The sequence below is a fragment of the Exiguobacterium artemiae genome (assembly GCF_033342815.1).
GTDB lineage: Bacteria > Bacillota > Bacilli > Exiguobacteriales > Exiguobacteriaceae > Exiguobacterium_A > Exiguobacterium_A artemiae_A.
In genome coordinates this window covers 1-41,857 of the sequence record NZ_JAWPEN010000022.1, presented here as the reverse complement: position 1 = coordinate 41,857, position 41,857 = coordinate 1, and the positions used below count along the sequence as shown (strand labels likewise).

Sequence of the window (41,857 nt, the reverse complement as noted above, 5' to 3'; positions counted from 1 at the left end):
TGCCGAACACGGAAGTTAAGCACTTGAACGCCGAAAGTAGTTGGGGGCTTCCCCCTGTGAGGATAGGACGTTGCCAGGCAAGTAAGAGACCGATCTGCATTTTGCAGGTCGGTCTTTTTGTAGTTTAGATTGGAAAGGACTGTAGGAGATGAAAGGTCGTATGCCGATTATTGAAGCACTTTGTGCTCATGTAGAAAGAAAAGCTACTTCCTGGCATGTTCCAGGACATAAAAATGGAACATTGTTCGAAGGATTACCGTCTTTTTTCGAATGGGATAAAACAGAATTGCGGGGGTTGGATGATTTTCATCATCCGGAAGAGGCCATTTATGAAGCAAAACTTTTATTACGTCAAGTCTATGAAGCACGTGACAGTCATTTTTTGATTAATGGATCGACAGTTGGTAATTGGGCAATGTTAGCTGCTGTCTCACAGCGGGGAGACCGGATATACGTTCAGCGTAATTCCCATAAATCAGTTTTTAATGCGTTGGAATGGCTTGGGTTATCCCCGATTTTATTGGAACCGGAAATAGATCCCTCCACAGGTATCAGCGGGAATGTTTCACGTGAAACATTGGAGGAAGCGTTAACGACTTTTCCGGGAGGCGTTGCGGTCTTTTTAACTTCGCCGACCTATTACGGTGAAACGGCTCGAATCGAGGAGTTGCTTCCATTCACAACAGCATCGGGTATACCATTGTTGATTGACGAAGCCCATGGTGCTCATTTCGGGGAAGCGTTTGGCGTTCGTTCAGCGTTTGAACTGGGAGCCACTGCTGTTGTTCAATCAGCGCACAAGACGTTACCTGCCCTGACAATGGGAGCCTGGATCCATGAACGCTTTACGGATGACGAACGGAGAAGGTTAACAAGGGCTCTTCAGGCCTTTCAAACGTCCAGCCCGTCGTATCTGTTGATGGCTTCACTCGATTTTGCCCGTGAGTACCGTGAAAAATGGACGGTTTCCAATATGAAGTCTGTCCGGATCAGTCACGAACGCCTTCATCAGCAAATCAATCAATTGACAGATATAACGGCGTTTACGTTCGATGATTGGTCACGAATGATTTTGTCCTGTGAAGAATATTCCGGAAGTCAGTTAATCGAGGCGTTGGCGGATCAAGGACTGGATGCTGAGTTTGCTCTCGGACCACATGTGGTTTGTATATTACCGCTACGAAGCATCGAGCCATTTGAACAGGATACCTGGATTAATCAGATCCAATTAGCGATCGAAACCCTAAAAGCGGAAGGAATTCCGGATAAAAGGTATATGGAACAACCGTTTATGGGTAAAATAAAGGTATCGTCCCTGGCTCGTCCACTCGATCAATTGGAAGACGCTGAGGCGGTCGAACAAACTTTTGAACAGTCAGTCGGATTGGTTTCACTTGAAACAATCATTCCCTATCCGCCCGGGATACCATTAATCCTACGGGGAGAACGGATAACAGCAGAACACATTACAATGATTGAACATTATATAAACACATCAATCCATCTGCAGGGCGGTGAGTTTCTCCACCAGGGGAAATTACGTGTGATACAGGAAGGAATTAGAGAATGACAGGAACATTTATTACAGTCGAAGGACCGGATGGTGCCGGAAAAACGACCCAGCTGCAATTACTTGCAGATCGATTGACGGCTGAAGGGTATGAGATCGTGATGACACGCGAGCCGGGTGGAACCCGAATCGGAAATGAAATTCGGTCATTGATTTTAAATCCTGATTTTCAAGAGATGGATGAGATGACTGAAATCCTCTTGTATGCAGCTTCACGGGCACAACATGTCAATGAATTGATTCGTCCGGCTCTTGCTGCTGGAAAAATTGTTTTATGCGATCGGTTCATCGATGCATCGATTGCCTATCAAGGGTATGGACTGGGTTATGCAATTGAACAGGTCCGTTCCATTAATCAGCAGGCAACAAACCATTTAACACCGGATCGAACGTATCTGTTTGATTTGACGGTGTCGGAATCGAAGCAACGAATGATGGACCGAGGGGCACTGGACCGAATCGAGCAACGTGATGATGCGTTCCGTCAACGGGTATACGATGGTTTTATGACGTTAGCGGTACAAGAACCGGAGCGTATTCAGTTGGTCGATGCCAATCAATCGATTGAAAGCTTACAAACGGAATTATGTCAGGATGTTTTGACGTATTTAAAAAAAAGGGAGAGATTATCATGAAAATGGTCATTACGATTGTTCAAGATAAAGATAGCCTACGTTTAGCAGAAGCATTGGTCGAACACGATTTTCGGGCAACAAAACTCGCGACGACAGGCGGTTTTCTCAAAGAAGGAAATACCACGTTCATGATTGGTGTCCAAAGTGAACGCTTGGATGATTTGATGCGTTTGATCAAAAAGAACTGTTCAAGTCGGGAACAAATGGTTTCACCGATTTCACCAATGGGCGGTCATGCCGATTCATATATTCCGTATCCGGTTGAAGTGCAGGTTGGCGGAGCAACGGTGTTCGTCTTGCCAATCGAAGGGTTTCATCAATTCTAATGCAGACATTTCATGAACTAGAACAAACTCAATCGGTCATTGCGACGATTTTGCGCAACTCGTTACAGACGAATCGTATCAACCACGCTTATATCTTTACGGGAGACTATGAGCCGCTTCTTTTAGAGGCGGCTCAATTGTTCGCCAAAAGCCTGTTTTGTGAACGTCGTGATCAAATCGAACCATGTCAAACGTGCCGGAGCTGCCGTCGGATGGACAGCGGAAACTTGGTCGACTATTATCAAATCGAACCGGACGGTGCGACGATAAAAAAAGAACAGATTCAGGAATTGATGCATGATTTATCCTTACGGGGTCTTGAAGGTGACCGCCAAATCTATGTGGTGACGCAGTCGCATAAAATGACACCCCAGGCAGCAAACAGCCTGCTGAAGTTCTTTGAAGAACCGGGAGCGGGAAAAGTAGCCATTCTGATTACGAATCAGCCGCAATTGCTGTTGCCGACGATTCGTTCGCGGGGTCAATTATTAAGTTTTCGTCCGGCGGATCGCCTGTTGATCGGACAAGTCCTGTCCGAAAAAACGGGACGGGATAACGAATTGACTCAGCTGGCGGCCCGAGTCTATCCTAAAATAGAAGATGCAGAACAGGCATTAGTCGAAGACTGGTTTGTAAATGCGCGAGTGTCAGTGTTACAATTGATGGAGGAATTAGCGAATCGTCCGGCGGATTTACCATTGTTTGTCCAGGAGAAATGGATGAGTCAATTTAAAAATCGGCAAGATGCACGAATTGGTCTGGAACTGGTGACATGTTTCTTTGAAGATGTACTGCATCTTAAATTGAATCCGTCCTGGGAAACGATCACATATGCAAACAGCCGGCCATTACTGGAACAGATGGGTGGGAAAAGTCAGACGACGATCACACGGTGGCTGCAGGCAGTTCTCGCAGCCGTTAAGCGGATCGAAGCAAATGTTAATCCTCAATTAACAGTTGAGCGTCTCATGTTTGACTTACAGAAAGGGTAGAGCGATATGCTAGAAGTAGTAGGCGTTCGCTTTAAAGAAGCGGGCAAAATTTATTATTTTGCACCTGGACAAGAGTCATTATCACGAGGACAATCCGTCATCGTTGAGACAGTACGGGGCATTGAATACGGCGAAGTGGTGATTGCCGATAAACAAATGGACGAAGAAGATGTGGTCTTGCCATTGAAATCCATCCTTCGGGTCGCAGATGATAAAGATGCGATGATCGTTCGTGAAAATAAAATGGCAGCGTTTGATGCGCATGCTGTTTGTGTGGAAAAAATTCGTGAGCACAAACTCGATATGAAATTAGTCGATGTCGAATATACATTTGATCGCAATAAAGTCATTTTTTACTTCACGGCAGAAGGTCGTGTCGATTTCCGGGAACTCGTCAAAGATTTGGCGGCTGTTTTCCGGACACGCATTGAATTACGACAAATCGGTGTCCGTGATGAAGCGAAGTTACTGGGAGGAATCGGTCCATGTGGTCGTGTTCTCTGCTGCTCTTCGTTTTTAGGTGAATTTGAACCGGTCTCGATCAAGATGGCGAAAGATCAAAACCTATCCTTGAACCCGACGAAGATTTCTGGTGTCTGCGGTCGTTTGATGTGTTGCTTAAAATATGAAAATGACACGTATGAAGAAATGCGACGGGATTTGCCGGATTACGGAAAACGTTTGACTGTTCCGGAAGGCGAAGGACGGGTAGTCGGTCTGAATATTCTTGACCAAATCGTTCAAATTGAATTAAAAGACCGTTCGCGGGTCCTGACTTACTCGATGGAGGAACTACTTTCTGTCGGTGCCGTAAAACAAAAACGACCAAAAGAATGACGGGGTGCATGCGCGTGGAGAGAGTCGATAAAAAAGAAATCATTACGCGTGTTGATGCGATCGAGCAACAGATTCACTTGCTGACTGAGCATCTGAGCGTATTGAAAGATCAGCTTGCTTACATGATGGAGGAGAACCAACATCTGTATCTTGAGAATCATCACCTCCGTGAGAAGGTAGAGCGCGATGAACAACAACCGATTACAGAAGAAGCACAGGCGGAAGCCGGTACAGGTGCTGGCTATGATAATCTGGGACGGTTGTATCAAGAAGGATTCCATATTTGTAACCTGCATTATGGTCAAGTCCGTAAAGACGGAGATTGTCTGTTCTGCTTGTCCATGTTAACGAAACATTGAGAGGCTGACTTCCTAGGAGTCAGTCTTTTTTTCAGAAAGGAAGAACGTTATGCCTGAACTATTATCAGATGAGCGACTGGATCATCTGCTTGGAAAAGAAGGACAAATCATTCAAAGTCCAACCGTGTTTTCATACTCTCTGGATGCTGCCTTGCTGGCACAGTTCGCCTGGGTGCCGATCCAACAGGGGAAGTTGGTGGATTTATGCGCCGGTAATGGAGCGATTCCCCTGTTTTTGTCTTACCGGACGAAAGGGACGATCACAGGACTTGAAATTCAGCCCCGTCTTGTTGATATGGCCGAGCGCAGTATCCAGATGAATGAAAAACAAGACCAATTGCAGATGGTCGAAGGTGACGTCAAGGAAGCCGGGAAACAATTGGGATACGGTCTTTATGACGCTGTCACATGTAATCCACCGTATTTCCTGGCAAACGAATCGTCGAACCGAAATGCAAGTGAACATTATACGATTGCCCGGCATGAAGTATTATGTACACTCGAGGATTGTATCCGGTCGGCTGCAGATCTGCTGAAGCAAGGCGGAAAAACGGCATTCGTCCATCGTCCGGAGCGCCTGCTCGACATCGTGACATTGATGCGGCAGTACCGGCTTGAACCGAAGCGGATGCAACTCGTCTACCCGAAAGAAGGCAAAGAGGCCAACATGTTGTTGATTGAAGGGATTAAAGATGCCAAGCCGGGTCTTAAGGTATTAGCGCCCTTCATCGTCTACGAACAAGACGACACATACACGTTACAGATGCGGAATCAGTTTAATGTCTGAGCATGCCGTCTACATCGTCCGTTGCCGGGACGGCAGTCTCTATACGGGATATGCGATTGACGTCGAAAAACGGTTGGCGACACACAATGCCGGTCAAGGTGCCAAGTATACCCGGGCCAGACTGCCGGTCGCGCTTGAGTATACTGAAACATTTGCGACGAAGTCGGAAGCCTTAAAGCGTGAGTATGCCATCAAACAATTGACACGTCTTAAAAAAGAACGACTTATTCAAGGAGGGAGGTCATCTCATGAAAGCAACAAGCAGTTTTAAAGGACAAACGAACGGATTATATATCGTTCCGACACCGATCGGAAATCTTGAAGACATGACGTACCGGGCTGTTCGTATCTTACAGGAGTCCGATCTCGTCGCGGCGGAAGATACGCGACAAACAATGAAGTTATTTAATCATTTTAAAATCGAGACGAAACTTGTCAGCTATCACGAACATAATAAGCAGGTCAGCGGAGCACGTCTGCTAGCTGATCTGCATGCGGGAAAACAGATTGCCTTGGTCTCGGACGCCGGTATGCCGGGAATCTCTGATCCAGGCAGTGATTTAATTCGGGAAGCGATTGCCGAAGATATTCCGGTCATCGTCTTACCGGGGGCAAATGCCGCGCTGACAGCGCTCGTCGCTTCGGGTCTTGCGACAGAACGCTTTTTGTACTACGGTTTTTTGCCGCGTAAGAAAAAAGAACGTCGTGAGGCGCTTGAAACCGTCCGGTACGAAAAAGGCAGCCTGATCTTCTATGAGGCACCGCATCGTCTAAAAGAGATGTTAGGTGCGTTACGGGATGTGCTCGGTGACCGTCAATTGACGTTAGCCCGTGAACTGACCAAACGGTACGAAGAGTATATCCGGGGGTCTGTGACAGAAGCGCTCGAGTGGGCGGGTGAAGAAGTCCGGGGCGAGTTTGTCGTCATCGTCGAAGGATCGACCGAAGAACGGCCGGCGGAAGAAGAACAGGAAGCGGATCCGTTGCAACAAATTGAACGGTATATCGAACAAGGCGAAAAACCGAATGCTGCCTTAAAACGGGTGGCGAAGGAACGGGGACTCGATCGTCAAGAATTGTATTTGCGTTATCACGAATCCTAAAAAAAGAAGCGACTCCGTTTGGAATCGCTTCTTTTGCTTATTCGTTTCCTGCGTAATGACGATCGAGGAAATCTTTTAACTCAACGAGGACGCGTTGTGCGCCGTCTGGAGAGAGAATCAATTTACCATCAGCTAGTTTGAAGTTATCTTCTGATACTTCACCTGTTACTTGGCAAGTCATGTTTGGTTTGTATTTTTTAAGGATGATTTGCTCGTTGTCGACATAAATCTCAAGAGCATCCTTCTCTGCGATTTGAAGCGTACGACGAAGTTCGATTGGAATAACGACCCGGCCGAGCTCATCTACTTTACGTACAATACCTGTTGATTTCATTTTGTTGTTCCTCCTCTGATGTCTAGGTTCTCTTTATTTTTGGAAAATCGTCAAAATTCGACATCACTTCTATAGAATGTAGAATACTAAACTTTCCAAAAGTAGTCAACCAATCTGAATAGCTTGAAATCAAAATGTCATTTATTTCTCAAAAAAGCCACATCTGAAACGATTTACTAATAGATTTTCCCTTTTTAAAGGAAATCAAACTATTTAGTGTGTTTTTTTGGTATTCGATGTCTGATGTCAAAAAATGTTTGCATTCGACAAAAAACGAGTTTCGACACAGACGACAGAACAGCGTATAATAATGAAATGAAATACAGAACGGAGGAATATCATGGCAAAAACATTTTATATCACTACACCGATTTATTATCCTAGCGCCAAGCTACATATCGGTCACGCGTATACGACGGTCGCAGGGGACGCGATGGCGCGTTACAAACGACTTCAGGGATTTGATGTCCGTTACTTAACAGGAACAGATGAGCACGGACAAAAAATTCAGGAAAAAGCGAAGGAAGCCGGAGTTTCCGAGCAGGAATTCGTCGATGGTGTCGTCGAACAAATCAAAGTATTGTGGGACCGTCTTGATATTTCCTACGATGATTATATCCGGACGACAGAACCGCGTCATAAAGAAGTCGTCGAACATGTATTTGAGACGTTGCTTGAAAAAGGCGACATCTACCTCGGAGAGTACGAAGGTTGGTATTCCGTTCCGGATGAAACGTATTATACCGAATCACAGCTGGTTGACGGCAAGAGTCCGGACAGCGGTCATCCGGTCGAACTCGTTCGGGAAGAGTGTTATTTCTTCCGGATCAGTCAATACGCAGATCGCTTAGTCGAATATTATGAAGCGAATCCATCGTTCATCTTACCGGAGTCACGCAAACACGAGATGATCAACAACTTCATCAAACCGGGTTTACAGGACCTTGCTGTTTCACGGACGACATTCGATTGGGGTGTTAAAGTTCCGTCGAATCCGAAACACGTCGTTTATGTCTGGGTCGATGCGTTAACGAACTACATCTCGTCACTTGGATACGGAACGGATGACCAAGGAAACTTTGATAAGTACTGGCCGGCTGATGTTCATCTCGTCGGAAAAGAAATCGTTCGTTTCCATACCATCGTCTGGCCGGCTCTTTTGATGGCGCTTGACTTACCGCTTCCGAAACAAGTCTTTGCACACGGCTGGTTGTTGATGAAAGACGGTAAAATGTCGAAATCCAAAGGAAACGTCGTCGATCCGGTTCCGATGATTGACCGGTACGGACTCGATGCATTACGTTATTACCTCCTTCGGGAAGTCCCGTTTGGATCAGATGGCATGTTCACACCGGAAGCGTTCGTGGAACGGATGAACTTTGATCTCGCGAACGACCTTGGAAACTTACTCAACCGGACGATTGCGATGATCACGAAGTATTTCGACGGCGTCATTCCGACATATGCCGGAAATGTGACACCGTTTGACGAGACATTGTCGACACTGGCAAAAGAAACAGTCGAGAAGGTCGAAGCTGCGATGGAACACATGGAGTTTTCGGTTGCCTTGTCACACATCTGGCAACTGATCAGCCGTGCCAATAAATATATCGATGAAACACAACCGTGGGTGCTCGCAAAAGACGAGTCGAAAACGGATGAACTGGCATCATCGATGGTTCACCTGGTCGGTGCGTTACGTCACGTCGCCATCATGCTGCAACCATTCATGACACGTTCGCCAAAAGAGATGTTCCGTCAACTCGGACTGGAAGGACAACCGATGGACTGGACGGCTCTTGAACAGTTCGCTGCCGTTGAAGAAGGAACAAAGGTCGGCGCTGCCGAACCGATTTTCCCGCGTCGTGACATGAAAGAAGAAGTCGAAGCGATCGTTGAGATGATGAAACAAGCCTCTGCCGCCCGTGTCGAAGAAGAGACAGAAGTCGAAGAAGAAGATACCGATGCTCGTCCGGAAACGACGATTGATGTCTTTGACCAAATCGAGTTACGTGTCGGAGAAGTCGTCACAGCTGAGAAAATCAAAAAAGCAAAAAAACTGCTGAAGCTGACCGTCGACATGGGGAAAGAGACACGACAAATCGTTTCGGGAATCGCGGAATGGTATGAGCCGGAAGATTTAATCGGCCGTAAAGTCATCGTCGTCGCCAATTTAAAACCGGTCACATTACGGGGAGAATTGTCGCAAGGAATGGTGCTCGCTGCCGAGAAATCAGGTAAACTTGAATTAGCTACCGTACCATCAACGATGGCGAACGGGGCAAGCGTAAAATAATCCGGATGCCTGTGGACTTGATGTCACAGGCATTTTTTTGAAAGAAGGAGTCGAATAGTATGTTGATTGATACACACACACATTTAAACTCGGATCAGTTTGACGGAGATGTCGAGGAGACGATTGAGCGGGCGCGGGCAAACGGGGTTTCTCCGATGATCGTCGTTGGTTTTGATCACAAGACGATTGACCGGGCAATGGAACTCGTCGAACAGTATGACGACCTGTATGCCGTCATCGGATGGCATCCGGTCGATTCAATCGATTTCGACGATGCCGCCTATGAAAAAGTGGAGCGCTTAATGGATCATCCGAAAGTCGTTGCCCTCGGAGAAATCGGACTGGATTACCACTGGGATACGTCGCCGAAAGACGTTCAGGACGCAGCGTTTCGAAAACAGATTCGCTTGGCGAAGCAAAAAAATAAACCGATCGTCATTCATAATCGGGAAGCGACGGAAGATACGCTTCGGATCTTGGAAGAAGAAGATGCAAAAGAAGTCGGTGGGATTTTGCACAGCTACAGCATGAGTGCAGAACTGCTGCCGCGTTGCTTAGCCATGAACTTCTACATTTCCCTCGGAGGACCGGTGACATTCAAAAATGCGAAGATGCCTAAACGCGTCGCACAGGAAGTACCGCTTGACCGTTTATTGGTCGAGACGGACTGTCCGTACCTGACACCGACTCCTTATCGCGGAAAACGGAATGAGCCGGCATATGTCCGGTTCGTTGCGGAAGAAATCGCCCAATTGCGGGGAATGATGTACGCGGATATCGAACAAGCGACGACTGAGAACGCCAAACGCGTCTTCCGCCTTCCATGATTCGATCGATCACGTATATGACCATCGGCTGTACCTTATTGTTGGTTGCCAGTCTGCTGTATGTGATGATGGACCACCCGCGTGACGTTACGATTCTCGTGGATGGCCGGCAAACGAAAATCGAGACGGTGGAGACATCCGTTTTCGGTGTCTTGAAAGAAGCCGGTATCTCGGTACGCTCACAAGATGTCATCGAGCCGGCTTTAAGTGCCGATCTTTCGAAAAATGATTTAATCGTCATTCAACCGGCTAAAGAAATTACATTAATCATGGGGTACGGTGAAGCACGGACAATCCGGACGCAAGCACGTCGTGTCGAGGATCTGTTAAAAGAACAGGGAATCAGCCAGATGCTTGAGACGGATGATGTGTATCCTTCAAAAGAAGCTATTTTGACGAGCGGTATGACGGTCCGGTACCGGGAGGCGTTTCCGGTCGAGCTGATTGTCGAAGGAAAAGCGCGCGAAGTCTATACGTATCAAACGACGGTGCGGGAACTGTTGTCGATGCAGGGCGTTAAGCTCCAGACAGAAGACAAGGTCATGCCCGGTCTGGATACGGTCGTCGCAAAGGACATGCTCGTTACGGTCAATACGACACGGCGTGCCGTGCTGACGGAACAACAGCTGTTACCGTTTGAAGTCAAGACTGTCGAAGACGACACCTTGCCGGCGGGCGAACAATTGGTGACGAAATCCGGTCGCCCGGGCATCCGGACCCAAAAATATCAATTGACCCTTGCGGACGGATTGAGTAAAGAAAAGAAACTGATTGCTAATGAAGTGACGAGTGAACCGGTTAAACAAGTCGTCAAGATCGGAACGAAACCCGTTGAATCGGTTGAGGCCGCGACGACACCGGCACCGACGTTTGATCAGGAAAAAGCGACGGTACCGTTAGCAGAAGAACCTAAGGCGGCAACTGATTTAGATTTTAGCAAAGCAAAAACCCTGATGGTTGAAGCAACGGCTTATACAAATGATCCGGCTTCCAATGGAAGTCAATTGTATGATGGACGGGCACTGACGGCGACCGGTTATGACGTGACGGATACGATCACGTATCAAGGACTGCCGATCATCGCTGTTGATCCGAAAGTCATTCCCCTCGGAACAAAGGTATATGTCGAAGGGGTCGGACTGGCGATTGCCCTTGATACCGGCGGTGCGATTAAAGGAAATAAAATCGATGTGCTCGTTGAAGGGGAGTCGACTGCCAAAACATTTGGCCGGAAGACGATCCAGATCTGGGTCATCCCGAACGAGACGATGGAAGCGGGCACTTGACGCTTCCTTGTTTTTTTTGTGGAAACAGGTACAATTACGGAAGTGTTTGAAAAAGGTGGAGAAGATATGATGCGGAAACGCTTAAAAGAAGTCATCGTCGTCGAAGGACGCGATGATACGACACGCTTACAGGAAGTATTTGATGTCGATACAATTGAAACAAACGGTTCTGCCGTCAACGAGCAAACCCTGCAACGTATTGCCAAAGCGCTTGAACGGCGCGGTGTCATCGTGTTTACCGATCCCGACTTCCCGGGCGACCGGATTCGGGCCCGGATTAACGAGCGGGTACCGGGATGTAAACAGGCTTACCTGCCACGGGCAGACGCAAAGGATAAACGCGGAAAAATCGGTGTCGAACATGCATCACCGGAAGCGATCGAACGGGCGCTTGGTGCGGTATATGAGACAGAAGAGCAACATGATGCGGAAGTGACGCGGGAGATGATTCTCGCAGCGGACTTGATCGGGGGACCAGCGGCCTCCAAACGCCGGAAACGGCTCGGACAGCTGCTCGCCATCGGTGAACCAAATGCCAAACAACTCGTCAAACGTGTCGCGTCGATCCGGATCACGAAACAGGAATGGGAAGACGCTTTGAAACAGATAGAGGAGGAACAGGATTGAAAGACATTGCAACACTACACCGGACGAAGGAAATCTTGGCGAAGCACGGATTTTCATTCAAAAAGTCCTTGGGACAAAACTTTTTAATCGATTTAAATGTACTTGGAAACATCGTCGGTGCCGCTAATCTGACACCGGACAGCGGTGTGCTTGAGATTGGTCCCGGTATCGGGTCGTTGACGGAACAATCAGCAAAACAGGCGAAGAAAGTCGTGGCGCTCGAAATCGACCAGCGGCTCCTGCCGATCTTGGAAGATTCGCTTGCCCCGTATCCGCACGTGAAAGTCATTCACGGGGATGCACTCGAACTGGATCTTGAAACGATCGTCGATGAAGAGTTTACACAACAAGGGATTACCGACCTTGCTGTCGTCGCAAACCTGCCTTATTACGTGACGACGCCGATTATCATGCGGATTCTGGAAGCACGGACACCGTTCCGGACCCTGATCATGATGATTCAAAAAGAAGTGGCGGAACGAATCGGGGCACAGCCGGGAACGAAAGCATACGGTTCCTTGTCAATCGCCATTCAATACTACGCGGAAGCGGAAGTTTGTTTTACGGTTCCGAAACAGGTCTTCATTCCTGCACCGAACGTCGATTCGGCTGTGATCCGTTTAAACATTCGTAAGGAGCCGGCCGTCAAGACACTTGATGAGAAACTCTTCTTCGAAGTGACACGCGCCAGTTTCGCACAACGCCGGAAAACGATTCTGAATAACTTATCCAGCCATTTTGGAAAAGCAGAAAAGGAAGCGGTCGAAGCGGCTTTACATGAAGCCGGCATTGATCCACGCCGCCGGGGCGAGACGCTCAGCCTGCAGGAATTCGCACAACTTGCCGACGCACTTTTGCCGATTAAAAAACGTTGACGGTAGACAAAAGAACAGATATAATATTTCCCCTTCCTAATATTTACTTCATATGCTATAATAAATATTAGTGAGGTGAAGCGTATGCCAAAGACGTTGAACGAAATCAGACATGTATTTGAAACACATGTAGGTGAAAGACTGACGCTAAAAGCAAGCGGCGGTCGTAAAAAGGTCGTAACCCGAATCGGAACGCTCGTTGAGACGTATCCATCGGTGTTTGTAGTCAAGCTAGACGCAGAGCGTCACAATGTCGAGCGAGTTTCTTACAGCTATGCCGACGTGTTAACCGACTCCGTACAAATCGAATTCGCGAATTCGTAAACTTACCTTCCGAAGTGGACAGAAATGTTCGCTTCTTTTTTTGTGCAAAGGTTGATACAATTCGTACAGGAAACGTACTAGAGGAGGAACGGCACGATGACGATTATTGTAAAAGCTCCAGCGAAAATCAATTTAGTATTGGATGCGACGGCGAAACGTCCGGATGGTTATCATGATGTACATATGGTGATGACGACGGTGGATTTGGCAGATCGTCTCGAATTGACGGAATTAGCGTCCGGCGAGATTCGGATGAATGCCCAACATGCTTACGTACCAAATGATGAACGCAACTTAGCGTATAAAGCAGCAGCAGTCCTGAAAGAACGATTCAACGTCAAGAGCGGGGTTGAAATCTATTTGGAGAAACAAATTCCGGTCGCGGCAGGTCTTGCGGGCGGTTCGAGTGACGCAGCCGCAACACTGCGTGGACTGAATGAATTATGGAAGCTCGACCTGACACTTGAACAGTTGGCGGAAATCGGAGCTGAAGTCGGATCGGATGTCCCGTTTTGTGTCATGGGCGGCACAGCGATTGCAACGGGGCGCGGGGAAAAGCTCGAGAAATTAGTCTCTCCTCCGCCTTGTTGGGTTGTACTAGCGAAACCGACCATCGGTGTGTCGACAGCAGATGTGTACGGAGCGCTTGATTTGGAAACAGCGGAACGTCCGGATGTCGAAGCAATGATTGATGCGGTCAAGAATCAAGATTTCACGGCCATTTGTGAGTCGCTCGGCAATGTTCTTGAATCCGTGACCTTACCGATGCATCCGGAAGTCGAACAAATCAAAGCGTTCATGACGAGTTGCGGAGCAGAAGGTGTCTTGATGAGCGGCAGCGGTCCGACCGTGTTTGCTTTGACGGAACACGAAAACCGGGCCCAGCGTCTCTATAACGGATTACGAGGATTTTGTAATGAAGTCTACGTCGTTCGTCTTTTAGGGGAAAACCATTGATAGTTTCCGTATGAAAATGATATATTCACTATTGAATATTCGGAATTACGGAGAGGTGGAACGATTTAGATGAAAATTCGGAGAAGTGGTCGGCTGGTAGACATGACACGTTACCTGCTGGATCATCCGCATCATCTGGTCTCATTGACGATATTCGCAGAACGGTACAGCTCTGCGAAATCTTCGATCAGTGAAGATTTAGATATTGTCAGTGAAATGTTGGAACACGAAGGAACCGGGCGACTCGTCACTGTTCCGGGAGCCGCGGGAGGCGTCATGTTCATCCCGACCTGGAGCAGTGCAAAGGCGTTGCCGTTCATTGATGAGTTATGTGAACGTGTTGCACGTCCGGATCGTCTATTGCCGGGAGGCTACTTGTATCTGACGGACCTGCTCGGAGATCCGCGGATGGTGAAACAGATGGGACAAGTGTTTGCTTCTGTCTTCAGCCAGAAAAAAGTCGACGTCGTCATGACGATTGCGACAAAAGGAATCCCGCTTGCTTATGCCGTTGCCGAACAATTGGGTGTACCGTTCGTCATCGTCCGCTCGGACAGCCGGGTAACGGAAGGTTCGACCGTCAGCATCAACTATGTTTCCGGTTCATCCAAAGCGATCCGGACGATGGCTCTTGCAAGACGGAGTCTGCCGCGAGGTGCCAACGTCCTGCTGATTGATGATTTCATGAAAGCCGGCGGAACAATCCGTGGAATGATGAGTCTGCTCAGTGAGTTCGAGGCGAACGTGGCAGGTGTCGGTGTGTTGATCGAAGCAGAAGGTGCCGAGAAGAAGATGGTCAATGAGTACGTCAGTCTGATGAAGCTTTCAGATGTGGATGTCGATCTTGGACAGATTCAAGTGAAACGGGGAAATGTCGACCAGTATTTCACAGATGGAGAAAATACCTGAATTTGACACAGATTTTTTTTGTAACTATACTGTAATTATCAAACTTTTGGAAATTATGCGTGAAATGATTGGCAAAAGCTAAACCTTTGAATGTTTTAAGCCGTAAGTAGAAGTAGACAACGAAGAGTTGTGACAACGGTTATAAAAAGGGGTGCGGACAAAATGAATGTCACCGACGTTAAGATTCGTCGCGTCGTAGCAGAGGGTCGAATGAAAGCACTGGCCTCGATTACGCTCGACCACGAATTCGTGGTACATGATTTACGCGTAATCGAAGGAAACAGCGGTCTTTTCGTCGCGATGCCAAGCAAGCGGACACAGGAAGGCATCTTTCGTGATGTCGCCCATCCAATCAATGCATTAATGCGAAAAAAAGTCGAAGATTCAGTATTAGAAGCATATGCGATTCGTGAAGAAAACGGTGAGGCGTCAGAACTTGAACTGGCGGCGCTTGAAGCAACCGATCCTTCCTAACGCGATTGACAGGTCTCCGCCAATGGGAGAACCTGTCTTTTTTTGTGTGTTTTGTCGATTTCCGGTCTGTCCTGTCATTGATTCGTTGCGCCATTTTCGTTATAGTGGGAACGAGTGGACTATTTCAGAACGAAATCAACACTAATTTACATGGAGGAGCGACAAGGATGAATCATTTCGCGGTAATTCTAGCAGCGGGTAAAGGCACTCGGATGAAATCGAAGTTATACAAAGTACTTCACCCAGTAGCTGGGAAACCTATGGTACAACATGTCGTTGATCAATTAACGACACTCGGTGTCACACGTCAAGTCGTCATCGTTGGTCACGGTGCAGAGTCTGTGAAAGAAGTGCTCGGCACATCGGTGGAATATGCACTTCAAAGTGAGCAGCTTGGCACGGGTCACGCTGTTCAAATGGCAGAACCTGTTCTTGGACAGGAAAAAGGTTCGACACTGGTCGTTTGTGGAGATACACCCCTTTTGACAAGTGAAACGTTACAGTCGCTCTTGCAACACCATGCAGAAACAGGTGCGAAAGTGACTGTTTTGACGGCACATGCGGACGATGCAACAGGATACGGACGAATTGTCCGCGGCGAAGACGGAAACGTCTCGAAAATCGTCGAGCATAAGGATGCGAATGCAGAAGAGCTTCTCATTAAAGAAATCAATACCGGAACGTACGTATTTGATAACGAAATGCTGTTCGAAGCACTTAAGCAAGTCAAAAACGATAATGTCCAAGGCGAATATTATTTGCCGGATGTCATTGAAATCGCTAAAGCAGATGGAGAAACGATTGCAGCCTATGCGGCATCGACGTTTGAAGAAACGATTGGTGTCAACGACCGGGTGGCTCTTGCGCAAGCGGAAACATCAATGCGTAAACGGACAAATGAACATTGGATGCGTCAAGGCGTCACATTCATCGATCCGGCGTCGACGTACATCGGACCGGATGTCGTCATCGGTTCCGATACAGTCTTGTACCCGGGCACACAGTTGCTCGGCAACACAACAATTGGTTCGGAATGTATCATTGGACCAAATTCGGATATCCGTAACAGTGAAGTCGCTGATCAAGCGGTCGTGCGTCAATCGGTCGTGACGGACAGCAAAATCGGACCAGCAGCACAGGTCGGTCCATTTGCGCATTTACGTCAACAAGCAGTTCTCGGTGCCAACACACGAATCGGTAACTTCGTCGAAGTGAAGAAATCGACTTTTGGTGAAGGCAGCAAATCTGCTCACTTGAGTTACGTAGGTGACGCGACGATCGGCACAAACGTTAACTTAGGTTGCGGATCGATCACCGTGAACTATGATGGAACAAATAAATTCCAAACGGTCATTGAAGACGATGCGTTCATCGGATGTAACGTCAATTTGATCGCGCCGGTCACGGTTGGTAAAAATGCGCTAGTCGCAGCAGGATCAACTGTTACGGACGATGTTCCGGAAAACGGTCTCGCTATCGCGCGGGAACGCCAAACAACCAAACCAGATTACCGTTAATTTTTATTCGTTCATTATCCGTCGCTCTACTCGTCTAAACCCAAACAAATGGAGGCCACCTAACCATGTCTACTGTCTTAGAACATGAAATTCGTATTTTCGCACTTAACTCGAACAAACCACTGGCAGAGGAAATCGCTAAAGTCATCGGAATTCCTGTCAGCGAAAGTTCAGTCAAACACTTCAGTGACGGCGAAATTTCAATGAACATCGAAGAAAGCGTCCGTGGGGATGATATTTACATCATTCAATCGACAAGCCAACCGGTCAACGAAAACCTGATGGAACTTCTCATCATGATCGACGCTTTGAAACGTGCTTCGGCGCGGACGATCAACGTCGTAATCCCGTACTACGGATATGCACGTCAAGATCGTAAAGCCCGTTCACGTGAGCCGATCACAGCGAAGCTTGTCGCGAACCTGCTTGAAGTAGCCGGTGCGACACGCGTCGTGACGATGGATCTTCATGCTGCTCAAATCCAAGGATTCTTCGATATTCCAGTAGATCAATTAATGGGTGTTCCCTTGCTTGCTTCTTACTTCGAGAAGAAGAACATCGACCCGAATGAACTCGTCATCGTTTCTCCAGACCATGGCGGCGTAACACGGGCACGTAAATTAGCTGAACAATTAAAAGCACCAATCGCGATCATCGATAAGCGTCGTCCGAAACCGAACGTCGCTGAAGTCATGAATATCGTCGGCCAAGTCGATGGTAAAATTGCGATCATCATCGATGACATCATCGATACAGCGGGTACAATCACGCTTGCTGCCAATGCCTTGATCGAAAACGGAGCGAAGCAAGTGTACGCTTGCTGTACGCACCCTGTTCTCTCCGGTCCGGCCATGGAACGCATCGAAAACTCGGCAATCGAAGAGCTCGTCGTTCTCAACACAATTGATTTGACGCAACGTGAATGTGCAAGCAAAATCAAACAAATCTCGGTTGCACGCTTGTTGGCAGAAGCCATCATCCGTGTCCATGAACAAAAATCAATCAGCCCGCTCTTCAGCTGATTACAAACAGATATGAACGCCAAGGTCCGGTTTTTAAAAATCGGACCCTTGTGCGTTGCTTTTTTCGTCAGCGGGATCTAGATTGGAAAAGTAGAGGAGGTGCCGATATGAAATGTATCGTCGGTTTAGGAAATCCAGGTGCAAAATATACGAATACACGGCATAATATCGGTTTTTTGGCTATTGATGCCCTCGCCAAGGAACATGGCATAAAATTAACAGAGTCTAAGTTTAAAGCCGTCTTCGGAACGGGAATGATTAAAGGGGAACGGGTCGTTCTTGTTAAACCATTGACGTATATGAATTTATCGGGAGAAGCCGTCCGTCCGTTGCTCGATTTCTATAAAATCGCAGTCGAAGATGTCCTTGTTATCTATGATGATCTTGATTTGCCGCTTGAGAAGATGCGCCTGCGTTCAAAAGGGAGTGCCGGTGGTCACAACGGAGTCAAATCGTTGATTCAACATTTAGGAACACAAGACATCAAACGATTGAAACTCGGAGTCGGCCGTCCGCCGGCCCCGATTCAAGTCATCGATTGGGTCTTGATGCCATTCGCCAAATCAGAACAGACGACGTTGCAACATGTGTTGTCTGATTCCGTTAATATCGCAACTGATTTCATCGATACACCGTTTTTAGCTTTGATGAATCGCTATAACTGAACAAAACGCTTTGGGTGACCAAAGCGTTTTTGCTGTCGTCCTAGGAGGGAAAGTATGAAACAACTACAAAATCTGTTACTCGGTATTCCGGAGATCAAAACCGTTCGGGAACGGTTCCGCGACGGGGTCAATGCCCAACTGATCACGGGCCTGATGAACAGCGGGAAAGCATTATTCATCGCCGGCATTTACCAAGAGACGAAAAAACGATTCGTCATCGTGACCCATAACATGTTCCAGGCTCAAAAATTATATGATGATTTAATTGAACTTGTTCCCGAGCAGGACGTGATGTTGTACCCGGTCGACGAAACACTTGCCGCTGAATTATCATACGGCGCAAGCCCCGAACTCCGGGCAACCCGGATCGAGACCCGACATCGTCTGTTGACGACGGACGACGGTATTTTAATCATCCCGCTTGTCGGTCTGAGACGATACGTTCCGACGGCATCTGACTTTTTAGATCATACAAAACGGATCAAACCGGGGGGTGTCTTATCGATTCCGGACTTCATTCAGGAATTGGTCGATGCCGGATACGAACGGACAGCGACGGTGACGACGCCCGGAGAGTTCGCGGTCCGTGGAAGCATCATCGATCTATATCCGTTGACTGTCGAACATCCTTATCGGCTCGACTTATTTGATGAAGAAGTCGATTCGATTTATACATTCGATGCCGAGACCCAACGTTCGCTTGGTGTCATCGCAGAAGCGTTAGTGCCTCCGGCGACGGAACATTTTGCAGCACGCGACGGATTGAAGACGGCGGGTGACAAGTTACGCCGTCTGTATGATGCGACGAAGGAACGGGTCCAAAGTACGGAAGTATTGGCTGCCCTTGAAGAAGGAATTGCCTATGACGTCGAAGTGCTTGAAGGCGGGGACCGTCCGAAACAACTCGCGAAGTATGCGCCGCTTTTATATGAAACGACGTTGCTTGACGATATTAAGGATGCTGTTTTGATTGTGGATGAAGTGGCCCGGATTGAAGAAGCGGCCGAAGTACAGGATACGGAAGAAGCGGAATGGATGGCTTCGTTGATCGAACGGGGACAAAGTGTCAGTGACTATACGTTATCGGTTCCGATGCTGAATGTGTTCAAGCAACGGCAATTGCTTTATTTATCATTACTTCCGACACGGCGTAGCGGTGTGCCGGAAAGTGCGGCGATTCATTTCAGCATTAAGCCGATCGCTCCGTTCCACGGACAGATGGAACGATTGAAACAGGAAGTCGACCGGTATGGTCGGGCGGATATGTGGATGGTCTTTCTGGCAAGCAACCGGGAACGGGCGGAACGCATGCGGCAGACGTTATCCGATTACGGGGTCGAAGCGTCCCTGCATACGACGGAAGATGAGATCCGTCGCGGACATCCGTCCATCTTAATCGGCGGTATTCATGGCGGGTTTGAAATGACAAATGCCCGTCTTGTCGTCATCACGGAAGAAGAAGTCTTTAAACAGCCGGCACGGCGGCGGAAACAAACGACGAAACTGACGAATGCCGAACGAATCAAAAGTTATCAGGAACTGAAAACCGGTGATTACGTCGTCCATATCCACCACGGAATCGGTCGTTATCACGGCATCAAGACGATTGATGTCGCCGGCAATCACCAAGACTATCTGCATTTGATTTATGCCGGTGAGGATTCCCTGTATGTTCCGGTCGATCAGATCGACTTAATCCAGAAGTATGTCGGGGCGGAAGGAAAAGAACCGAAGATTTACAAACTGGGTGGGATGGAATGGAAGAAGGTCAAGGCGAAGGTTCAAAAATCCGTCGAGGATATCGCGGATGAACTGATTAAGCTGTACGCGGCACGTGAAGCGGCCGTCGGCTTTGCCTTCCCAGAGGATGATGACAGTACACAGGCTTTTGAAGCATCCTTCCCTTACGAGGAAACCGTCGACCAACTTCGGTCGATCGAAGAGATCAAAAAAGACATGGAACGCCCGCGTCCGATGGATCGTCTGTTGTGCGGGGATGTCGGTTACGGGAAAACGGAAGTTGCCATCCGGGCTGCCTTTAAAGCGGTCATGGCAGGCAAACAGGTCGCACTGCTCGTTCCGACGACGGTCCTCGCCCAACAGCATTATGAAACGATGCTCGAACGCTTCAGTGACTGGCCGATTAACGTCTCGGTCATGAGTCGTTTCCGCTCGGCAACGGAACTGAAAGCCACGAAAAAGGGCTTGAAGGAAGGAACGATCGATGTCGTCGTCGGTACCCATCGTGTCCTGTCCAAAGATGTCCAGTTTGCCGACGTCGGGTTATTGATCATCGATGAAGAACAACGCTTTGGCGTCAAACATAAAGAACGACTGAAACAGTTGAAGACAAATGTCGACGTCCTGACATTAACGGCGACACCGATTCCCCGGACGTTGCATATGTCGATGATCGGAATTCGTGATTTATCCGTTCTCGAGACACCACCGGAAAACCGTTATCCGGTCCAGACGTATGTCATGGAGTATGACGGGATCGTCATGCGCGAAGCACTGGAACGGGAACTTGGACGGGGCGGACAAGCCTTCTTCCTCTATAACCGGGTCGAAGGAATCGAACGGAAAGCCGAGGAAATCCGGGCACTCGTACCGGAAGCACGTGTCGTCACCGCCCATGGTCGTATGACGGAAACAGAACTTGAGAGTCAATTGATTGCCTTCTTCGAAGGGGATGCGGACGTCCTGGTCAGTACGACGATCATTGAGACGGGAATCGACATTCCGAACGTTAATACGTTGATTGTCAACGATGCCGATCAGATGGGGCTGTCGCAGTTGTATCAATTACGCGGTCGGGTTGGCCGGTCGAGTCGTGTCGCCTATTCCTACTTCACCTACCGTCCGCAAAAACGATTGACGGAAGTCGCGGAGAGCCGTCTGCAGGCGATCAAGGAATTCACGGAACTCGGAAGCGGATTTAAGATTGCGATGCGCGATTTATCAATTCGTGGTGCCGGAAACTTACTCGGCTCACAACAATCCGGTTTCATCGATTCTGTCGGATTTGATTTGTACTCACAAATGCTGTCGGAAGCGGTCGAAGAACGGAAAGAGCGGATGAAGGGCAGAAAAAAAGTTCAGAAATTCGTTCCGGACTTCACATTCAGCCTCGATGCCTATATTCCAAGTCACTACATGGCGGACTCGGAACTCAAAATCGAGTTCTACAAACGTTTGAAGTATGTCGATACACCGGAAAGTTTGGAATCACTGGAAACGGAAATGTTGGAGCGTTTCGGAGAATTCCCAACTGAAGTCGCACGGTTGATTCAATTGACACGAATGCGGATCTTTGCCGAACGGGGACGGGTCGAACGGGTCAAACAAACGGATCCGAAAATCGAAATCGTCTTGTCTGAGCAGACGACACAAACGCTGGATGTAGCGGACTTCGTGAAATGGACTGTCCCGATCGGACGTGGTCTTGGTATGGGGCAGGAAGAAGGAAAGCTGGTATTGACACTAAACCGCGGCAAACAAACCGTCCAACAGATGACAGAGCAAGCCGAACGGTTACTGGCTGAGATTGACCGCCGGATCGTACAATGAGTCAACGAAGGACGATTGCACAGGGGGCAGCCCTGCTCGCCATTTCGAGCTATGTCTCCAAACTGTTGAGTTTCTTTTACCGGATTCCGTATCAAAATATGGCGGGGGACTTCGGTTTATACGTCTATCAAACCGTTTATCCGGTCTTTGCGATTGCGGCGGCACTCGGGATTTACGCTTTACCGGTCGTCGTAGCAAAGTTGACGTTGCATCATCCGGAAGAAAAACGCGAAGTCTTATGGTCGATTTTCTTTGTCCTGCTCGCGATGTCGCTGACATTAGGGACGATCGGCTGGTGGGTCGCTCCCGAAGTCGCCGCCTTGTTCGGTGACGAACAACTTGTCCAACCGCTCCGTGCCGTCACGTTTACTTTTTATCTGTTACCGATCATTGCTGTGTTGCGCGGAATGTTTCAAGCGGATCTTGAAATGCGTCCGACAGCGTTCTCGCAAATCACGGAAAACGCCGTTCGTGTCTGTTTATTGCTGATCGTGACGTACTACGGTGTTCAGGTAGGTGCGAATCCCTATCAAGTCGGTGCAAACGCGCATATGACGGCACTCGGCGGAAGCATTGCATCGCTCGCCTTGTTGTTACGCTTTGCGAAAGGAAAAATCGGTCGTCCCGTCATCTCAAGTCGTCATCTTCGGCGGGTCGGACGTGTTTTGTTGACGAGTGGTCTCGCAGTCAGTATCGCATCGCTCGCTTTGTTGCTGATGCAACTGATTGACGGACTGACTTTCGTCAACTTACTCGGAGACTCAATGGAGACGAAGATTGAAAAAGGGATTTTTGACCGAGGATACCCTCTGTTACAGTTTGCGATTTTGTTCGCGACCTCAATCAGTTTGGCGAGCGTTCCGACGTTATTGATGGAATACCGGAAACGTAATGATACAGCGACAAAGTTGCATCTCGAGACCCTGTTGCGGTCCGGACTGTTGATAGCAGCGGCGGCAACCGTCGGACTCGTTGGGGTCATGCGTCCGTTAAACATCGCCTTGTATCAGGATGATAACGGGACAGCCGCACTCAGCTGGTTGGCGGCAACGGCCTTTACGGCCTCCCTGTCCATGATCATCGTATCGTGCCTGCAATCGGTCGATGCGGAAAAATATGCGTTCGTCGGCGTGGTCGCGGGTCTGTTAATCAAACTCGGACTCAATATTTACTTGATTCCCCTGTATGGCATGGTCGGTGCCGGTATGGCGACATTCGGCGGGTTTGCGGTCATGGCGGCAGCCCAACTGTTGTTGCTCAATCGAAAGTTTGGCCGGGTGACGGCAGGACGTCCTTTTTACGTCCGTCTTTTGAAGGCTGTCATGCCGATGGCTCTGTTTTTATACATTATCGAACAACTGTTTCGCTTGTCCGGATGGGAAAACCGGATCGGAGCAACACTCGAGGTGGGTTTACTTGTCTTGGGTGGAGCGGGTGTCTTCTGTCTGTTTGCCTTACGGATGGGTGTATTAACGGAACGGGAATGGGCATTGTTGCCGTTTGGGGAAAAATTATATCGAATGCATCAGCATAGGAGGATCATATGACATATCAGATTACAGTCGTCGGCCTCGGCGTCGGGGAACTCGAACAGTTACCGTACGGGATCTATAAACGACTGAAAGAAACAAAACAACCGATTTACCTGCGAACGGCAGATCATCCTGTCGTTTCAGAATTGATGGCAGAGGGAATGAAATTTACATCGTTTGATTCCGTGTATGAAAAACATGATCAGTTTGAAGGCGTCTACCGTGAAATTGTGGCGACGTTACTTGAACAAGCCGAAAAGGAACCGATCATCTATGCGGTTCCGGGTCATCCGCTCGTCGCGGAGAGTACGGTCCAACAGTTACTCGCGCAAACGGAATATCTGGACATCATCGGCGGTCAAAGTTTCCTTGACCCGATGTTTGCCGCGGTCGGCGTTGATCCGATTGAAGGATTTCAATTACTCGATGCGACAGCCTTTGATATCGATGAAGCGCAGATCCGTCAGCATCTGCTGATCGGACAAGTCTATGATCAATTAGTCGCGGGTGATTTGAAGGTCATGCTGATGGAGCGTTATCCCGACGAACATAACGTAACACTCGTAACAGCAGCGGGGACAAGTCAGCAACACGTGACGACGGTTCCGCTTCATGAATTGGATCACATCACGACACTCAGTAACCTGACAACGGTTTATGTACCGCCTGTCACCGATCAAACGGTCTTGAATCGTGACTTCACGACACTTAAGCACATCATTGCCCGGTTGCGGGGAGAAGGCGGCTGTCCTTGGGATCAGGAGCAGACGCACGAATCACTCAAAAAACATTTAATCGAAGAATCTTACGAATTACTGGAAGCAATCGACCTTCAGGACGATAACTTAATGATAGAAGAATTAGGGGACGTCTTGCTCCAAGTCATGCTTCATGCTCAAATCGGTCTCGATGAAGGATATTTTGATGTTCGGGACGTCATCGGCAGTGTCAGCGATAAGATGATTCGCCGACATCCGCATGTCTTTGGAGATGTAGAAGTTGACTCGGCTGCGGACGTCGTTAACAACTGGCAGGAAATCAAGGCCCAGGAAAAATCGGACCGGACGTATCTGTTGGATGGTGTCACCAAGGGAGCACCCGCCTTGTTGCGCGCAGAACAGATTCAAAAAAAGGTCGCCCGGGTCGGATTCGAATGGGAGACGGTTGCCGGTGCACTGGATAAAGTCCAAGAAGAGATTCAAGAATTAAAAGAGGCTCCGGCAGAGGAGCAGTTGGGTGAATTCGGCGACATTCTGTTCTCACTCGCTCTCGTCGGCAAGTATATGGAGTTATCGGCAGAAGATGCGTTACAACAAACGAATGACAAATTCATCCGCCGTTTTACACGGATGGAACAATTGGCTGACCGTCCGTTGACAGAATTATCGCTTACGGAACAGGATGCCTTGTGGAATCAATCAAAGCAGGAGGAACAGTCATGAGACTCGATAAATTTTTAAAAGTATCTCGTTTAATCAAACGCCGTACCCTGGCGAAAGAGGTTGCCGATCAGGGCCGCATCACAATCAACGGACTTGTCGCAAAAGCAAGCAGTACGGTTGCAGTCGGGGATGAAATGACAATCCGCTTCGGAAATAAGATTGTCACGGTTCAAATCGACAGCATCAAAGAGCATGCGAAAAAAGAAGAAGCGTCGGATATGTATCAAATCATTCGTGAAGAAAAAGTGAATTCCGAAGAATCGATGTAATTTGGTTGAAAAAGGAAGTATACTAGAGAGTGTCAGAGATGACCACTCGGATAAGGAGGGATGATATGCCAGCACCATTGGAATCAGGGCGTGATACTCCGCCCAAGATCAAACCGCTGAATGACCGGAAAAAACAGTTGAGTCAAAATGCAATCGAAAACCGTTTACGTCTGAAGAGGCGCTTCTTAGTCTGTATGTCGATCTTTCTTATTGTCCTGTCCCTGATGGGGTGGTCATATATCGAGAAAAAACAACTGATCGCTGAACAGAAGCAGTCGTTTCAGGTAGCGAACCAAGAACAGGCGAAGGCAGAAAAAGAAACGGTTCGTCTGAAAGAAGAGATTGAACGATTGAATGATAAGAAGTATGTTGCGAACTTAGCGAGAAGTGAACTGCTGTACTCGAAAAAAGGCGAAACAATTTTCTATTTTTCACCGGAAGATTAAACGAAGGTTCTCGATTGATTGAAAAAATGTAGAATCACTCGTATAATAAGAAAGAATCAACTAAAAAGGAGCAATACAATTTATGTCGATTGAAGTAGGCAGCAAAGTACAAGGGAAAGTTACAGGCATCACCAATTTCGGCGCGTTCGTAGAATTACCGACGGGTAAGACAGGTCTTGTTCACATCAGTGAAGTAGCAGATTCTTACGTTAAAGATATCAATGATGTCTTGACAGTCGGACAAGAAATCACGGTTAAAGTGTTGAGTGTAGAGAACGACGGTAAAATCGGTCTTTCGATTAAGAAAGCAGTCGATCGTCCAGAAGGCGAACGTCCTCGTCCTCCAGCTCGTCAATTTGATCGCGGACCACGTCCGGCAGGTCAAGACCGTGGACCACGTTCGTTCGATAACAAAGGACCACGTGGCGGAAGTGGCGGCGGTGGAAACCGTGGTGGCTTTAACAAAGGTGGCCGTGGCGCACCAGCTCCACGCAAAGAGCAAACGTTCGATACGTTGATGACTAGTTTCCTCAAAGATAGTGAAGATCGTCTTGCGACATTGAAACGACAAACCGATTCAAAACGTGGCGGACGCGGTGCTAAACGTCAATAACTTGCTGACCTGTTCTTTATAAGAATAGAGATGGAATGACGCCGTTCATTCCATCTTTTATTTTTTTAAAATTATTTTTATAAAAAGCGTTGACAATTATTTGACTCCACCGTATTATAGAAAATGTGCTTAAGACGCACGCGTTCAAAATATGGCGGTGTAGCTCAGCTGGCTAGAGCGTACGGTTCATACCCGTGAGGTCGTGGGTTCGACTCCCTCCGCCGCTACCATATTTTTTTGGCCCGTTGGTCAAGCGGTTAAGACACCGCCCTTTCACGGCGGTAACACGGGTTCGATTCCCGTACGGGTCATTCTGTAAAAAAGCTATCTCTATTTTATATAGAGGTAGCTTTTTTCGTTTAAGTGATTTTATTCATCAAGGGGGACCGGGCATGGAATTCGAGATTCATCTTCCGAAAGAACCTTTATTGGTTGCTGTTTCCGGCGGCTGTGATTCAATGGTACTGGCGCACCTTTTATATGAAGCGAATCATGATCTCATGATTGTTCATGTTCATCATGGTCTGCGTAAAGAATCGGATGAAGAAGCGGAAACTGTCCGCGCTTGGGCGGAGGCGAGACGAGTAGGCATTCGGATGACCCGTCTCGAGTGGGATGGTCAAGCACCGAGCCAAGCAGCTTGCCGGACGAGACGATATGCCTTTTTTCAAGAGGTCATGGCGGAGACAGGACGCCGGCACCTCGTCCTGGCGCATCACCGGGACGATCAGCTGGAGACGCTGTTGATTCAGTTGATCCGGGGAGAAGCCGGCGTCGACGGCATTCCCCGAATCCGTTCTTTTGCGACAGGACAGATCCATCGGCCGTTGTTGACGTATTCGAAACAACAATTGTATGACTATGCCAAAGCCCATCAAGTCGTCTGGCATGAAGACGAGACGAATGCCGGCACCAAATATTTGCGGAATCAGATGCGGCACCGGCTCCTGCCGTTACTCGCAGAACTCCGTCCGGGCTATGAAGAAGCAACGGTCCAGGCAGCGATGGTTCGTCACGAGCAAAAACAGGAACATTTGAAGTATGTCACGTCATACGTCAAGGAACAGATGACGGATCGCGGACTGCCTCTAGAGGCGATTCAAAAACTGCCTACTGACTTCAGGCGGCTCGTTCTGCGTACCTTGTTGCCTGACCGCGACTTCACTTCCGAAGACTACAATCGATTTTTGACATTGTTACGAGTAGATATGCCGTCCGGTGAAGTGTATTATGGAAACTGGAGGATTCAGCGTACATATGGCTATGTGACATGTGTCCGTTGTCCGGAAAAGAACCTACTTCCGGAAGCACTGGAAGTGGGGATCGATTTGGGCACTTATCATTATGGTGAACAAACGATTACGTTCTCTCGCACGACAACCGGCATTCCATTTTCGGCCGTCCAGTTTCCGCTGACGATCCGGAGCGTATTGCCGGGTGACCGGATTCGACTGGCGGTCGGTACGAAAAAAGTGAGTCGTATTCTCGTGGATGCGAAGGTTCCGCGGGCATCGCGGGCAGAAATTCCGGTTGTCGTGGATGCGGCAGGACAAGTTCTGGCGGTCATTGGACATCGAATTGCAATATTCGGGTCATTTGAACTCCTCGCAGAATCGTGTTTAATGATAGAATGGTAATGTAGTGTTTAAAATGGAGGAGGAATACCCAGCATGACGTTAATGAATGATATGGAAAAAGTACTGATTTCAGAAGAAGAGATCCAACATAAAGTCGGTGAACTCGCCGGTGAACTGACAGCAGATTACGGAGATCGTTTCCCACTCCTTGTATGTGTTCTGAAAGGCGCTATGCCGTTCATGTCAGATCTCGTCAAAAAGATGGACATGCACCTTGAAATGGACTTCATGGATGTCTCGACATATCACGGTGGGACGACATCAACAGGTGAAGTCAAGATTGAAAAGGATTTAAACACATCCGTAGAAGGACGTGACATCCTGATTGTCGAAGATATTATCGACAGCGGATTAACATTAGGCTACCTCGTGGACCTCTTTAAATACCGGAAAGCGAAGTCGGTGAAAATCGTCACATTGCTTGATAAGCCAAGCGGTCGTAAAAACGATTTACATGCCGATTACAGCGGTTTTGTCATTCCTCATGAGTTCGTTGTTGGTTATGGTCTGGACTATGAAGAAAAATATCGTAACCTTCCTTATGTTGGTGTCTTGAAACCAGCAGTCTACGGCGGCTAATTATTTTTAATCTTGACTGTCACATGATAAGATGAAACCAATTACAAAGCGCGCTTTGCCGCGTTAGGATTCGTATCGATTGAAGAAAATCAATCAATTGATGCGGAGAGGAGGCCTACGATGAACCGAGCAGTGAAGAATACCCTTGTGTTTGGGGTCATTTTTCTAGCTTTGATCTTGTTTCTGCAATACTTGCAGAGTCCAGTGAACAAAAGCAAAGAAATCAATTACACACAGTTTGTCGAGTCAGTTGAAAAAGGTGATGTGAAGACGGCGACGTTCCAATATGAGGGACAGACGTACAACGTCACAGGTGAATTACGTGAAAAAGATACGACATATGAAACGGTCGTACCGGCTGTTGATACAGAGTTGACGGATTTGTACACGCAATTGCGCAGTCAAAACGTCAAGATGGACTTTAAAGCAGCAGAAACAAACGGTGGTTGGATTGCGCTATTGACGACAATCGTGCCATTCATCATCATCTTCATCCTATTCTTCTTCTTGATTAATCAAGCACAAGGTGGCGGCGGCGGTGGTCGTGTCATGAACTTCGGTAAATCGAAGGCGCGCCTGTACGATACAGAAAAGAAAAAGATTACATTTGACGACGTGGCAGGAGCAGACGAGGAGAAACAAGAACTCGTCGAAGTCGTTGAATTCTTGAAAGATCCACGCAAGTTTGCCCGTCTCGGTGCCCGTATTCCAAAAGGTGTCCTACTTGTAGGTCCTCCAGGTACAGGTAAAACGTTGTTGGCACGTGCCGCAGCTGGTGAAGCCGGCGTCCCGTTCTTCTCGATTTCAGGTTCTGACTTCGTTGAGATGTTTGTAGGGGTCGGGGCATCCCGTGTCCGTGACTTGTTTGAAAATGCGAAGAAAAACGCACCATGTATCATCTTCATCGATGAAATCGATGCTGTCGGTCGCCAACGTGGCGCCGGTCTCGGTGGTGGACATGATGAGCGCGAACAAACATTGAACCAACTTCTCGTTGAGATGGATGGATTCAGTGAAAACGAAGGGATCATCATGATTGCCGCAACGAACCGTGCGGACATCCTGGACCCTGCGTTACTTCGTCCAGGTCGTTTTGACCGTCAAATTACGGTTGAGCGTCCGGATGTCGTCGGACGTGAAGCAGTTCTTAAAGTACACGCACGCAACAAGCCGCTCGATACAACGGTTGATTTAAAAGCCATTGCGCAACGTACACCGGGATTCTCGGGTGCGGATCTTGAAAACCTCTTGAACGAAGCAGCACTTATCGCAGCCCGTACGGACCGCGACAAGATTTCAATCGTTGACTTGGAAGAAGCGATCGACCGTGTTATCGCAGGACCTGCGAAGAAGAGTCGGATCATTTCACCAAAAGAGAAAAAAATCGTGGCGTGGCATGAAGCCGGTCATACTATCATTGGTGTCACACTCGATGATGCAGATGAAGTCCATAAAGTAACAATTGTTCCACGAGGAAATGCTGGCGGTTACGTCATCATGCTTCCAAAAGAGGATCGTTACTTCATGACGAAACCAGAGCTTGAAGACAAAATCACCGGATTACTTGGTGGTCGTGTCGCGGAAGATATCGTCTTCGGTGAAGTTTCTACCGGAGCAAGCAATGACTTCCAGCGTGCGACAGGTCTTGCCCGTAAGATGGTCATGGAGTTCGGGATGAGTGAAAAACTCGGACCGCTTCAGTTTGGTTCCGGTCAAGGCGGAAATGTCTTCTTAGGACGTGACTTCCAAAACGAACAGAACTATTCGGATGCGATTGCCCATGAAATCGATATGGAAATTCAGGCGATCATCAACAAGTGTTACCAAAAAGCGAAGACGATCTTAACGGAGAAACGCGATCAGCTTGATTTGATTGCAACGACGTTGCTTGAAGTCGAAACACTGGATCAAAAACAAATTCACCATCTCTTAGAGACAGGCGAATATAAAAAACATGAGCCTGCGGCCATTACAGAACCGAAAGCAGACGAGAAAACGCCGGAATCGACGACACCTGTCATCGATCAACCGACAGAATCTCCAACGCAACGCGGCTCTGTGATCGACGAAGGACAAAATGTCGATACGGAAAAACCAGATCAACCACGTCGGGATGATCAAATCTGATTTTCTATCTTCCCGGTCTAATCGACCGGGGTGACGATAGGAATAAGACGGATGATTCGTTCGAGCGAGAGGTCAGCATTCCCAACCGGGCTGCTGACCTTTTTTTTTAGAAGTGCCAAGCAGCAGTGCGCACTTCGATAGGTGATGCCTAAACTGCGTGGTATAATCACAACGTATAGTTCAGTTATCGTCAGAGAAAAGTGGGGAATCAGATGATTTTAGTAATCGATGTAGGAAATACGAATATCGTCCTTGGGGTATATGATGAACAAACCCTTGTGCAACATTGGCGGATTGCCACGGACCGGACCCGGACAACCGATGAATACGGGATGTTGGTTAAAGCGCTGTTTCGTGATGCAGAGTTAAACGTGGAAGACATTGAGGGAATCGTGTTATCATCTGTCGTACCCCCTGTCGTGTTTCCGCTCGAAAACATGTGCGTCCGTTATTTCAACCGGCGTCCATTCGTAATCGGGCCCGGAATTAAGACAGGACTTGACTTGAAAGTCGATAATCCAAGGGAAGTTGGAGCCGACCGGATCGTCAATGCCGTCGCAGCGACGGTTAAATATGATGGTCCTTTGATCATCGTTGATTTTGGAACGGCAACGACCTATTGTTATATCGATGCCCAAAAACGCTATTACGGTGGAATTATTTCACCGGGTGTCATGGTGTCGACAGAAGCACTTTATAATAAGGCGGCGAAACTACCGCGGATTGAGATTGCCAAACCGCAGTCGACGATCGGCCGCAATACGGTACATGCGATGCAGTCCGGAACGTATTTCGGATACGTCGCGCAAGTCGATGGACTCGTCCATCGGATGAAAGAGGAAATGGGAGAAGCGACTGTCATCGCGACAGGTGGACTCGCCCGACTAATCAGTGAGGAATCTGCAACGATTAAAATCGTCGATCCATTTTTGACGCTTGACGGGTTGCGGATTATCTACGAACGAAATAAGTGAGGGAAAAATAATGAAACGTGAAGAATTATTGGGACAATTAAAAGATGATTACTTGGTCAGAGCACTAGGGTTTAACGGTGAAGTCCGTGCTTTTGCAATCCGTTCGACAAAAACGGTATATGAGGCACAACTCCGTCATCAGACGACACCTGTCGTCACGGCGGCACTCGGTCGGACATTGACGATCGGCGCCATGATGGGAACGATGCAAAAAGGCGATACCCGCGTCACATTAAAAGTCGAAGGTGATGGTCCAATCGGAAAAATCATCGTCGATGCTGATGCAAAAGGACAAGTTCGTGGATACGTTAGCCATCCGCGTGTCGAGATGGATACGTACGTTAACAGTGACGGTCTGACGAAACTCAAAGTCGGTGATGCTGTCGGACGCGGAAACATTTCCGTCATCAAGGATTTAGGTCTCCGTGATTTCGTCGGTGGACAGTCGCCGATTCAAACCGGTGAAATCAGCGAAGACTTTACGTATTACTTCGCTGTGTCCGAGCAAAGTCCGTCGGTCGTCGGAGCAGGTGTCCTCGTGTATCCGGAAGATGAATCAGTCATTGCAGCAGGCGGATTGATCGTTCAACTGATGCCGGGTGCGTCGGAAGAAACGATTGCGGCACTGGAACAACGAGTCGCGGCCTTAAAACCGATCTCGATTTTGGTCGGGGAAGAAAAAACACCGGAAGAAATGTTGAGCCTGGTTCTCGGTGAATCATTCGAGATCCTCGATACGATTCCGGTTGCTTTCAACTGTACGTGCGAGCGTGAAAAATTAGCAACGGCTATCGTGGCACTCGGGCCGGATGAGATCCAAGCGATGATTGATGAAGATGGCGGCGCGGAAGCGGTTTGTCACTTCTGTTCGGAACATTACCAATACGATGTCGAAGAATTACAATCGCTTCGTGAAAAATCACTCGAAAGAGCATAAGAGGGTCTGAAAATGGGAACTGTAAACTCTAAGTACTTGTGGATGTTGATTTTCATTTTGTTGCTGACGAATTTTATGACGGGTGCGTATGCATTCATGGGCGAATTACCGAAAGTCGATTCACCGAAAATTGTCCAGGACAGTATCGGCGGACCGCTTGAGGATGTCGTCGCGACGGTTGGAGATGAAGAAATTACGCGTGCCGATCTGTATCAGGCGATGCGTAAGGGTCATGAAAAAGAAACCCTTGACCGTCTGATTCGGGAAGCAGTCGAAAAACAGTCGGAAAACGGATCAAAGCCGACAATAAAGCGCTTTGATTGACAATTTTCATCCAGTCCGTGGATAATTGATCTATCGGATTACTTGGGATTAAAGCTTTTCATTATGAGGAGGAATGGTCATGCGCATTGCGAATTCAGTATTGGATTTAGTCGGCCGCACGCCGATCGTTAAATTAAATCATTTGACAGGACCGGAAGATGCGGACGTGTATTTGAAATTGGAATATATGAATCCGGGGTCAAGCGTCAAAGACCGGATCGCTTTAGCGATGATCGAATCGGCAGAATCAGCGGGTCATTTAAAAGCAGGCGATACCATCATTGAGCCGACAAGTGGAAACACGGGAATTGGACTGGCGATGGTGGCTGCTGCTAAAGGATACCGTTCGATTCTTGTCATGCCGGAAACGATGAGCATGGAACGTCGAACTCTACTTCGTGCGTACGGTGCGGAGTTGATTTTAACACCCGGCCCGGAAGGAATGAAGGGTGCGATTGCTCGAGCGACGGCAGAAGCGGAAGAACACGGTTATTTCATGCCGCAACAGTTCAATAATGAATCAAACCCTGTTGTTCATGAAAAGACAACCGGACCGGAAATCGTTGAAGCATTTGAAGGATTGACACTTGATGCGTTCATCGCCGGTATCGGTACGGGCGGCACGATCACAGGGGCAGGAAAAGTATTGCGTGAGGCTTTCCCGGGCATTGAAATCATTGCGGTTGAACCAACCGATTCTCCTGTTCTTTCAGGCGGAAAACCGGGACCCCATAAACTGCAGGGCATCGGAGCCGGATTCGTTCCGTCGATTCTCGATACGCAGATTTACGACAGCGTCGAGCAGGTGACGACGGAAGAAGCGTTTGATCATGCCCGTCGTGCGGCGAAATCGAACGGAGTTCTCGGAGGTATTTCTTCCGGTGCTGCGATTGCGGCTGCTCTAAAAACAGCGAAGCGTCTCGGCAAAGGAAAAACGGTTCTGGCAATCATCCCGTCAAACGGAGAACGTTATCTCAGTACGCCGCTGTATCAGGTGGAAGAAGAGACGGACAGTTCGAAACTGTAAAATTTTGAAGCAAGAGGTTCATTCCGATTTAAAGGAATGGACCTCTTTTTATATGTAATCGGCAAGTGACTTATGCCCGCCTGTCTGATTTTTTGCGTATAATGAGAGCAGAATAGTTCGGAAGTGGAGGAACGCTAGTGCGACAGACAGTATACGAATCATTTACATGGACAAAGGAACAGTTTTATAACCGGTACGTTGAACGGACAGCCGGACAGACAGGTCATGTCTGGCTTGAGAGTGGACGAATCGGATCCTATACGATGGCAAGCATCCGGCCGGTCGGTCACATCCGGACAAAAAACGGCAGAACGATCATTCAAGAAGCCGGACAAGAAAAACAATATACCGATGCTCCCTTTACATTGCTCGAAGAGATTCGTGCGCGCTACGCATCGGCTCGGCCGGAAGGGATGCCGCCGTTTTTCGGAGGTTTAGCCGGATATGTCAGTTACGATGCCGTCCGTTATCTTGAACGGTTGCCGGAACAGGCAGAGGATGATTTGGCAACAGCCGATCTTTCGCTTTACTGGTATGATGAGGTCGCCGTATTTGATCATCAGACAGAACGATTGTTTATAGCTGTCACACGGGAAACGGAGGCGGAAGCGACGCTTGCTTTGGCGGCAGAAGTTTCATCGTGGCGTCAGTCGAGTCCGGCTCCGATGTTCGCGGCACCGGAAGAAAAACCGGCTGAACGGGGACGTTCATTCGAACGGTCCGCCTTCATGCAGGCAGCTGACCGGATCAAACAATATATTGAAGCGGGAGATGTCTTTCAGGTGAACCTTGCCGTCCGCCAACAGGAGCCGTTGCGGACAACGCCCGCCCATATTTATGATGTATTACGAATGATCAACCCGTCACCGTATATGGGTTACTTTGCAGATGAAGAATTGGTACTCGTTTCAGCATCGCCGGAGTTACTCGTCGAAAAAATCGGTCTGTCACTCGCAACCCGTCCGATTGCCGGAACCCGGCCGCGCGGACAAAATGAGGAAGAAGACTTGGCTTTAGCGAAAACGTTACTCGACAATGAGAAGGAACGGGCGGAGCATGTCATGCTCGTCGATCTTGAGCGGAACGATTTAGGGCGTGTCAGTCGCTACGGTTCCGTCCATGTTGATGAATTGATGGTCATCGAAAAATACTCCCATGTCCAGCACATCGTCTCAAACGTCCGGGGGGAGATTGCCGCAGATGAAACCGGCAGCAGTGTCCTGGCAGCGATGTTCCCGGGAGGTACGATTACGGGAGCGCCTAAAATCCGAACGATGGAGATCATTGAAGAGCTTGAGCCTGTCCGCCGCGGCATCTATACAGGAGCCCTCGGTTTTATCAGCTGGGCGGACGATGTGATTTTCAATATCTTGATTCGGACGCTTGTCGCGAAAGATGGCATGGCGTATATTCAGGCAGGTGCCGGCATCGTAACCGACTCCGATTCGGAAAGTGAATATGAAGAGTCGCTCAGTAAGGCAAAAGCACTCTGGGTCGCAAAAGAAATGGCGGAGGGAACGACATGATTGTATTAATCGATAACTATGATTCATTTACGTATAACGTGGTGCAATATTTCGGCGAACTCGGACAAGACATCCGGGTGTTTCGGAATGATGCCATCACGATTGAAGAAATCGAACAACTGGCACCGGATCATTTAGTTATTTCACCGGGACCGTGTACACCGAATGAAGCAGGCATCAGTCTCGAGGCAATCCGTTATTTCGCAGGCCGGATTCCGATTCTTGGGATCTGTCTCGGTCATCAGGCGATTGGCCAAGTCTTCGGAGGAAAAGTCGTCCGTGCCAAGACGCTGATGCATGGAAAAGTCTCCTTGTTGACGCATGACGGGTCGGGTATGTTCAGCGGAATCGAACAACAGACACCTGTGACACGGTATCATTCGTTGGTCGTCGAACGGGAGAGTTTTCCGGATATCTTGACGATGACGGCAGAAGCAGACGGCGAAGTCATGGCTTTGCGTCATAAGGAATGGCCGATCGTCGGTGTCCAGTTCCATCCGGAAGCGATTTTGACGCGGGACGGGAAACAGATGTTAAAAAACTTTTTGGAGTTGACACACTATGTATCTTTGGCATGATGGGAACGTGAAACGGGAAGAAGAGATCCGGATTTCACCGTTTGATCATGGCTATCTCTATGGAATGGGTGTATTTGAAACGTTTCGTACTTATGAGGGACATCCTTTTTTATTTGATGACCATATCGAACGGCTCCAGATGAGTTGTGCAGCAATCGGTATTCAATTGCCGTACGGGCGTGAACAGTTACTCCGGGCAGTAGAGGATCTTTATCGTGTGTATGAAGAACAGGATCTATATATCCGGTTGAACGTTTCTGGTGGAGCACGGGACATCGGACTGTCGAGTAAACCGTATGCGGAACCGACTGTCCTGTTGTACGCAAAACCGATCGGACAGAGACAGCCGGCAGAACGGGCGCTCGAGACGGTTCGTCTTGCCCGCAGTACGCCGGAAACAAGCTATCGGCTCAAGTCGCATCACTATATGAACAATCTTGTGGCGAAACGTCATTTGTTTAATCAAGAAGCAGAAGGACTGTTTCTGACGAAAGAAGGTTTTATCTGCGAAGGATTGACGTCGAATATTTTTTGGCGGTACGGCAATCAATGGTATACACCACCGCTTGAGACAGGGGCGTTGAACGGGATTACCCGTCAATTCATCATGGAACAGGTTCCGGTGGAAGAGCGGCTTGCGCTGTTGCCTCAATTGACAGAAGCCGATGAAATCCTTTGTACGAACTCCATTCAAGAAGTTGTTGCTGTCTCGTCACTTGATGGACGAACCTTTCCAGGAATGACCGGCCAGGGTTATCAGTCCGTACGGACGCTGTTTGATCAGGCGGTCCAAACGAAATGGTCAAGGAGGGAACAGGGATGACAAAAATCATGGGTATTTTAAATGTGACACCGGATTCATTTTCCGATGGTGGAAACTATATTGATGTCGAACAGGCGGTCCGCCATGCCAAGCAACTCGTAGCGGACGGAGCCGATGCAATCGATGTCGGAGGAGAATCAACAAGACCGGGAGCGGCATTTGTATCAGCGGCAGAAGAAATCGAACGCGTCGTTCCTGTCATCCGTCGATTGAAGCGGGAACTGGATGTCTTGGTATCGATTGATACGTATAAACCGGAAGTGGCGGAAGCGGCTGTAAGAGCGGGTGCAGATATCATAAACGATGTGTGGGGATCAAAGTGGGGCGACGGTTCGATGGTTAACGTTGCAGCACACTACGATGTCCCTATCATTTTGATGCATAATCGACTGGAACCCCATGGACCGGATATGTTGGCGGAAGTCCGGGCGGATCTAGAGGACTCGATTCGGTTAGCCAAGCAGGCGGGTGTTTCCGAAAATCAGATTTGGCTCGACCCCGGGATTGGCTTTATGAAAACACATCAGGAAAACTTATTTTTGATGCGTCATTTGTCGATTGCGACGGATTTCGGTTATCCGGTCCTGCTCGGTACATCACGTAAATCGATGATTGGTCTGACGCTCGGATTACCGGCTGACCAACGTGTTGAAGGAACGATTGCGACGGTCTGTTACGGTATTCAACAGGGATGTGAATGGATGCGGGTACATGACGTCAAAGCAGTTAAGCGGGCTGCCGTCATGATGGATGCAATGTTAGAAACGGAATTAACGGAAGGGGAATGAAGATGGATCGAATTCATGTGACAGGGATGCGTTTTTACGGTTACCATGGTGTATTTGCTGAAGAGACGAAGCTTGGCCAACGCTTCAACGTGGATTTATCGATTGGTCTTGATTTATCGCGTGCCGGTAAAACGGATGATTTACGAGAAAGCGTGAATTATGCTGAACTATATGAAGTGACGAAACGGGTCGTGGAAGGGACGCCGCTACAACTGGTGGAAGCACTGGCGGATCGGATTGCGAAACGCGTCTTGGCACTGGATGAACGGATTCTTGAAACGACAGTCAAAGTCATTAAACCGGATCCACCAATCGCGGGACATTATGAACATGTCGCGGTTGAAATCCACCGGAAGCGGGCGGATTACTTATGAACCGTGCTTACATCGCGCTAGGGTCAAATATTGGAGATAAGGCGGGTCATCTCCGGGCGGCGATTGAGGCCATGCGTTCGCTTGCGACGACGCGTGCTTTACGTCCTTCTTCTGTTTACGAAACAGCTCCTGTCGGATACGTGGATCAGGATCTTTTTTACAACATGGTCGTAGAACTTGATACGACGGAACCGGCAGACCGTTTATTACAAGCGTTACAACGGATTGAACAACAGGAAGGTCGGAAACGGTTGTTTAAAAACGGACCGCGGACACTTGATTTGGATATCATTTTATATAATGATGAGACCATTCAAGCAGACGGTTTGACCGTGCCGCATCCTCGGATGCAGGACCGCGCCTTTGTACTGGCGCCGTTATGTGAATTGACTCCTTCTTATGTCGTACCCGGTTTGAAGCATACGGTCGAGGAATTATATAGGGCGTTGCCGGAAGCGGAACGGACCGACGTACAACGGATTGAGTAAGTGTTGTTTCAGGAAGAGGAAGGGAAGAGAATGATGACAGGTTTTAAAATTGGTGACGTCGAACTGAATAACCGTGTCATTTTAGCACCGATGGCGGGTGTCTGTAATCCTGCGTTTCGTTTGATCGCAAAAGAATTCGGGGCAGGTCTCGTCTGTGCAGAAATGGTCAGTGATAAAGGAATCCTCTACGAAAACGAACGGACGATGCAAATGCTGTATGTGGACGATCGGGAAAAACCGCTCAGTTTGCAGATATACGGCGGATCAAAGGAAACGTTGGTTCAAGCGGCCCAATATGTCGATGCCAATACGAATGCGGACATCATCGACATCAATATGGGGTGTCCTGTTCCGAAAGTGACGAAGTGTGACGCGGGTGCCAAGTGGTTGCTCGATCCGGATAAAGTCTATGAGATGGTTCATGCTGTATCACAAGCAGTGGATAAACCCGTCACGGTGAAGATGCGAACCGGCTGGGATAGTCACCATATTTATTGTGTCGATAATGTCCATGCTGCGGAAGCGGGAGGGGCGAAGGCGGTCGCCATTCATGGCCGGACCCGGTCGCAGAAGTATGAAGGCGTCGCTGATTGGAATATCATCGGTGAAGCGAAACGGGCCGTCACTATTCCAATCATCGGAAACGGTGACGTTCAAACCCCGCAAGATGCTAAACGAATGATTGATGAAATTGGAGTGGACGGTGTCATGATCGGACGGGCAGCACTCGGGAATCCGTGGATGTTGTATCAGACGATTCAATATCTGGAATCGGGTACCTTGTCGGTCGAGCCGACGCCGCGTGAGAAAATTGATATTTGTCTGTTGCATGCTGAACGTCTTGTCGCACTTAAAGGAGAAGACCTCGCGGTACGGGAAATGCGGACTCATGTCGCCTGGTACTTAAAAGGATTAAGCGGCAACGGGCATGTGCGCAAAGCCTTATTCGATACGAATACCCACACGGGACTGCAAAAGTTGCTGCATGAGTATGTCGAAACATTGGAAATGAATGCCGTACATGCGTGACAGGTAAAGTATAGTCGGACTTACCGGTTTTATGGTACGCTAATGCCATTGAAGATGAGCGAATCGGTTTTGCTAGGAGCTGTCGGTCATACCGGCAGCTTTTTCATCGAAGAAGTAAAAACCATCGTGAACCATTATAAAAGGAGTGAAGACAGTGAGTCAGGACATGGAAATGAACGATCAAATGCAGGTGCGTCTCGGTAAGATGAACGCCATGCGTGAACAAGGACTCGATCCGTTTGGTGCCCGTTTCGAACGTACAACAGATACGACGAGTATTCGTGCCGCTTACGGCGAACATGAAAAAGAAGAATTGGCAGAGCTGAAGCCGGACGTCTCCATCGCGGGTCGCGTCATGACGACACGCCGTAAAGGGAAAGTCGGTTTTACAAACGTCCAGGACGTCAATGGTCAAATCCAACTGTATGTACGTAAAGACGATGTTGGCGAAGAAGCGTACGAAATCTATAAAACATGTGACTTAGGTGATATCGTCGGAATCAGCGGTTACGTGTTCAAAACGAATGTCGGGGAACTGTCTGTTCACGTCACGTCGTTTACATTACTAACGAAAGCATTGCGTCCGCTTCCGGATAAATATCACGGATTAAAAGACGTCGAACAACGCTACCGTCAGCGTTACCTGGATTTGATCACGAATACAGAATCACGGGAAACGTTTATTGCACGCAGTAAAGTCATTCGCGGCATTCGTCAGTATCTCGACAGCCTCGGATACTTGGAAGTCGAAACACCGATGTTGCATACGATTGCAGGGGGCGCTTCGGCACGTCCGTTTATCACGCATCATAACGCACTTGATATGACGCTTTACATGCGGATCGCGATTGAGTTACATCTCAAACGTTTGATTGTCGGTGGACTTGAAAAAGTTTACGAAATCGGCCGCGTCTTCCGGAATGAAGGAATCTCGACGCGTCATAACCCTGAATTTACAATGATTGAGTTATATGAAGCCTATGCAGACTATAACGACATCATGAATCTGACGGAAAACTTGATTGCCCACGTCGCTCAAGAAGTACTTGGCACAACACAAGTCACTTACGGTGAAGATGTGATTGATCTGTCTGTCGGATGGAAACGGGCACACATGGCGGATCTCGTTAAAGAAGCAACGGGTGTTGATTTCTTTGAAGAGATTTCAAAAGAACGTGCCCATGAACTGGCACACGAACATGGCGTCGAAGTACAAGCCCATATGACGACAGGACATATTCTCAATGAATTCTTCGAGCAGAAAATCGAAGAGTCGTTGGTTCAACCGACATTCGTCTATGGTCATCCGGTTGAAATTTCACCGCTTGCGAAGAAGAATCCGGAAGATCCTCGTTTTACGGATCGATTTGAATTGTTCATCGTTCGCCGGGAACATGCCAATGCCTTTACGGAATTGAACGATCCAATCGACCAACGTGAACGTTTCGAAGCCCAGCTTGTCGAAAAAGAAGCAGGGAATGATGAAGCGCATGAAATGGATAACGATTTCATTGAAGCGCTTGAGTACGGTATGCCGCCGACAGGAGGTCTCGGTATCGGAATCGACCGTCTTGTCATGTTATTGACAAACGCTCCTTCGATTCGTGATGTCTTGCTCTTCCCGACAATGCGTCACCAGCAAAATTAATTAAGATCAGACTCTCCGCTTTCTTTATAGAAGGAAGTGGAGAGTTTTCTTCATTGGTGGCCACTAGAATTCACGGGGGAAAAAGTATGAGTATTCCTAAGCTGAAACGGGAATAATAACTTTTTAAATGTTTTTCTGATAAAACACTTGTACAAATAAAAACTCCATGGTATATTACTTCTTGTGCCGCAAATGGTTGTGACACACCGAAAAAAATATCGAAAAAGTTGTTGACAATTGTGTTGATAACTTGGTAAGATATTAAAGTCGCTGAAAACGACACGACGAACTTTGAAAACTGAACGATGAGGCAAAAAACGTATCTTCGGATACAAACAATGAATGAAGCGCAAGCTTCGTCAACGTGACATCTAGTCACAAAAACGAGCAAGTCAAACACTTTA

General features: G+C 48.2%; 43 protein-coding genes, 2 tRNA genes and 1 rRNA gene. 45 read left to right on the top strand and 1 reads right to left on the bottom strand.

The window, feature by feature from the left end:
- From rrf to rsmI, 10 genes are all read left to right on the top strand, one after another.
- Positions 1-79 (top strand): 5S ribosomal RNA (rrf, locus tag R7V76_RS16765); the annotation flags it as partial.
- An 81-nt stretch (positions 80-160) separates the two neighbouring features.
- Positions 161-1,570, top strand: a complete 1,410-nt coding sequence (locus tag R7V76_RS15490; RefSeq protein WP_290831106.1) for an aminotransferase class I/II-fold pyridoxal phosphate-dependent enzyme — start codon at positions 161-163, stop codon at positions 1,568-1,570.
- Positions 1,567-2,205 (top strand): dTMP kinase, encoded by a 639-nt coding sequence (gene tmk, locus R7V76_RS15485; protein ID WP_290831104.1) that lies wholly within the window; start codon positions 1,567-1,569, stop codon positions 2,203-2,205. Before R7V76_RS15490 ends, tmk begins: the two co-directional genes overlap by 4 nt.
- Positions 2,202-2,531, top strand: a complete 330-nt coding sequence (locus R7V76_RS15480; protein WP_012368937.1) for a cyclic-di-AMP receptor — start codon at positions 2,202-2,204, stop codon at positions 2,529-2,531. Before tmk ends, R7V76_RS15480 begins: the two co-directional genes overlap by 4 nt.
- Entirely contained in the window at positions 2,531-3,523 is a 993-nt protein-coding gene (locus R7V76_RS15475; protein ID WP_012368938.1) for a DNA polymerase III subunit delta', read from the top strand. The genes R7V76_RS15480 and R7V76_RS15475 overlap by 1 nt, the downstream gene beginning before the upstream one ends.
- A gap of 6 nt (positions 3,524-3,529) precedes the next feature.
- Complete coding sequence (locus R7V76_RS15470) at positions 3,530-4,360, top strand: PSP1 domain-containing protein (protein WP_012368939.1); 831 nt, start codon at positions 3,530-3,532, stop codon at positions 4,358-4,360.
- 8 nt (positions 4,361-4,368) lie between these two features.
- Complete coding sequence (gene yabA, locus R7V76_RS15465; protein WP_114597427.1) at positions 4,369-4,719, top strand: DNA replication initiation control protein YabA; 351 nt, start codon at positions 4,369-4,371, stop codon at positions 4,717-4,719.
- A gap of 49 nt (positions 4,720-4,768) precedes the next feature.
- Positions 4,769-5,506 (top strand): tRNA1(Val) (adenine(37)-N6)-methyltransferase, encoded by a 738-nt coding sequence (locus R7V76_RS15460; RefSeq protein WP_290831100.1) that lies wholly within the window; start codon positions 4,769-4,771, stop codon positions 5,504-5,506.
- Positions 5,499-5,777 carry a GIY-YIG nuclease family protein gene (locus tag R7V76_RS15455; protein ID WP_318094134.1) on the top strand — a complete coding sequence of 93 codons (279 nt, stop codon included), beginning with the start codon at positions 5,499-5,501 and terminating at the stop codon, positions 5,775-5,777. Before R7V76_RS15460 ends, R7V76_RS15455 begins: the two co-directional genes overlap by 8 nt.
- A complete protein-coding gene (rsmI, locus tag R7V76_RS15450) occupies positions 5,755-6,609 on the top strand; it encodes a 16S rRNA (cytidine(1402)-2'-O)-methyltransferase (protein ID WP_318094131.1) in 855 nt (284 codons plus the stop codon). Before R7V76_RS15455 ends, rsmI begins: the two co-directional genes overlap by 23 nt.
- A 37-nt stretch (positions 6,610-6,646) precedes the next feature.
- On the opposite strand, the gene R7V76_RS15445 is transcribed toward rsmI, so the two are convergent.
- Positions 6,647-6,943, bottom strand: a complete 297-nt coding sequence (locus tag R7V76_RS15445; protein ID WP_012368944.1) for an AbrB/MazE/SpoVT family DNA-binding domain-containing protein — start codon at positions 6,941-6,943, stop codon at positions 6,647-6,649.
- A gap of 340 nt (positions 6,944-7,283) precedes the next feature.
- On the opposite strand from R7V76_RS15445, the gene metG reads away from it, so the two are divergent.
- From metG to lysS, 35 genes are all read left to right on the top strand, one after another.
- Entirely contained in the window at positions 7,284-9,239 is a 1,956-nt protein-coding gene (gene metG / locus R7V76_RS15440; RefSeq protein ID WP_318094129.1) for a methionine--tRNA ligase, read from the top strand.
- A gap of 59 nt (positions 9,240-9,298) precedes the next feature.
- Positions 9,299-10,066 (top strand): TatD family hydrolase, encoded by a 768-nt coding sequence (locus R7V76_RS15435; RefSeq protein ID WP_214767551.1) that lies wholly within the window; start codon positions 9,299-9,301, stop codon positions 10,064-10,066.
- A complete protein-coding gene (locus tag R7V76_RS15430; protein WP_318094125.1) occupies positions 10,063-11,352 on the top strand; it encodes a ubiquitin-like domain-containing protein in 1,290 nt (429 codons plus the stop codon). The genes R7V76_RS15435 and R7V76_RS15430 overlap by 4 nt, the downstream gene beginning before the upstream one ends.
- 66 nt (positions 11,353-11,418) lie before the next feature.
- The gene (gene rnmV / locus R7V76_RS15425; RefSeq protein ID WP_214767545.1) at positions 11,419-11,979 is read left to right on the top strand and encodes a ribonuclease M5; all 561 of its coding nucleotides are present in this window, start codon (positions 11,419-11,421) and stop codon (positions 11,977-11,979) included.
- Positions 11,976-12,854: a 16S rRNA (adenine(1518)-N(6)/adenine(1519)-N(6))-dimethyltransferase RsmA gene (rsmA, locus tag R7V76_RS15420; protein WP_012368949.1), complete on the top strand. Its 879-nt coding sequence runs from the start codon at positions 11,976-11,978 to the stop codon at positions 12,852-12,854. The genes rnmV and rsmA overlap by 4 nt, the downstream gene beginning before the upstream one ends.
- Before the next feature lie 84 nt (positions 12,855-12,938).
- A complete protein-coding gene (locus tag R7V76_RS15415) occupies positions 12,939-13,178 on the top strand; it encodes a Veg family protein (protein ID WP_012368950.1) in 240 nt (79 codons plus the stop codon).
- Positions 13,179-13,274: 96 nt separating this feature from the next.
- Positions 13,275-14,135 carry a 4-(cytidine 5'-diphospho)-2-C-methyl-D-erythritol kinase gene (gene ispE, locus R7V76_RS15410; protein WP_318094121.1) on the top strand — a complete coding sequence of 287 codons (861 nt, stop codon included), beginning with the start codon at positions 13,275-13,277 and terminating at the stop codon, positions 14,133-14,135.
- 69 nt (positions 14,136-14,204) lie between these two features.
- The gene (gene purR / locus R7V76_RS15405) at positions 14,205-15,044 is read left to right on the top strand and encodes a pur operon repressor (protein ID WP_026826998.1); all 840 of its coding nucleotides are present in this window, start codon (positions 14,205-14,207) and stop codon (positions 15,042-15,044) included.
- A gap of 162 nt (positions 15,045-15,206) precedes the next feature.
- On the top strand, positions 15,207-15,518 hold the full coding sequence (spoVG, locus tag R7V76_RS15400; protein ID WP_012368953.1) for a septation regulator SpoVG: 312 nt from the start codon (positions 15,207-15,209) through the stop codon (positions 15,516-15,518).
- A 167-nt stretch (positions 15,519-15,685) separates the two neighbouring features.
- Positions 15,686-17,035: a bifunctional UDP-N-acetylglucosamine diphosphorylase/glucosamine-1-phosphate N-acetyltransferase GlmU gene (gene glmU / locus R7V76_RS15395; protein WP_012368954.1), complete on the top strand. Its 1,350-nt coding sequence runs from the start codon at positions 15,686-15,688 to the stop codon at positions 17,033-17,035.
- Between the two features lie 65 nt (positions 17,036-17,100).
- A complete protein-coding gene (locus R7V76_RS15390; protein ID WP_012368955.1) occupies positions 17,101-18,057 on the top strand; it encodes a ribose-phosphate diphosphokinase in 957 nt (318 codons plus the stop codon).
- 107 nt (positions 18,058-18,164) lie between these two features.
- Positions 18,165-18,722, top strand: a complete 558-nt coding sequence (gene pth / locus R7V76_RS15385; protein WP_012368956.1) for an aminoacyl-tRNA hydrolase — start codon at positions 18,165-18,167, stop codon at positions 18,720-18,722.
- A 54-nt stretch (positions 18,723-18,776) separates the two neighbouring features.
- Positions 18,777-22,292 carry a transcription-repair coupling factor gene (mfd, locus tag R7V76_RS15380; protein WP_318094109.1) on the top strand — a complete coding sequence of 1,172 codons (3,516 nt, stop codon included), beginning with the start codon at positions 18,777-18,779 and terminating at the stop codon, positions 22,290-22,292.
- Positions 22,289-23,839, top strand: coding sequence for a polysaccharide biosynthesis protein (locus tag R7V76_RS15375; RefSeq protein WP_318094107.1), 1,551 nt, complete (start codon positions 22,289-22,291; stop codon positions 23,837-23,839). Before mfd ends, R7V76_RS15375 begins: the two co-directional genes overlap by 4 nt.
- Positions 23,836-25,266: a nucleoside triphosphate pyrophosphohydrolase gene (mazG, locus tag R7V76_RS15370; protein ID WP_318094105.1), complete on the top strand. Its 1,431-nt coding sequence runs from the start codon at positions 23,836-23,838 to the stop codon at positions 25,264-25,266. The genes R7V76_RS15375 and mazG overlap by 4 nt, the downstream gene beginning before the upstream one ends.
- Complete coding sequence (locus R7V76_RS15365) at positions 25,263-25,535, top strand: RNA-binding S4 domain-containing protein (protein ID WP_026826991.1); 273 nt, start codon at positions 25,263-25,265, stop codon at positions 25,533-25,535. The genes mazG and R7V76_RS15365 overlap by 4 nt, the downstream gene beginning before the upstream one ends.
- Before the next feature lie 65 nt (positions 25,536-25,600).
- A complete protein-coding gene (locus R7V76_RS15360; protein ID WP_012368961.1) occupies positions 25,601-25,981 on the top strand; it encodes an FtsB family cell division protein in 381 nt (126 codons plus the stop codon).
- 82 nt (positions 25,982-26,063) lie between these two features.
- Positions 26,064-26,594 (top strand): S1 domain-containing RNA-binding protein, encoded by a 531-nt coding sequence (locus tag R7V76_RS15355; protein WP_012368962.1) that lies wholly within the window; start codon positions 26,064-26,066, stop codon positions 26,592-26,594.
- A 153-nt stretch (positions 26,595-26,747) separates the two neighbouring features.
- Positions 26,748-26,824, top strand: a tRNA-Met gene (locus R7V76_RS15350).
- 9 nt (positions 26,825-26,833) lie between these two features.
- Positions 26,834-26,905: transfer RNA gene (locus tag R7V76_RS15345), tRNA-Glu, on the top strand.
- An 81-nt stretch (positions 26,906-26,986) separates the two neighbouring features.
- Positions 26,987-28,231, top strand: a complete 1,245-nt coding sequence (gene tilS, locus R7V76_RS15340; protein ID WP_318094096.1) for a tRNA lysidine(34) synthetase TilS — start codon at positions 26,987-26,989, stop codon at positions 28,229-28,231.
- Between the two features lie 33 nt (positions 28,232-28,264).
- Positions 28,265-28,810, top strand: coding sequence for a hypoxanthine phosphoribosyltransferase (gene hpt, locus R7V76_RS15335; protein ID WP_012368964.1), 546 nt, complete (start codon positions 28,265-28,267; stop codon positions 28,808-28,810).
- Between the two features lie 120 nt (positions 28,811-28,930).
- Positions 28,931-30,937 (top strand): ATP-dependent zinc metalloprotease FtsH, encoded by a 2,007-nt coding sequence (gene ftsH / locus R7V76_RS15330; protein ID WP_318094092.1) that lies wholly within the window; start codon positions 28,931-28,933, stop codon positions 30,935-30,937.
- A 212-nt stretch (positions 30,938-31,149) separates the two neighbouring features.
- Entirely contained in the window at positions 31,150-31,911 is a 762-nt protein-coding gene (locus tag R7V76_RS15325; protein WP_026826988.1) for a type III pantothenate kinase, read from the top strand.
- A gap of 10 nt (positions 31,912-31,921) precedes the next feature.
- Positions 31,922-32,848, top strand: coding sequence for an Hsp33 family molecular chaperone HslO (gene hslO, locus R7V76_RS15320; protein WP_318094089.1), 927 nt, complete (start codon positions 31,922-31,924; stop codon positions 32,846-32,848).
- A 42-nt stretch (positions 32,849-32,890) separates the two neighbouring features.
- Complete coding sequence (locus R7V76_RS15315) at positions 32,891-33,172, top strand: hypothetical protein (protein ID WP_318094087.1); 282 nt, start codon at positions 32,891-32,893, stop codon at positions 33,170-33,172.
- Between the two features lie 79 nt (positions 33,173-33,251).
- Positions 33,252-34,199: a cysteine synthase A gene (gene cysK / locus R7V76_RS15310; protein WP_290831063.1), complete on the top strand. Its 948-nt coding sequence runs from the start codon at positions 33,252-33,254 to the stop codon at positions 34,197-34,199.
- Positions 34,200-34,336: 137 nt separating this feature from the next.
- The gene (locus R7V76_RS15305) at positions 34,337-35,725 is read left to right on the top strand and encodes an anthranilate synthase component I family protein (protein ID WP_318094084.1); all 1,389 of its coding nucleotides are present in this window, start codon (positions 34,337-34,339) and stop codon (positions 35,723-35,725) included.
- Entirely contained in the window at positions 35,722-36,303 is a 582-nt protein-coding gene (locus R7V76_RS15300; protein ID WP_012368971.1) for an anthranilate synthase component II, read from the top strand. Before R7V76_RS15305 ends, R7V76_RS15300 begins: the two co-directional genes overlap by 4 nt.
- Positions 36,287-37,126 carry an aminotransferase class IV gene (locus R7V76_RS15295; RefSeq protein ID WP_318094081.1) on the top strand — a complete coding sequence of 280 codons (840 nt, stop codon included), beginning with the start codon at positions 36,287-36,289 and terminating at the stop codon, positions 37,124-37,126. Before R7V76_RS15300 ends, R7V76_RS15295 begins: the two co-directional genes overlap by 17 nt.
- Positions 37,123-37,914: a dihydropteroate synthase gene (gene folP, locus R7V76_RS15290; protein ID WP_318094079.1), complete on the top strand. Its 792-nt coding sequence runs from the start codon at positions 37,123-37,125 to the stop codon at positions 37,912-37,914. Before R7V76_RS15295 ends, folP begins: the two co-directional genes overlap by 4 nt.
- A 2-nt stretch (positions 37,915-37,916) precedes the next feature.
- Positions 37,917-38,288 (top strand): dihydroneopterin aldolase, encoded by a 372-nt coding sequence (folB, locus tag R7V76_RS15285; protein WP_318094077.1) that lies wholly within the window; start codon positions 37,917-37,919, stop codon positions 38,286-38,288.
- Entirely contained in the window at positions 38,285-38,776 is a 492-nt protein-coding gene (folK, locus tag R7V76_RS15280) for a 2-amino-4-hydroxy-6-hydroxymethyldihydropteridine diphosphokinase (protein ID WP_318094075.1), read from the top strand. The genes folB and folK overlap by 4 nt, the downstream gene beginning before the upstream one ends.
- 33 nt (positions 38,777-38,809) lie before the next feature.
- The gene (dusB, locus tag R7V76_RS15275; RefSeq protein ID WP_440137057.1) at positions 38,810-39,805 is read left to right on the top strand and encodes a tRNA dihydrouridine synthase DusB; all 996 of its coding nucleotides are present in this window, start codon (positions 38,810-38,812) and stop codon (positions 39,803-39,805) included.
- A 166-nt stretch (positions 39,806-39,971) separates the two neighbouring features.
- Positions 39,972-41,453 (top strand): lysine--tRNA ligase, encoded by a 1,482-nt coding sequence (gene lysS, locus R7V76_RS15270; RefSeq protein WP_147269823.1) that lies wholly within the window; start codon positions 39,972-39,974, stop codon positions 41,451-41,453.
- Positions 41,454-41,857: the final 404 nt, after the last annotated feature.

Coding starts and splice junctions, on each gene's coding strand:
- R7V76_RS15415 (WP_012368950.1), top strand. CDS start 12,939: ATGCCAAAGACGTTGAACGAAATCAGACATGTATTTGAAACACATGTA.
- yabA (WP_114597427.1), top strand. CDS start 4,369: ATGCGCGTGGAGAGAGTCGATAAAAAAGAAATCATTACGCGTGTTGAT.
- R7V76_RS15355 (WP_012368962.1), top strand. CDS start 26,064: ATGTCGATTGAAGTAGGCAGCAAAGTACAAGGGAAAGTTACAGGCATC.
- R7V76_RS15480 (WP_012368937.1), top strand. CDS start 2,202: ATGAAAATGGTCATTACGATTGTTCAAGATAAAGATAGCCTACGTTTA.
- R7V76_RS15390 (WP_012368955.1), top strand. CDS start 17,101: ATGTCTACTGTCTTAGAACATGAAATTCGTATTTTCGCACTTAACTCG.
- R7V76_RS15315 (WP_318094087.1), top strand. CDS start 32,891: ATGTTGATTTTCATTTTGTTGCTGACGAATTTTATGACGGGTGCGTAT.
- pth (WP_012368956.1), top strand. CDS start 18,165: ATGAAATGTATCGTCGGTTTAGGAAATCCAGGTGCAAAATATACGAAT.
- purR (WP_026826998.1), top strand. CDS start 14,205: ATGAAAATTCGGAGAAGTGGTCGGCTGGTAGACATGACACGTTACCTG.
- cysK (WP_290831063.1), top strand. CDS start 33,252: ATGCGCATTGCGAATTCAGTATTGGATTTAGTCGGCCGCACGCCGATC.
- R7V76_RS15300 (WP_012368971.1), top strand. CDS start 35,722: ATGATTGTATTAATCGATAACTATGATTCATTTACGTATAACGTGGTG.
- ispE (WP_318094121.1), top strand. CDS start 13,275: ATGACGATTATTGTAAAAGCTCCAGCGAAAATCAATTTAGTATTGGAT.
- spoVG (WP_012368953.1), top strand. CDS start 15,207: ATGAATGTCACCGACGTTAAGATTCGTCGCGTCGTAGCAGAGGGTCGA.
- folB (WP_318094077.1), top strand. CDS start 37,917: ATGGATCGAATTCATGTGACAGGGATGCGTTTTTACGGTTACCATGGT.
- R7V76_RS15375 (WP_318094107.1), top strand. CDS start 22,289: ATGAGTCAACGAAGGACGATTGCACAGGGGGCAGCCCTGCTCGCCATT.
- R7V76_RS15430 (WP_318094125.1), top strand. CDS start 10,063: ATGATTCGATCGATCACGTATATGACCATCGGCTGTACCTTATTGTTG.
- R7V76_RS15470 (WP_012368939.1), top strand. CDS start 3,530: ATGCTAGAAGTAGTAGGCGTTCGCTTTAAAGAAGCGGGCAAAATTTAT.
- tmk (WP_290831104.1), top strand. CDS start 1,567: ATGACAGGAACATTTATTACAGTCGAAGGACCGGATGGTGCCGGAAAA.
- R7V76_RS15455 (WP_318094134.1), top strand. CDS start 5,499: ATGTCTGAGCATGCCGTCTACATCGTCCGTTGCCGGGACGGCAGTCTC.
- R7V76_RS15460 (WP_290831100.1), top strand. CDS start 4,769: ATGCCTGAACTATTATCAGATGAGCGACTGGATCATCTGCTTGGAAAA.
- R7V76_RS15325 (WP_026826988.1), top strand. CDS start 31,150: ATGATTTTAGTAATCGATGTAGGAAATACGAATATCGTCCTTGGGGTA.
- R7V76_RS15490 (WP_290831106.1), top strand. CDS start 161: ATGCCGATTATTGAAGCACTTTGTGCTCATGTAGAAAGAAAAGCTACT.
- hslO (WP_318094089.1), top strand. CDS start 31,922: ATGAAACGTGAAGAATTATTGGGACAATTAAAAGATGATTACTTGGTC.
- rnmV (WP_214767545.1), top strand. CDS start 11,419: ATGATGCGGAAACGCTTAAAAGAAGTCATCGTCGTCGAAGGACGCGAT.
- mfd (WP_318094109.1), top strand. CDS start 18,777: ATGAAACAACTACAAAATCTGTTACTCGGTATTCCGGAGATCAAAACC.
- R7V76_RS15445 (WP_012368944.1), bottom strand. CDS start 6,943: ATGAAATCAACAGGTATTGTACGTAAAGTAGATGAGCTCGGCCGGGTC.
- mazG (WP_318094105.1), top strand. CDS start 23,836: ATGACATATCAGATTACAGTCGTCGGCCTCGGCGTCGGGGAACTCGAA.
- glmU (WP_012368954.1), top strand. CDS start 15,686: ATGAATCATTTCGCGGTAATTCTAGCAGCGGGTAAAGGCACTCGGATG.
- folP (WP_318094079.1), top strand. CDS start 37,123: ATGACAAAAATCATGGGTATTTTAAATGTGACACCGGATTCATTTTCC.
- hpt (WP_012368964.1), top strand. CDS start 28,265: ATGACGTTAATGAATGATATGGAAAAAGTACTGATTTCAGAAGAAGAG.
- folK (WP_318094075.1), top strand. CDS start 38,285: ATGAACCGTGCTTACATCGCGCTAGGGTCAAATATTGGAGATAAGGCG.
- ftsH (WP_318094092.1), top strand. CDS start 28,931: ATGAACCGAGCAGTGAAGAATACCCTTGTGTTTGGGGTCATTTTTCTA.
- rsmI (WP_318094131.1), top strand. CDS start 5,755: ATGAAAGCAACAAGCAGTTTTAAAGGACAAACGAACGGATTATATATC.
- R7V76_RS15475 (WP_012368938.1), top strand. CDS start 2,531: ATGCAGACATTTCATGAACTAGAACAAACTCAATCGGTCATTGCGACG.
- lysS (WP_147269823.1), top strand. CDS start 39,972: ATGGAAATGAACGATCAAATGCAGGTGCGTCTCGGTAAGATGAACGCC.
- metG (WP_318094129.1), top strand. CDS start 7,284: ATGGCAAAAACATTTTATATCACTACACCGATTTATTATCCTAGCGCC.
- tilS (WP_318094096.1), top strand. CDS start 26,987: ATGGAATTCGAGATTCATCTTCCGAAAGAACCTTTATTGGTTGCTGTT.
- R7V76_RS15295 (WP_318094081.1), top strand. CDS start 36,287: ATGTATCTTTGGCATGATGGGAACGTGAAACGGGAAGAAGAGATCCGG.
- dusB (WP_440137057.1), top strand. CDS start 38,810: ATGACAGGTTTTAAAATTGGTGACGTCGAACTGAATAACCGTGTCATT.
- R7V76_RS15360 (WP_012368961.1), top strand. CDS start 25,601: ATGCCAGCACCATTGGAATCAGGGCGTGATACTCCGCCCAAGATCAAA.
- R7V76_RS15435 (WP_214767551.1), top strand. CDS start 9,299: ATGTTGATTGATACACACACACATTTAAACTCGGATCAGTTTGACGGA.
- R7V76_RS15365 (WP_026826991.1), top strand. CDS start 25,263: ATGAGACTCGATAAATTTTTAAAAGTATCTCGTTTAATCAAACGCCGT.